This window comes from Actinomadura latina NBRC 106108, assembly GCF_001552195.1.
GTDB classification, from domain to species: Bacteria; Actinomycetota; Actinomycetes; order Streptosporangiales; family Streptosporangiaceae; genus Spirillospora; species Spirillospora latina.
On sequence record NZ_BCQS01000005.1, the window covers coordinates 507121 to 564791 of the forward strand.

The 57671-nt window shown below is 72.8% G+C and carries 51 protein-coding genes (2 of these 51 only partly in view); 18 read left to right on the forward strand and 33 right to left on the reverse strand.

From position 1 onward, the window contains the following. The 7 genes from AL2_RS38465 to AL2_RS08710 all read right to left on the reverse strand — a co-directional run. Window positions 1–403 carry the start of a cysteine protease StiP family protein gene (locus AL2_RS38465; RefSeq protein ID WP_067631720.1) on the reverse strand. Its footprint begins 710 nt before the window's first position, so the window shows 403 of its 1113 coding nt (coding positions 1–403); it begins with the start codon at window positions 401–403; its stop codon lies beyond the left edge, outside the window. Beyond that, the gene (locus tag AL2_RS38470; RefSeq protein ID WP_067631721.1) at window positions 400–1752 is read right to left on the reverse strand and encodes a phosphoribosyltransferase family protein; all 1353 of its coding nucleotides are present in this window, start codon (window positions 1750–1752) and stop codon (window positions 400–402) included. Before AL2_RS38470 ends, AL2_RS38465 begins: the two co-directional genes overlap by 4 nt. Continuing rightward, complete coding sequence (locus AL2_RS08690) at window positions 1749–2906, reverse strand: HpcH/HpaI aldolase/citrate lyase family protein (RefSeq protein WP_067631723.1); 1158 nt, start codon at window positions 2904–2906, stop codon at window positions 1749–1751. Before AL2_RS08690 ends, AL2_RS38470 begins: the two co-directional genes overlap by 4 nt. A gap of 17 nt (window positions 2907–2923) precedes the next feature. After that, window positions 2924–3502 (reverse strand): TerD family protein, encoded by a 579-nt coding sequence (locus tag AL2_RS08695; protein WP_067631725.1) that lies wholly within the window; start codon window positions 3500–3502, stop codon window positions 2924–2926. Between the two features lie 51 nt (window positions 3503–3553). Next, on the reverse strand, window positions 3554–4681 hold the full coding sequence (locus AL2_RS08700; protein ID WP_067631727.1) for a DUF475 domain-containing protein: 1128 nt from the start codon (window positions 4679–4681) through the stop codon (window positions 3554–3556). A 62-nt stretch (window positions 4682–4743) separates the two neighbouring features. After that, window positions 4744–5322, reverse strand: a complete 579-nt coding sequence (locus AL2_RS08705; protein ID WP_067631729.1) for a TerD family protein — start codon at window positions 5320–5322, stop codon at window positions 4744–4746. Window positions 5323–5353: 31 nt separating this feature from the next. Further along, a complete protein-coding gene (locus tag AL2_RS08710; protein ID WP_067631731.1) occupies window positions 5354–5929 on the reverse strand; it encodes a TerD family protein in 576 nt (191 codons plus the stop codon). A gap of 196 nt (window positions 5930–6125) precedes the next feature. Between AL2_RS08710 and AL2_RS08715 the strand changes: the two genes are divergently transcribed. Beyond that, window positions 6126–7382 carry a molecular chaperone DnaJ gene (locus tag AL2_RS08715; RefSeq protein WP_067631732.1) on the forward strand — a complete coding sequence of 419 codons (1257 nt, stop codon included), beginning with the start codon at window positions 6126–6128 and terminating at the stop codon, window positions 7380–7382. A gap of 8 nt (window positions 7383–7390) precedes the next feature. Here the strand turns inward: AL2_RS08715 and efeB are convergent, their stop codons facing one another. The 5 genes from efeB to dnaG all read right to left on the reverse strand — a co-directional run bounded on the left by efeB (window position 7391) and on the right by dnaG (window position 13681). After that, on the reverse strand, window positions 7391–8617 hold the full coding sequence (gene efeB, locus AL2_RS08720) for an iron uptake transporter deferrochelatase/peroxidase subunit (RefSeq protein WP_067631734.1): 1227 nt from the start codon (window positions 8615–8617) through the stop codon (window positions 7391–7393). 37 nt (window positions 8618–8654) lie between these two features. Then, entirely contained in the window at window positions 8655–9785 is a 1131-nt protein-coding gene (gene efeO / locus AL2_RS08725; protein WP_067631736.1) for an iron uptake system protein EfeO, read from the reverse strand. Window positions 9786–9922: 137 nt separating this feature from the next. Beyond that, the gene (locus AL2_RS08730) at window positions 9923–10390 is read right to left on the reverse strand and encodes a YbjQ family protein (RefSeq protein WP_067631738.1); all 468 of its coding nucleotides are present in this window, start codon (window positions 10388–10390) and stop codon (window positions 9923–9925) included. A gap of 136 nt (window positions 10391–10526) precedes the next feature. Further along, on the reverse strand, window positions 10527–11672 hold the full coding sequence (gene rpoD / locus AL2_RS08735; protein WP_067631740.1) for an RNA polymerase sigma factor RpoD: 1146 nt from the start codon (window positions 11670–11672) through the stop codon (window positions 10527–10529). A 71-nt stretch (window positions 11673–11743) separates the two neighbouring features. Further along, a complete protein-coding gene (gene dnaG / locus AL2_RS08740) occupies window positions 11744–13681 on the reverse strand; it encodes a DNA primase (RefSeq protein ID WP_067631742.1) in 1938 nt (645 codons plus the stop codon). A gap of 241 nt (window positions 13682–13922) precedes the next feature. Between dnaG and AL2_RS08745 the strand changes: the two genes are divergently transcribed. Further along, on the forward strand, window positions 13923–15197 hold the full coding sequence (locus AL2_RS08745; RefSeq protein ID WP_067631744.1) for an ABC transporter ATP-binding protein: 1275 nt from the start codon (window positions 13923–13925) through the stop codon (window positions 15195–15197). 16 nt (window positions 15198–15213) lie between these two features. Here AL2_RS08745 and pdxR read toward each other — a convergent pair whose 3' ends face one another. After that, window positions 15214–16614: a MocR-like pyridoxine biosynthesis transcription factor PdxR gene (pdxR, locus tag AL2_RS08750; protein ID WP_067631746.1), complete on the reverse strand. Its 1401-nt coding sequence runs from the start codon at window positions 16612–16614 to the stop codon at window positions 15214–15216. Window positions 16615–16695: 81 nt separating this feature from the next. Here pdxR and AL2_RS08755 point away from each other — a divergent pair, with 81 nt between their 5' ends. Continuing rightward, window positions 16696–17295, forward strand: a complete 600-nt coding sequence (locus AL2_RS08755) for a TIGR03086 family metal-binding protein (RefSeq protein ID WP_083946212.1) — start codon at window positions 16696–16698, stop codon at window positions 17293–17295. Between the two features lie 73 nt (window positions 17296–17368). On the opposite strand, the gene AL2_RS08760 is transcribed toward AL2_RS08755, so the two are convergent. Then, complete coding sequence (locus AL2_RS08760) at window positions 17369–17752, reverse strand: MerR family transcriptional regulator (protein WP_067631750.1); 384 nt, start codon at window positions 17750–17752, stop codon at window positions 17369–17371. 130 nt (window positions 17753–17882) lie between these two features. On the opposite strand from AL2_RS08760, the gene AL2_RS08765 reads away from it, so the two are divergent. Next, on the forward strand, window positions 17883–18752 hold the full coding sequence (locus AL2_RS08765; protein ID WP_067631752.1) for an LLM class F420-dependent oxidoreductase: 870 nt from the start codon (window positions 17883–17885) through the stop codon (window positions 18750–18752). A 7-nt stretch (window positions 18753–18759) separates the two neighbouring features. Here the strand turns inward: AL2_RS08765 and AL2_RS08770 are convergent, their stop codons facing one another. The 5 genes from AL2_RS08770 to ppdK form a co-directional block, all read right to left on the reverse strand. Beyond that, window positions 18760–19221 carry a GtrA family protein gene (locus AL2_RS08770; protein WP_067631754.1) on the reverse strand — a complete coding sequence of 154 codons (462 nt, stop codon included), beginning with the start codon at window positions 19219–19221 and terminating at the stop codon, window positions 18760–18762. Between the two features lie 74 nt (window positions 19222–19295). Then, window positions 19296–20528: an NAD(P)/FAD-dependent oxidoreductase gene (locus tag AL2_RS08775; protein WP_067631756.1), complete on the reverse strand. Its 1233-nt coding sequence runs from the start codon at window positions 20526–20528 to the stop codon at window positions 19296–19298. Window positions 20529–20650: 122 nt separating this feature from the next. After that, on the reverse strand, window positions 20651–21925 hold the full coding sequence (locus AL2_RS08780; RefSeq protein WP_157438060.1) for a deoxyguanosinetriphosphate triphosphohydrolase: 1275 nt from the start codon (window positions 21923–21925) through the stop codon (window positions 20651–20653). A gap of 32 nt (window positions 21926–21957) precedes the next feature. Beyond that, a complete protein-coding gene (locus AL2_RS08785; protein ID WP_083946214.1) occupies window positions 21958–22746 on the reverse strand; it encodes a YdcF family protein in 789 nt (262 codons plus the stop codon). 129 nt (window positions 22747–22875) lie between these two features. Continuing rightward, window positions 22876–25575: a pyruvate, phosphate dikinase gene (gene ppdK / locus AL2_RS08790; RefSeq protein ID WP_067631758.1), complete on the reverse strand. Its 2700-nt coding sequence runs from the start codon at window positions 25573–25575 to the stop codon at window positions 22876–22878. 317 nt (window positions 25576–25892) lie between these two features. Here ppdK and AL2_RS08795 point away from each other — a divergent pair, with 317 nt between their 5' ends. From AL2_RS08795 to AL2_RS08805, 3 genes are all read left to right on the forward strand, one after another. Next, a complete protein-coding gene (locus AL2_RS08795; RefSeq protein ID WP_067631760.1) occupies window positions 25893–27779 on the forward strand; it encodes a glycoside hydrolase family 15 protein in 1887 nt (628 codons plus the stop codon). 110 nt (window positions 27780–27889) lie between these two features. After that, window positions 27890–29038 carry a DUF4190 domain-containing protein gene (locus AL2_RS08800; protein WP_157438061.1) on the forward strand — a complete coding sequence of 383 codons (1149 nt, stop codon included), beginning with the start codon at window positions 27890–27892 and terminating at the stop codon, window positions 29036–29038. Window positions 29039–29075: 37 nt separating this feature from the next. Beyond that, window positions 29076–30227 carry a DUF4190 domain-containing protein gene (locus AL2_RS08805; RefSeq protein WP_157438062.1) on the forward strand — a complete coding sequence of 384 codons (1152 nt, stop codon included), beginning with the start codon at window positions 29076–29078 and terminating at the stop codon, window positions 30225–30227. Window positions 30228–30308: 81 nt separating this feature from the next. Here the strand turns inward: AL2_RS08805 and secD are convergent, their stop codons facing one another. Beyond that, the gene (gene secD / locus AL2_RS08810; RefSeq protein ID WP_067631767.1) at window positions 30309–32579 is read right to left on the reverse strand and encodes a protein translocase subunit SecD; all 2271 of its coding nucleotides are present in this window, start codon (window positions 32577–32579) and stop codon (window positions 30309–30311) included. 35 nt (window positions 32580–32614) lie between these two features. Continuing rightward, window positions 32615–33067, reverse strand: coding sequence for a hypothetical protein (locus AL2_RS08815; protein ID WP_067631769.1), 453 nt, complete (start codon window positions 33065–33067; stop codon window positions 32615–32617). A 299-nt stretch (window positions 33068–33366) separates the two neighbouring features. Here AL2_RS08815 and AL2_RS08820 point away from each other — a divergent pair, with 299 nt between their 5' ends. Then, entirely contained in the window at window positions 33367–34041 is a 675-nt protein-coding gene (locus AL2_RS08820; RefSeq protein WP_067631771.1) for a hypothetical protein, read from the forward strand. A gap of 132 nt (window positions 34042–34173) precedes the next feature. Here AL2_RS08820 and AL2_RS08825 read toward each other — a convergent pair whose 3' ends face one another. The 3 genes from AL2_RS08825 to AL2_RS08835 all read right to left on the reverse strand — a co-directional run bounded on the left by AL2_RS08825 (window position 34174) and on the right by AL2_RS08835 (window position 37573). Then, window positions 34174–35562, reverse strand: a complete 1389-nt coding sequence (locus tag AL2_RS08825) for a glycine--tRNA ligase (RefSeq protein ID WP_067631773.1) — start codon at window positions 35560–35562, stop codon at window positions 34174–34176. A 171-nt stretch (window positions 35563–35733) separates the two neighbouring features. Next, window positions 35734–37116: a DUF1906 domain-containing protein gene (locus tag AL2_RS08830; protein ID WP_067631775.1), complete on the reverse strand. Its 1383-nt coding sequence runs from the start codon at window positions 37114–37116 to the stop codon at window positions 35734–35736. A 163-nt stretch (window positions 37117–37279) separates the two neighbouring features. Then, window positions 37280–37573: an antibiotic biosynthesis monooxygenase family protein gene (locus AL2_RS08835; protein WP_067631776.1), complete on the reverse strand. Its 294-nt coding sequence runs from the start codon at window positions 37571–37573 to the stop codon at window positions 37280–37282. 29 nt (window positions 37574–37602) lie between these two features. Between AL2_RS08835 and AL2_RS39085 the strand changes: the two genes are divergently transcribed. From AL2_RS39085 to AL2_RS08870, 7 genes are all read left to right on the forward strand, one after another. Then, window positions 37603–37911 (forward strand): DUF6703 family protein, encoded by a 309-nt coding sequence (locus AL2_RS39085; RefSeq protein ID WP_245666454.1) that lies wholly within the window; start codon window positions 37603–37605, stop codon window positions 37909–37911. A gap of 32 nt (window positions 37912–37943) precedes the next feature. Next, window positions 37944–38894, forward strand: coding sequence for a metal ABC transporter substrate-binding protein (locus AL2_RS08845; RefSeq protein ID WP_245666455.1), 951 nt, complete (start codon window positions 37944–37946; stop codon window positions 38892–38894). Beyond that, on the forward strand, window positions 38891–39607 hold the full coding sequence (locus tag AL2_RS08850; RefSeq protein ID WP_083946342.1) for a metal ABC transporter ATP-binding protein: 717 nt from the start codon (window positions 38891–38893) through the stop codon (window positions 39605–39607). The genes AL2_RS08845 and AL2_RS08850 overlap by 4 nt, the downstream gene beginning before the upstream one ends. Continuing rightward, window positions 39604–40503, forward strand: a complete 900-nt coding sequence (locus AL2_RS08855) for a metal ABC transporter permease (protein ID WP_067631780.1) — start codon at window positions 39604–39606, stop codon at window positions 40501–40503. The genes AL2_RS08850 and AL2_RS08855 overlap by 4 nt, the downstream gene beginning before the upstream one ends. Continuing rightward, on the forward strand, window positions 40500–40886 hold the full coding sequence (locus AL2_RS08860) for a Fur family transcriptional regulator (RefSeq protein ID WP_067631782.1): 387 nt from the start codon (window positions 40500–40502) through the stop codon (window positions 40884–40886). Before AL2_RS08855 ends, AL2_RS08860 begins: the two co-directional genes overlap by 4 nt. Before the next feature lie 179 nt (window positions 40887–41065). Further along, window positions 41066–42679: a M4 family metallopeptidase gene (locus AL2_RS08865; RefSeq protein ID WP_067631784.1), complete on the forward strand. Its 1614-nt coding sequence runs from the start codon at window positions 41066–41068 to the stop codon at window positions 42677–42679. 114 nt (window positions 42680–42793) lie between these two features. Beyond that, window positions 42794–43219 (forward strand): OsmC family protein, encoded by a 426-nt coding sequence (locus AL2_RS08870; RefSeq protein WP_067631786.1) that lies wholly within the window; start codon window positions 42794–42796, stop codon window positions 43217–43219. 56 nt (window positions 43220–43275) lie between these two features. Here AL2_RS08870 and AL2_RS08875 read toward each other — a convergent pair whose 3' ends face one another. Beyond that, a complete protein-coding gene (locus AL2_RS08875; RefSeq protein ID WP_067631788.1) occupies window positions 43276–44109 on the reverse strand; it encodes an isoprenyl transferase in 834 nt (277 codons plus the stop codon). Next, window positions 44106–44882, reverse strand: a complete 777-nt coding sequence (gene recO, locus AL2_RS08880) for a DNA repair protein RecO (RefSeq protein WP_067632521.1) — start codon at window positions 44880–44882, stop codon at window positions 44106–44108. Before recO ends, AL2_RS08875 begins: the two co-directional genes overlap by 4 nt. Window positions 44883–45067: 185 nt before the next feature. Between recO and AL2_RS08885 the strand changes: the two genes are divergently transcribed. Both AL2_RS08885 and AL2_RS08890 read left to right on the forward strand, forming a co-directional pair. Next, window positions 45068–46108, forward strand: coding sequence for a M4 family metallopeptidase (locus tag AL2_RS08885; RefSeq protein ID WP_067631790.1), 1041 nt, complete (start codon window positions 45068–45070; stop codon window positions 46106–46108). 10 nt (window positions 46109–46118) lie between these two features. Next, entirely contained in the window at window positions 46119–46367 is a 249-nt protein-coding gene (locus AL2_RS08890; RefSeq protein ID WP_245666457.1) for a protealysin inhibitor emfourin, read from the forward strand. Between the two features lie 40 nt (window positions 46368–46407). On the opposite strand, the gene AL2_RS08895 is transcribed toward AL2_RS08890, so the two are convergent. The 4 genes from AL2_RS08895 to AL2_RS08910 form a co-directional block, all read right to left on the reverse strand. Further along, window positions 46408–47604, reverse strand: a complete 1197-nt coding sequence (locus AL2_RS08895) for an erythromycin esterase family protein (RefSeq protein WP_067631792.1) — start codon at window positions 47602–47604, stop codon at window positions 46408–46410. Between the two features lie 177 nt (window positions 47605–47781). Next, window positions 47782–49494, reverse strand: coding sequence for a 2-isopropylmalate synthase (leuA, locus tag AL2_RS08900; protein ID WP_067631794.1), 1713 nt, complete (start codon window positions 49492–49494; stop codon window positions 47782–47784). 244 nt (window positions 49495–49738) lie between these two features. Continuing rightward, window positions 49739–50518, reverse strand: a complete 780-nt coding sequence (gene ddaH, locus AL2_RS08905) for a dimethylargininase (RefSeq protein WP_067631796.1) — start codon at window positions 50516–50518, stop codon at window positions 49739–49741. A gap of 1 nt (window position 50519) precedes the next feature. Then, window positions 50520–51131, reverse strand: coding sequence for a tellurite resistance TerB family protein (locus AL2_RS08910; RefSeq protein ID WP_067631798.1), 612 nt, complete (start codon window positions 51129–51131; stop codon window positions 50520–50522). Window positions 51132–51231: 100 nt separating this feature from the next. Between AL2_RS08910 and AL2_RS08915 the strand changes: the two genes are divergently transcribed. Continuing rightward, on the forward strand, window positions 51232–51990 hold the full coding sequence (locus AL2_RS08915) for a hypothetical protein (protein ID WP_067631801.1): 759 nt from the start codon (window positions 51232–51234) through the stop codon (window positions 51988–51990). Here the strand turns inward: AL2_RS08915 and era are convergent. From era to AL2_RS08930, 3 genes are all read right to left on the reverse strand, one after another. Next, window positions 51981–52877: a GTPase Era gene (gene era / locus AL2_RS08920; protein ID WP_067631803.1), complete on the reverse strand. Its 897-nt coding sequence runs from the start codon at window positions 52875–52877 to the stop codon at window positions 51981–51983. The genes AL2_RS08915 and era overlap by 10 nt on opposite strands. 206 nt (window positions 52878–53083) lie before the next feature. Continuing rightward, window positions 53084–56497: an ATP-binding protein gene (locus AL2_RS08925; RefSeq protein WP_067631804.1), complete on the reverse strand. Its 3414-nt coding sequence runs from the start codon at window positions 56495–56497 to the stop codon at window positions 53084–53086. A gap of 53 nt (window positions 56498–56550) precedes the next feature. Beyond that, a protein-coding gene (locus AL2_RS08930; RefSeq protein WP_067631806.1) for an MMPL family transporter crosses the window boundary here: on the reverse strand, window positions 56551–57671 show its 3' portion. The gene runs 1006 nt beyond the window's last position; 1121 of the gene's 2127 nt are visible here — the last part of the coding sequence; its start codon lies beyond the right edge, outside the window; it ends in the stop codon at window positions 56551–56553.

Consider the following 57671-nt stretch of genomic DNA (forward strand, 5'->3'; position numbering starts at 1 on the left):
CCCGGCCGCGGACGATGCTGACGGCGTAGTGGGGAAGGTCGAGGCCGTGCGCGTACCGGGCCCAGCGCCGCATCAGGATCCCGACGGGCGTCCCGGCCCGCGCCAGCGACACCAGGATGGCCCCCGGCCCGCGCTCGGCGAGGACCATCTCGGTGACCAGCCCGGTCGCGTAGGCGAGCCGCTCCGCCGACGCCTCCAGCGCCCGGTGGAAGAGCTGCCGGTACTCGGGGCCCGGCTGGTACTCGACCGGGAGCGATTCGGCGTAGTGGGCGCGTCCAGCCTGGATCGCGGCCTCACGTTCCTCTGTGGGCGCCTCCAGCCGCACATGCGAGAGGTCCTTGAGCAGCCACGCGACGTCTTCTGCGGGGTAGCTGCCGAAGGACGGCCCGTACAGCGGCTTCACGAGTCCCTCCTACGGGCGGGGACGGTGGCGACCAGTACCGGGGCAAGCGCGCGCAGCCGTTCCAAGAGCCCGTCAGCGAGAGCCGCACTGTCCCCGATGTCGTCCACCACGAACACGATCTGGTCGAACCCGCTTTGACCGGAGCCGGGAGCCACGTTGTAGGCGTACCGCTCCCCCGGCCCGTCGGCGGGGTCGTCATGCGAAGGGAACACCAGGCGAGTTCTTATGGCGTACCCAGGGTCGTCCACGGCGAGCACAGGTGAACGCGTGGTCGTCGAGTAGCGGACGTGCACCTCCGGCAGCGCATCGGCGAGCGCCTCCGCGAGACGCAGCGGGGCGTACATCAGCTCTTCGAAGCCCAGCACGAGCACGCGCGAGACGTCGTCAAGGCCCGCGGCAAGGGTGTCGGCCATCCGGGCGAGGTCCTTCTCCAGGCGCGTCCGGTGCTCGGGGAGGAAGCCGTGGCGGCCGCCGTCCGGTACCCCGGCGGGCCAGTCCAGCGCGGCCCGCGACACCCCGGACGGCGGCCCGTCCGGGACGGTGGAACCGCCGGAGAGCCCGGCGACGAGCGCCTGCCCCGCCTCCAGGATCCCTCCGGGAAGCTCGACATGCCCGCCGGCCAGCGCCACCGCGTCGATGCGGGCCCCCAGCCGGGCGGCGAGATCGTCCATCCGCGCCCGGTCGGCGGAGCCGCGCAGGTCGACCAGGGCGGCCAGCACGTAATGGCTCCTCGGCCGGACGGCGTGCAATGCCTCGATGGTGTTCAGCACCGTCCGGCCCGTGGAGAGCTCGTCGTCCACCAGCACGACCGGCGCGTCGCGGTCGAGCATCGCCGGATCGGCGGGCAGCAGCAGATGGCTCGTGGCGTGGCTGTGCTCTTCCTCGAACCCGCCGTAGGCGGCGAATCCGGGCACGGGACGCCGTGTCGAGTGCAGGTAGTAGGCGCCGCCCAGAGCGTCCGCCACCGAATGCCCCAAAGCGGTGGCGGTCTCGGCATAGCCCAGGACGATCGCGTCCACGGGCACCCGAGGCGCACGCATGAGGTCACGCAAGCCGGCGGCGGCCCCAGGCACACCGCTCAGCGCCTCCGACAGAAGCGAACCGGGATGGGACGGCTCCTCGCCCCGCAGGCGCGCGCGCACAAGCTCGCCCAGCAGCAGCCCAGACCCGTACACAAGCCGAGGGTCGGTCGGCACGTGCTTGCCCAGCACGGCCGACACCAGCAGGTGCGCACGACGCGGATTGCGGCGCACGGCCAGTCCCACAAGGGACGACAGCCCGGCCCCCACCGGGCGCGTACCGTCCGTCAGCCGCACCCCGAGGCGCGACGACACCCAGGCGGAGGTCACCGGCTGCCCGCCGCTTCCAGCAGCTCGACGAACGTCACGCCCTCCGCCGCGACCCCGAACACCTGGGCGCGCAGCATCAGCCGCCGGGCCCAGGCGCGGTGCGGTTTCGCCTCGTTCATCTTGTTGGCGTAGGAGCTGGCCATCGCCCCGCCCCCGGTGACGCCGAGGATGTCGGCGGCGTCGCAGTACTCCTCGTGCGTCACCACCGACAGGGCGTGGACGGCCGCGACATGGCTCGGATGGATCACGGTCTTGCCGGTGAGGCCGTTGGCCTTGTCCAGGTGCACCTCGCGGATCAGCCCGTCCAGGTCCGAGGTGATCAGCCGCTGCCGCAGCGGCGCCGCCTGCTGCGCGTCGAACGGCGACTGGCGGAGCTGCGGCTTGAACATCCGCTCCCCCGCCGAGAAGTACTCCCACACCGGCCCCGTCACCACGTACCCGGTGCCGTCGGCGCGGCCGAGGACGTTCACCACGTCGCAGATCACGCCCGCGACCGGCTGGATGTCGTAGATCGTGAGGTCCGGCGGGCGGCGCAGCCCGTACGCGGCGGACATGTCCGCCGCGCCGAGCCGGACGGCCAGGATCCGCGGCCGGTGCTTGGCCAGCAGCCGCGCCACGTCGTGCAGCATCTCCGCGCGGGTCTCCGCGTACACCGCCTCCGCGCTCTCGATCACCGGCATCGCCAGCAGCCGCTGCCCGGTGCGGTCGGCGGCGTCCGCCAGCGCGTCGAGGAACGCTCCACCGCCCGCCGGGCCGAACTTCGGCAGCACGAACCCGCTGACCAGCGCGGCGGCGGCGCCGAGCCGGCCGAGCAGGTCGCCGATCTGCCGGGGGTCGCGGACCCGGACGAACAGGAGCGGCACGTCCGCGCCCCGGCCGGACAGGGTGCGCAGCTGCGCCACCAGGTTCGCCTCGCCGGCCGCCACCTCGTCGTCGCCGATCGCGTCCTCCAGGCACACGACCAGGCTCATCACGCCCCGCTGCGCGGCCCGCTCGATGTCGGCGGCGAGCGCGGGACGGGTGGCGGGGCAGTACAGCGTCGCGCCGAGCGCCACCGCCAGCACCGCCGGGTCGCCGTGCCGGTCGAACGGGCGAGGCTGGCGGTAGAACAGGTGCTTGCGACGCACGGCGTCGATGTGGTCGAAATGCCGCATGGACGGCGGTCAGCCCGTCACAGGTGGGTGGCCACGGCCGGCAGCAGGTGCTGGAACGTGCGGCCGGTCGCGGTCGCGCCGATCGCCGTCATCGACCAGCCCTGCCCGTCCCGCGACACCTTCGCCATGATCTGCGCGTTGTGCTGGCCGGTGCCGCTCAGGTCGTAGCGGGCGATCTCCTGGCCGGTGCTCTCGTCCACCAGCCGGCAGAACGCGTTCGCGATCTGGGAGAAGTCCTGCCCGGTGAACGAGTTCACCGTGAACACCAGCTGGGTCACGTTGGCCGGGACGCCCTGCAGGTCGACGTTGATGACCTCGTCGTCGCCCTCGCCCTCGCCGGTCAGGTTGTCGCCGGTGTGCAGGACGGACCCGTCCTTGCTGCGCAGCTGCCGGAACCACACCTGGTCGGCGAGGTTCCCGGCGGCGTCGAACAGCAGGCAGGACGCGTCCAGGTCGATGGACTGGGCCTTGCTCTTGCCGAACAGGCCCTTCTTGGCGACGGCGTCCCAGCCGAGGCCCATCCGGACCCGGCTGAGGGTGCCGCCGCCGGGTTTGGCGAGCGAGACCTTCTGGCCCTTCTGCAGCGAGATCGACATCGTTCGGCTCCTTCGGTGGATCGGTGCTGGTCGCGGAGGGGGTCGGGCCGCTCAGACGTTGCTGGAGTGCAGCTGCTTGCCGTCGCCGGACGGCGATCCGGAGGCGTCCCCGTCCGCGCCGCGGTTGCGGACGACGGAGCTGATGAACGCCGCGATGATCAGGCCGGCGCCGAGCCCGCCGGTGATCCACTCCGGGACGTGGTGCCCGATGCTGATCAGCATGCAGGTCGCGAGGGCGCCGATCGCCCAGTGCGCGCCGTGCTCCAGGTAGACGTACTCGTGCAGGGTCCCCTTGCGGACCAGGAAGACGGTCAGGGACCGGATGTACATGGCGCCGATGCCGAGGCCCAGCGCGATGACGATCGGGTCGGTGCTGATCGCGAACGCGCCGATGACGCCGTCGAAGCTGAACGAGGCGTCCAGCACCTCCAGGTAGAGGAAGAGGAAGAACCCGGCCTTGCCGGTGGCCAGCGCCAGCGGGGTGGGGCCGGACCGCGCCGGCGCGGCCTCGCCGCCCTCGTCGGCGCCGTCCCCGTCCTCGTCCTCGTCGTCCTCGCCCGCCCCGGAGAACAGCTCGCCGAGCCCGTTGACGAGGATGTAGGTCACCATGCCGAGCACGCCCGCGATCATGACGCTGCCCGGGTCCTTCGCGGTCAGCCACGACACGAACGCGAGCGAGCCGCCCGCGACGACCACCGCGAGCTGGTCCAGCCTCCCGATGCGGGCGAGCGGCCGCTCCAGCCACGGCAGCCATTTCTCGCCGCGCTCCTCGAACACGAAGTTCAGGAACAGCATCATCAGGAACATGCCGCCGAACGCCGCGATCATCGGGTAGGCGCCGTTCATCAGCTCGTGGTAGCGGTGCGGGTCGTTCAGCGCCAGGTCGAACGCCTCGACGGGACCCAGCTTCGCCGTGATCCCGACGATCAGCAGCGGGAAGACCAGCCGCATGCCGAACACCGCGATCGCGATGCCGACGGTGAGGAAGATCTTCTGCCAGAAGGGGCTCATCCGGTCGAGCACCTTGGCGTTGACCACGGCGTTGTCGAACGACAGCGAGACCTCGAGGATCGCCAGCACGGCGACCAGGGCCAGCCCGGTCGGCCCGTCGTAGAAGAAGGCGGCCAGCAGCCCGATGGCCGTGACGCCGAAGGACCAGCCGAAGGTGCGAAGAATCATGCGCGTATTTCTGTGAGTGAGGACGGCCGGGCGAGACGGCCGGGTGCGGGGTGCGCCGGTCGTCAGCCGACGTTGACGCCGAAGTCCGTGGCGATGCCGGCCAGACCGGAGGCGTACCCCTGTCCGACGGCCCTGAACTTCCACTCGCCGTTGTGCCGGTACAGCTCGCCGAAGACCATCGCCGTCTCGGTGGAGGCATCCTCGGTGAGGTCGAAGCGGGCGAGCTCGTTGCCGTCGGTCCGGTTGACGATCCGGATGAAGGCGTTGCGGACCTGGCCGAAGCTCTGGTTGCGGTTGTCGGCGTCGTAGATCGACACCGGGAACACGATGCGGTCGCACTCGGCCGGCACCCCGTTGAGGTCGACGTTGATCGACTCGTCGTCGCCCTCCCCCTCGCCCGTCAGGTTGTCGCCGGTGTGCTCGACCGAGCCGTCCGGGCTCTTCAGGTTGTTGAAGAACACGAAGTGCTGGTCGGACATGACCTTGCCGGTGCCCGCGAGCATCAGCGCGGACGCGTCCAGGTCGAAGTCGGCGCCCGTGGTGGCGCGCACGTCCCAGCCGAGCCCTACGGTGACGGCGGTGAGGTTGGGCGCGGCCTTCGTCAGCGAGACGTTGCCGCCCTTGGCGAGTGAGACTCCCATTATCCGGGCCGTTCCCTTCCTGGTGGTCTGGTCAGAGGTTGACGCCGAAGTCCGTCGCGATGCCGGCCAGCCCGGACGCGTAGCCCTGGCCGACCGCGCGGAACTTCCATTCCGCGCCGTTGCGGTACAGCTCGCCGAAGACCATCGCGGTCTCCATCGAGGCGTCCTCGGACAGGTCGTAGCGCGCCATCTCGGCACCGTCGGCCTGGTTCAGCACCCGGATGTAGGCGTTGCGGACCTGCCCGAAGTTCTGCCCGCGGCTGTCGGCGTCGTAGATGGACACGGCGAACGCCACCCGCTCGGCGGCGGCCGGCATCGCGCCGAAGTTGACCTTGAGCTGCTCGTCGTCGCCCTCGCCCGCGCCGGTGGTGTTGTCGCCGCTGTGCTCGACCGCGCCGTCCGGGGTGCGCAGGTTGTTGAAGAACACGAAGTGCTGGTCGGTGATGATCTTCCCGGAGCCGTCCAGCACCATGGCGGAGGCGTCGAGGTCGAAGTCCGTGCCGGTCGTGGTGCGCAGGTCCCAGCCGAGACCGACGATCACCGCGGAGAGTCCGGGCGCCTGCTTGGTGAGCGAGACATTGCCGCCTTTGCTCAGGCTGACGGGCACGATGAGCCTCCAAGATCGCATGCCGTACGGGACGCCGCCCCGGCGCCCAGCCTTATCGACGTAGCAGCGATGCTATCCGTTCCATCCGATGCGAACCTGTGACGCCGTCCGATATGCCCGCCCGCCGATGGCGCGCCCGGGGGCGCGGAACACCCGCCGGCTAGGCCAGACTGGGCAGGGACGAAGGGAGGCAGCGGTGCGGGGACCGGGCGACCAGCGCCGCCGGGGCGGCAGGGGGGCGCAGGCGGCCGCGGCGGCGATCGAGGCGAGGGAGGCGGCGGCGGCCGCCTTCTACGACATGGACCAGGCGCAGAAGTACATCGGCGGCCGCGTCACCGTGTTCGAGGACCTGGACGCGGCGGCCGCCGCCCCGGTCCGGCGGGAGTTCGCCGGGCTGTCGGAGGCCGCCGACGCCGCGTCGATCGCGTACATCTCCGTGCTGGACGCCCACGACCTCGATGACCGTGAGCGGTCACCGGCCGAGTACGACGCGGCCCGCCGCGCGTTCATCGCGTCCACCGAGCGGCTGCAGCAGGTCACCCGGGACCTGAACGGCTTCGCCGAGCGGCTCGCCCCGAAGATGGCCCGGCTGGAGGCCGCGCTCGACCAGCTGCCGCCCCGGCTGACCGCCGCCCGCGACGCCGTGGCCGCCGCCGGCGCCGCCGTCACCGCGGCGAAGGACGCGGGGATGGACGCCTCCGACCCGGAGGCCGAGCTGGCCCGCGCCAGGGAGGTCCTCGCGCAGCTCGGCTCCGCGGGGCTGGGCGGGCTCGGGCTGGACGGCGCCATCCGCAGGGCCGAGGAGGTCCGCGACATCGCCGAGCGGGCCCGGGAGGCCGCCGCGGAGCTGCCGCAGCTCGCGCAGAAGGTCCGCAACTCGCTCGCCTCCGTCCGGACGCGGGCGGACGCCGTCGCGAACCGCGTCGGGCCCGTCCAGGAGGCGATGCGGGTCCTGCTCCGGAACTACTCACAGGCCTGCTGGCAGGACCTCAGGGGCGCGCCCGACTCCATCGAGGCGGCCGTCACGCGGGCCCGCGAGCGGCTGAACGAGGCGTCCGCGCACGTCGCCCGCACCGAGTGGAAGGAGGCGCAGCGGGCGCTCACGGCGGCGCGCACCGAGCTGAACGCCGCCGACCGCCGCGCCGGGCAGGTCACCGGGCGGGTGGAGGAGCTGAAGGCGGTCGCCGCCGACCCCGCGAAGCCCGCGGAGGGCGCCCGGTTCGCCGTCCGGGACGCGCAGCGGCTCGCCATGGCCCAGCCGGGCGGGGCCCCGCCGCAGCACGCCCGGGTCCTCGACGGGCTCGTCGAGCGGCTGGAGAACGCGCCGAATCGGCTCACCGGCGTCCACCCGGACTACTGGGCCTACCTCCAGGAACTGGAGGCCGTCAAGACGGCCGCCGGGGACGTCGTGGCCCGCATCCGCTCGGAGCGGGCCGGACAGGGACAGTCCTAGGCGAGATCCTAGGAGAAGAGGGTGTCGCCCCAGTAGCCGCCTTCGCGGACGCCCGGCGGGCACGCGTAGACGCCCGACCCGACGTGCTGGATGTACTCGTTGAGCGCGTCGGTGGCCAGCGAGCTCTGCACCGGGATGAACCCCTTGCGCGGGTCGGCCTGGAACGCGATGAAGAACAGGCCCGCCTCCAGCCGGCCGAGGCCGTCGGACCCGTCGGTGAACGAGTAGCCGCGCCGCAGGATCCGCGCGCCGTGGTTGGCGTCGGGGTGGGCGAGCCGCACGTGGGCGTCCGGCTTCATCCGCGCCAGGACGGGCTCGTCGCGCTCCTTCTCCCGCCCCACCGGCGCGCCCTCGCCCTTGCTGCGGCCGAAGATGTCCTCCTGCTCGCGCAGCGACGTCCGGTCCCACGTCTCGATGTGCATCCGGATGCGGCGGGCGACCAGGTAGGAGCCGCCCGCCATCCAGCCGTCGCCCTTCCCGGCCCAGACGTGCTCGTCCAGCAGCGCCTTGTCGTCCGCGCCGATGTTGTCGGTGCCGTCCTTGAACCCGAACAGGTTGCGCGGCGTCTGCGCGTCGGGCGTCGTCGAGGACGTCTTGCCGAACCCGAGTTGCGACCAGCGGACCGAGACCGTGCCGAACCCGATCCGCGCGAGGTTCCGGATCGCGTGGACCGCGACCTGCGGGTCGTCCGCGCACGCCTGCACGGCGATGTCGCCGCCGCTGCGGCCGGGGTCGAGGTTGTCGCCGGGGAAGTGCGGCAGGTCGACGAGGGCGGCCGGGCGGCGCGCCTTGAGGCCGAAGCGGTCCTCGCCGTCCTTCTCGAACAGCGTCGGGCCGAACCCGATCGTCAGTGTGAGCCGGGACGGCGGGAGGCCGAGCGCCTCGCCGGTGTCGTCGGGGGGCGCGACCGGCGAGCCGGCGACCGCGCCGTCGCCGACGGGCTCCCCGGCGGTCATGGCGGCCGCCGCGTCCGTCCACTCCTTGAGCATCCGGACGAGCCGGTCGCGGTCGCCGGTCGTCACGTCGAACGCGGCGAAGTGCAGCCGGTCCTGGACGGGGGTCGCGATGCCCGCCTGGTGCGCGCCGCGGAACGGGACGGCGGCGCCGGCGCCGCCGCCCTCGTCGGCGAGCGCCATCCGGTCGACGCCCGCGCCGGCGGCGGCGCCGACGAGCAGGCTCGCGCCGGAGAAGCCCAGCATCCTGCGCCGGGACATCCCCGGCCGCACCTCGGTCATCTCGCCGCCATCCCTTCCGGTTCCGTTACCGCGCTCGCTACTCGGCGACGACTTCGGCGAGCTTGGACAGCGGCTCGCCCAGCGCGTTCACCGCGTCGGCCAGGTCCTTGCGGTCGTCCTTGCCGACCTTGTCGTAGGAGACGTAGCCGTCGCCCTTCTCGTGCTTCTTCAGCAGCGCCTCGACCTTGCCGAAGTTGTCGTCGAGGTCCCCGGCGAGCTGGGCGTCCCGCTCCCGGACGACCGGCTCGAGCAGCTCGTAGATCTTCTTGGCGCCGTCCACGTTGGCCTTGAAGTCGACGAGGTCGGTGTGGCTGAACGCCTCCTCCTCGCCGGTGACCTTGCCGGTGGCGACCTCGTCGAGCAGCTCCTTCGCGCCGCCCGCCATGTCGTTGACCGGGTCGAGGGTGAGGCCGGGCAGCCGCGACTTCAGCGTCTCCAGGTCCGCCAGGAGCCGGTCGCCGTACTTCTCCTTGCCCTTGACCGAGCCGTCCTCCCAGAGCGCCTTCTCCAGCAGGTGCCAGCCGGACCAGTCCTTCTTCTCCGCCGGCTTCAGGTCGGCCTCGCGCGCGTCGACCTTCGGGTCGATGTCGCCGAACTTCTCCGCGACCGGCTCGATCGTCTCCCAGCCGACGCGGGACGGCGCGTACAGCTCCTTGGCCTTCTCGACGTCGTCCGCCTTGACCGCGTCGACGAACTCGCGGGTCTTGGCGATGGTGTCGTCGAGCCGCACGATGACGAACGCCTTGTAGTCGGCGGCGGCCTTGGCCAGCCGCGCGTCGTCGCCGGCCCCGGCCTTGCCGGAGACGGTGACGTTCTGGGACGGGCCCCTGCCGGTCTGCCCGGCGCTGCACAGCAGCTTGAACTGGCCGGCGGGCAGGTTGACCACGAAGTCGACGCTGGTGCCGGGGCCGATGTTCTCCCGCTCGGCGAGGATCTTGCCGTCCGCCTTGAGGACCTCGAACTCGTTGACCTTGGAGCCCTTGTTGGTGACCTTGAAGGTGGTCTTGCCCGCGGTGAGGTCGGTCTTGGCCACCTCGCACGTGTCGTCCGTCGCCGTCACCGGGATCGCGCCCGCGGCGCCCGCCTCGTCGTCACCGCCGCACGCCGAGAGCAGGGACATCGACACGGCGGCGGCACCGGCGAGTGCGAGGACGGACACAGGACGCATGAGGGGACTCCAGAGACGAGCAAATGGTTAGGCTTACCTAAATTAGCGAAGCCTGCCCTCAGTTCGTCAAGTGGCCCCCCGGACAGTGAGGCATCCCACGACGCGGGACGCCGTGCCGCCCGCTCGGCGGGGCCCGCTCAGCGGGGCCGGTCCTGCAGTCCCATCGTGAGGTTGCGGGCGGCCATCGGCGGGCCGCCCTGCTGCGGGTCCCCGTACGGCGGGACGTGGCCCTGCTGCGGGGGCCGCTGCTGCTGGTACTGCGGCGCCTGCTCGCGGTGCTGCTGCGCCGGCTCCGCCCAGACGGCCGTCCCGTACGCGCAGACCTCGAAGCCGCGGCCCACCTGGGCGGTGTCGAAGCGCATGCCGACGACCGTGTTCGCGCCCTTGCGGCGCGCCTCCTCGCCGAGCCGGTCGAGCGCCTCCCGGCGCGCCGCGGCGAGGCTGACCGCCGGCCGCTCCCCGGTCACCCGGAAGGTCGCGCTGCTCCCGGCCTGCCCGGCCTGCGGCGCCGCGCCCTGGTCGGCCTGGAGCGACGTCCCGAGGACCTCCCCGAGCACGCTCCTGATCTCGTGCCCCGGCACGCCGTCAGTCGTCACGATCAGCATGCTCACCACGGTAGATGCACCGTGGACGAAATGCGACGAAATGCCAGGAGTTGCCGGATATACGACCGTCCTCCCGGCGGCGCGGCCGGGAGGACGGTCGGTCATTCCGGGTCGGTCGGTCGTTCCAGGCCGGTCATCACTCCAGGTACTCGCGGAGCATCTGGGCGCGGGACGGGTGGCGCAGCTTCGCCAGCGTCTTGGACTCGATCTGCCGGATCCGCTCCCGCGTCACGCCGAACTCGCGGCCGACCTCCTCCAGGGTGCGGGGATGGCCGTCGGCCAGGCCGAAGCGCAGCTGGATGATGCGCTGCTCCCGGTCCGACAGGGTGCCGAGGATGTCCTCCAGCTGGTCCTGGAGAAGGATGAACGCCGCGGCCTCGATCGGCACGACGGCGTCCGCGTCCTCGATGAAGTCGCCGAGGTCGGAGTCCTCCTCGCCGATCGGCGACTGCAGCGAGACCGGTTCCTGGGCGATGCGCTGGATCTCCACCACCCGGACGGGCGACAGGCCCATCTCCAGGCCGATCTCCTCGGGGGTCGGCTCCCGGCCGAGGTCCTGGTGCATCTGCCGCTGCACCCGGACCAGCTTGTTGATCGTCTCCACCATGTGGACCGGGATCCGGATCGTCCGGGCCTGGTCGGCGATCGCCCGGGTGATCGCCTGCCGGATCCACCAGGTGGCGTAGGTCGAGAACTTGAACCCCTTGGTGTAGTCGAATTTCTCGACCGCACGGATGAGCCCGAGATTTCCCTCCTGGATCAGGTCGAGGAACAGCATTCCCCGGCCGACGTAGCGTTTGGCGATCGAGACCACGAGCCGCAGGTTGGCCTCGATCAGGCGTTGCTTCGCCCGCATGCCTTCGCGGGAGAGCAGTTCGAGGTCGAGCAGCTCGCCGCGGGCGAGGACGGCGGTGCGCGCCATCTTCTCCTCGGCGAACAGTCCCGCCTCGATCGATTTCGCGAGTTCTACTTCATCTTCTGCCGTGAGAAGCGGTACGCGACCGATCTCTCTCAGATAGATCCGGACCAGGTCGCTCGTCGGCGCCCGCTTGCCGAGGTCTCCCTCATCCGCTCGCGCGACGTCCTCGGTCTCCTGCTGAGACTCGAGAACCTCCACCCCCTGCTCTGCGAGCATCCGCACGACCCGTTCCATGGAGTCGTCCGGCAAGTCCGAGCGATCGAGTGCGGCAGCAACGTCCTCGACGGTCACACCGCCGCGTTCTCTGCCACGTGCGACGAGGTCCGCCACCTGATCAACCGATGGCGCCTCGCTTGGCAGCACCGAAGGGCCCACGCAGACAGTCTGCGTCAAAGGGGGCCTAGATCACAGGACCCATTTTGCGGTCTCTTGGCTTACTGTGATCCAAGCCCTCGCTCCCGCAACACCCGTCTCTGCTGCTCAAGCGCGACAAGATCGCCGAACAGCTTGTGGTACTCCTCCGCCGCCTCGACCGGATTCAGCCGCCCGAGTTTAGATTTCGCCTCCGCGATCATGCGGGTGAGCTGGCGTTCCTGGATCCGGGCGAGTAGTTCAACGGCATAACGGTCATCCGATTCATGGGCGGACCGGACCGGTTCCACGCCGAGCCTGGTGATGAGCTCCCTGACCTGGTCGTTCGGGGCGGTCTCCAGGAGCCGGCCGACCCATTCGGGAACGGCCCCGGCCGCCGCGACGCCGCCCGCCTGCGCGACCACCGCGCGCACCGCCGCGTGCGGCGGCGCGATGAACGCCTCCGCCGGGACCTCGTCGAACCCCGGCCCGAGCACCGCCGGCCGCTGCACGGCCAGTTTCAGCAGCTCGCGCTCACGCTGCACCTCGGGATCGGACGGGTCGAACGCCGGCCGCCGCGGGGCCGGCGGCTCGGCGGGCCCGTTCTCGTCCCGCCCGTTGCCGCCGTACCGGCCGGGACGGCCGTTTCCGGCCGGGGCGCGCCCCGCCTGAGCGCGCGCGTGCCGCCGGTTCGCCAGCTCGCGGACGCGGCGCAGCACGAACTGCTCGTCCATGATGCCGAGCCAGCGGTCGAGGTTGACCGCGTACATGTGCCGGCGCGACCGGTCCTTGATGGCGGCGACCACGGGGGCCGCCGCGTCCAGCGCGGCGAGCCGCCCCTCGACGGTGTCGAGGTCGTGCTGCTCGATGGCGCTGCGCACCGCGAACTCGAACAGCGGCAGCCGGGCGGCGACCAGGTCGCGCACCGCCGCGTCGCCGTGCCGGATCCGCAGGTCGCACGGGTCGAGCCCGTCCGGCTGGACGGCGACGAACGTCTGCGAGACGAACTTCTGCTCGTCGTCGAACGCGCGCAGCGCCGCCTTCCGGCCGGCCGCGTCGCCGTCGAAGGTGAAGATCACCTCGCCGCGGAACTCGTCCTGGTCCATGAGCAGCCGGCGCAGCACCTTGATGTGGTCGTCGCCGAACGCCGTCCCGCAGGTGGCGATCGCCGTCGGGACGCCCGCGAGGTGGCAGGCCATCACATCGGTGTAGCCCTCGACCACCACGGCCTGCCGGCGCCGCGCGATCTCCTTCTTCGCCAGGTCGGCGCCGTACAGCACCGAGCCCTTGTGGAAGAGGGGCGACTCGGGGGTGTTCAGGTACTTGGGGCCGTCGTCGTCCTCGTAGAGCCTGCGGGCGCCGAACGCGATGACGTCGCCGGACAGGTCGCGGATCGGCCACATCAGCCGGCCGCGGAACCGGTCCATCGGGCCGCGCCGGCCCTCCTTGGCGAGGCCGCCCGCGACGATGTCGCGGTCGGCGAACCCGCGCCCGCGCAGGTGCCGGACGAGGCCCTCCCATTCGCGGGGCGCGAACCCGACGCCGAAGCGGGCGGCGTCGGCGGCCTCGAAGCCCCGTTCCGACAGGAACGTCCGCCCGATCGCCCCGTCGGCGGAGTTCAGCTGCTCGGTGTAGTACTCGGCGGCGGCCTTGTGCGCCTCGATCAGCCGCGCGCGCTGCCCGCCGTCCTGCCGGGGGCCCCCGCGCCCGCCGCCGTCCTCGTAGCGCAGCTGGATGCCGGCCTGGCCGGCGAGCCGCTCCACCGCCTCGGAGAACGGCAGATGCTCGATCTCCTGGACGAACTTGATGACGTCGCCGCCCGCCTCGCAGCCGAAGCAGAAGTACAGGCCGCGCGAGGGCGTCACGTTGAACGACGGCGACTTCTCGTCGTGGAACGGGCAGAGGCCCTTGAGGTTGCCACCGCCCGCGCTGCGCAGCTGCAGGTACTCGCCGATCACGGCGTCGATGGACGCACGCTCCCGGACGAGTGCGATGTCCTCATTGCGAATCCGGCCTGCCACGATGAAGGAGTCTACGGCGGGCCCGCGACATACGGCGCGCCGCCGTCCGAACCGGCGTCGTCCCCGCCGGCGCGGCGCCCTCCGGGCGGCGCGGGCCCCTCCGGCGCCGGCCGGAAACCGGTGGCCGATGGCCGGACTCGGCCGGACCATGCGCAGGTAACCCCGGATTCACTCTGGACAACCCGGACCGTCGCGCGGTGTGATGACTGACCGAGATTTTGCTCACACCCAGGCGGACGCGATGACGGATGTTGTGCTCGACGGAGTCGACAAAGTCTATCCGGGCGGCCAGGTCGCCGTCCGGAAGGTCCGCCTGCGCATCAACGACGGCGAGCTGTTCGTCCTGCTCGGACCGTCCGGCTGCGGGAAGTCCACCATCCTGCGCATGATCGCCGGGCTGGAGGAGATCACCGCCGGCGACCTGTGGCTGAACGGGACCGTGGCCAACGACCTGCCGCCGCGTGAGCGGAACGTCGCCATGGTGTTCCAGGAGGGCGCGCTCTACCCGCACCGCACGGTCAAGGGCAACATGATGTTCCCCCTCGAGGTGTCGGGCGACGACCGCGCCGAGGCGAGCGCGAAGGTCACCGAGCTGGCCCGCGCGCTCGGCCTGAACACGATGATCGACCGGCTGCCGCGCACGCTGTCCGGCGGCCAGCGGCAGCGCGCCGCGATCGGGCGGGCGCTCATCCGCGAGCCGTCGCTGTTCCTGATGGACGAGCCGCTGTCCAGCCTGGACGCGGGGCTGCGCACCGAGCTGCGGGTCGAGATCGCCGCGCTGGTCCGCTCCACCGGCACCACCACCGTCTACGTCACGCACGACCAGGTCGAGGCCATGACGATGGCCGACCGGATGGCGGTGCTGCGGGACGGCGTCCTGGAGGACGTCGGCACCCCCGAGCAGATCTACGAGGACCCGGCGACCGTGTTCGTGGCCGCGTTCCTCAGCTCGCCGCCGATCAACCTGATGCAGGCCACCCTGTGGGCGATCGAGGGCGAGGGGCTGCTGCTCGACTTCGGGCCGCAGCGGCTCATGGTGCCGTGGAACGATCCGCGGGCGTCCACGCTGATCAGCCAGCACGGCCGCACCGTCGTCGTCGGGATCCGCCCCGACACGCTCGTGCCGATCGCGCCCGGCTCGCCTGCGCCGCCCGGTTCCGTCCTGTCCGGGCAGGTCCGGGCGCTGGAGTTCCACGGGCACGAGTGGCTCGCCTACGCCGAGGCCGGCATCCCCACGGTCGACGCGACCGAGATCGGGCGGCCGCCGCAGGCGCCGTCCTACGAGGCCGAGCGCCCCGGGTGGCGCGACCGGCTGCGGGAGATGCTCGGCAGGCAGTCCCGCGAGGAGGGGCTGCCCGAGGAGCACGCCGGCCACCACCGGCGGTCCGACCTGGTGTTCCGCATCGCGCCCGGCAGCCGCCCCAACCGGGGCGACCACGTGGCGCTGACCGTGGACCTCGGCCGCGTCCTGTTCTTCGGCGCCGACGGCCGCCGCGCCACCCCCGTCCAGCGCTAGCCCCGTCCAGCGCTGATCACGGGACGACCTCGCGCAGCCTGCGCAGCCCCGCGTCGATCCGCGGCAGCGGCACGGCACCGTAGCCGAAGACGAGCCCGGGGACGGCCGGCCCGGTGACCGCGAACTCCGACAGCGCGAACAGCCCGATGCCCGCGCCGAGCGCCCGCGCGGCGATCGCGGCGTCGTTCGCCCCGGCCGGCAGGAGGGCGCTCAGGTGCAGCCCGGCCTCCGCCGGGACGACGTCCAGCCGGCCGGCGAACAGCGTCCCGAGCAGTTCCGCGACCCGCTCGTGCCTGGCCCGGTACTCGCGGCGCGACCTGCGGATGTGCCGAGCGAGGAGGCCCTCGTCGACGAACCGGGCGAGCGCCGCCTGCGCGGGCAGCTCAGCGTGCCAGGACGAGACGTAGCGCGCCATCCGGAACGCGCGGTGCAGCGACGGCGGCGCCACCAGGAACCCGAGCCGCAGCACCGGCCGCATGATCTTGGAGAAGGTGCCGGTGTACAGCACGCGGCCGTCCTCGTCGAGGCTCTGCAGCGGCTCGATCGGCCGTCCCCCGTACCGGTACTCGGTGTCGTAGTCGTCCTCGACGACCACCACGTCCCGGCGCCGCGCCCAGTCGAGCAGCGCCCGGCGACGCGGCAGCGACATCGGCATGCCCATCGGGAACTGGTGGGAGGGCGTGACGTACACGGCCCGCGCGTCGCCGGGCAGCGCGTCCACCCGCAGCCCCTCCGCGTCGACCGGCACGCCCCGGACCCGCATCCCGGCCGCGGCCAGCAGCATCCGGACAGGCGGGTACCCCGGGTCCTCCACGGCCACCACGTCGCCCGGTTCGAGCAGCACGCGGACGATCAGGTCGAGCGCCTGCTGGACGCCCTCGGTCACCACGATGTCGCCGCCGCCGGCCCGCACCGACCGGGAGACCCCGATGTGCCGGGCGATGGCCTCGCGCAGCGCGGGCAGCCCGGCCGGGTCGCCCGCCGGGCCGAGCCCCGACGGGCGGAGCACGCCCGCCATGATCCGCCGCCACGCCTCGTACGGGAACAGCGTCACGTCGGGCAGCCCGGCGCGGAAGTCCCAGCGGAGGCCGGGCATCGGCGCGGGCCAGACCGACACCTCGTCCCAGATCCGGCGGGGGCGCAGCGGCGACGCCGCCGGGGCGCCCCGCGCGGCGGAGCCGGACTCCCGGACGAACGTCCCCGCGCCCACCCGGCTCGTCAGGAACCCCTCGGCGGCGAGCCGGTCGTAGGCGACGCCCACGGTGTTGCGGGAGATCGCGAGCCGGCGCGCCAGCTCGCGCGTCGGGGGCAGCGCCTCGCCCGCGCGCAGCCGCCCGTCGAGGATCGCCCCCCGCAGCTGCGCGTAGATCTGCCCGGTGAGGTCGCGGCGGCCCACCAGGCTCACATGGACGTCCACCGGCCCAGCTTAGATCGGCCCAATCACTTCGTGCGTTTTTGGCCCTTTACCTGGTCCTCTCCCGGTTCTTAGCGTAGCTGCATGGACCTACTGACCGAGCTCATGACCACCGATCTCCGTCCGCTGGACCGCGCGGCGGCGGAGCTGTACCTGTCGGCCGTCGCGCAGGTGAAGCCGGACGCGCTCGCGCGGCCCACGCCGTGCCCGGACTGGACGCTGCACGGCCTGCTGCGCCACCAGGTCGGCCAGGACCGGGGCTTCGCCGCGGCGGCCCGAGGCGAGGGCGACCGCCTGGCCGTGTGGCGCGGCGGCGACCTCGGCGACGACCCCTACGCCGCCGCCAGGGACTCCGCCGACCTCGTCGCGCGCGCCTTCGCCGACACCGCCCTGGACGCCGACCTGGCCCTGCCCGAACTCGGCGGGCGCTTCCCCGCCGCGCTGGCGGTCAGCTTCCACCTCGTCGACCTGGTCGTCCACGCGTGGGACGTCGCCGCCGCGATCGGCGTCCCGTGGGAGCCGGCGGACGACCTCGTCGAGGCGTCCCTCAAGGTCGCCGCGCTCGTGCCCGAGGCGAGCCGGGGCCCCGGCGAGTCGTTCGCCGCGACCCTTCCGGCCCCGGACGGCGCGGCGCCGAAGGACCGCCTGCTCACCCTGCTGGGCCGGGACCCCTCATGGCGCTGAGGAGTCCCCGGCGGTCCGGTCCGGCCGCGTTCGACCCGGCGGAGACGTGGGCGCGGGCCGAGCGGGTGCTCGCTCAGGCGGACGCGGGGGCGGCCTCGCAGGCCACCTCCCGGTAGAGGTCGATCTTCCGCTTGATGTGCTGCTGCTGTGCGCGCAGACTGGCGATCTGCTCCTCGACCCGGCGGTCGTGCTCGCGCAGCAGGTCAAACCGCTCCTGGAAGGTCTCGGTGCCGCCGCGGGCCAGTTCGGAGTAGCGCAGCATCTCCGCGATCGGCATCCCGGTGACGCGCAGGCACCGCAGCATGCCGAGCCAGGCGAGGTCGTCGTCGGTGAACACGCGCCTTCCGGACGCGTTGCGGGCGATGCCCGACAGCAGCCCGATCTTCTCGTAGTAACGCAGTGTGTCGATGCTGAAACCGCTCTTTTCGGCGGTCTCGGCCGGGGAGTAGGAACTCACGTCGTCCAGGATCGCACCTGGAGCGCACTCCAGGTCAACGTCCGCCCGGCGGGGCGGCTTGACCTGGAGTGCGCTCCAGATCGCAGAGTGGCGGGAAGACGGACGACGAACGAACAGCAGAGGGACTGCCATGCGCATCGGACTTCAGGTACCCAGCTTCACCTTTCCCGGCGGACCGGAGCAGATCGCCCCGACGTTCGGCCGGATGGCCCGCGAGGCCGACCAGGGCGGACTGCACTCGCTCTGGGTGATGGACCACTTCTTCCAGATCCGCGGCGTGGGCGCCGCGGAGGAACCGATGCTGGAGGGCTACTCGGCGCTCGCCTACGCGGCGGCGCTGACGGAGCGGATCACCCTGGGGACGATGGTCACCGGCGTCACCTACCGGCACCCCGGCATCCTGGTCAAGACCGTGACCACGCTGGACGTCCTGTCCGGCGGCCGCGCGTGGCTCGGCATCGGCGCCGCGTGGAACGAGGAGGAGTCGCGCGGCCTCGGCGTCCGGTTCCCGCCGGTGGCCGAGCGGTTCGAGCGGCTGGAGGAGACGCTGCGGCTCGCGCACCAGATGTGGAAGGGCGACGAGTCGGCGTTCGAGGGCGAGCACTACACGCTGGAGCGTCCGCTGAACTCGCCGCCCGCGCTGCGCGCTCCGCACCCGCCCATCCTGGTCGGGGGCGGCGGCGAGAAGAAGACGCTCCGGTTCGTCGCGAAGTACGCCGACGCGTGCAACCTCTTCGACGGCGACGAACTGCCGCACAAGCTGGACGTCCTGCGGGAGCACTGCGAGCGCGAGGGACGCGACTACGCCGGGATCGAGAAGACGTCCCTGAGCTACTTCACGGGCGAGCCGTCCGTGGACGAGGCCGTGGACAAGGTCGGGCGCCTCGCGGAGCGCGGCATCGACCACGCGATCTTCTCCCAGGGCACCGGCCAGGACCTTGCACCCGTCCTGGCCGAGGCGCTGTCCCGGACCGGGAAGCTCGTGCCGGCGGGGCGTTGAGGACCGCTCAGGCCGCCGCGGGGGTGAACACCCACTTCTTGTACGACCAGTAGCGGAAAGCCGAGCCGAGCCCGACGCCGGCGAGCAGGCCGAGGTTGTAGGCGAGCCCGCCGTGCAGGCCGAGGGTGTAGTACGTGAACCCGGTGCAGAGCACCTGGATGAGCAGCCCGACGCCGTTCAGCGCGAAGAAGATCGCGACCTCGCGGCCGGAGCCGTCGCTGTCCCGGTGCCGGAACGTCCAGTGCCGGTTGAGCAGGTAGGACGTGAGCGTCGACACGATGGTCGGCACCACCACGCTGATGACCGGGCTGCCGCCGAGCCAGGTGTGCATCAGGTTGGCGCCGAAGATCATGATCAGCGTGCCGAAGCACCCCACGAAGCCGAAGCTCAGCAGTTCGCTCAGGAATGTCCGGTACGCCGGGGCGGACGAGACCGTTTCCACCGGTCTTGACCGCTGCAAGGTGCTCACTCGCCCAGACCTTACCTGAGTAGGACATATGCGAAAGTCACAACCCAGCTAAAAGATCAGCGGGCGCCCGGGGGTCAGCGTCCGGCGAGGCCGGCCAGCGGCACATTCGGGTCGGCGAGGCGGGCGGCGTCCACCGGGCGCCCGGAGCGGATCAGCGCCTGGACGTCCCCGGTGACGTCCCAGACGTTGACGTTCATCCCGGCGACGACGCGGCCGCCGGACAGCCAGAACGCGATGAACTCCCGGGACGCGCGGTCCCCCCGGTACACGACCTCGTCGTACTCCCCCGGCGCCGCGACGCCGGACATCTCCATGCCGAGGTCGTACTGGTCGCTGAAGAAGTACGGGATCCGGTCGTAGGCGACGTCCCGGCCGAGCATGGCGCGGGCGGCGGCGGGCCCGCCGTTCAGCGCGTTCGCCCAGTGCTCCACGCGGATCCGGCGGCCGAGCAGCGGGTTGTAGGCGTTGGCGACGTCGCCGGCGGCGAAGATGTCGGGGTCGGACGTGCGCAGCGACTGGTCGACGAGGACGCCGTCGGAGACGTCCAGGCCCGCGTCCTCCGCGAGCCTCGTGTTGGGCCGCACCCCGATGCCGACGATCACGACGTCGGCGGGCACCTCGGCGCCGCCGGACGTGACGACGGCCGACACCTGCCCGGCGCCCCAGAACCCGGCGACCCCGTCGTCGAGCCGCAGGACGACGCCGTGCTCGCGGTGCAGGTCGGCGAACACGCCGCCGAGCTCGGGCCCCAGAGCGGCGTGCAGCGGCGTCGGCTCCGGGTCGATCATCGTCACGTCGTTGCCGTAGGAGCGGGCGGCGGCGGCCGTCTCCATCCCGATCCAGCCCGCGCCCGCCACGACGACGCGCCGGCCGCCGTGTGCGAGCGCCTGCTTCAGCGCCGCCGAGTCGGCCATCGTGCGCAGGTAGTGGATGCCCTGCAGCTTGGACCCGGGCACCTCCAGGCGCCGCGGGGACGCGCCCGTCGCCAGCAGCAGCCTGTCGTAGGAGACCGGTTCCCTGGTGGAGAGCGTCACCTGGTGCGCCTCCCGGTCGATCGAGGCGACCGACGTGCCGAGCCGCAACTCCACGTTGTGCTTGTCGTACCAGCCGGCCTCGTGCACGTGCGCCTTCTCGCGGGCCTCCTTGTCCAGCAGGAAACCCTTGGACAGCGGCGGACGCTCGTACGGCCGCTCGATCTCGTCCCCCACCAGCAGGACCCTGCCCCCGAAACCCTCCTCGCGGAGCGTCTCCGCCGCCTTGGCTCCGGCCAGGCTCGCACCGGCGATGACGAACGTCTCCTCGGGCATGGCGACCTCCTGTAGTTGACTTGTAGCTATCCCTACAGCGCCCCATGTGACGAGACAAGAGCCGTCGCCTGGCGGGTCCGGACGTATTTCCGCGCCGGTGGCCGCCCGGGAACGGGCACTGATCAGCGCGGACGTCCGCCCAGCATCCGGTGCCGGGCCATCGCGGACAGATCGGTCAGCGAGGCGATCTGGTCGATGACGGCGCGCAGCCGGGCGGCGTCGTCGGAGGCGTCGGTGAACGCCTCCCGGAACCCGGGGTCGAGGCTGCCGGGGGCGCCGGCGAGCATCATCTCGGCCAGCTCGGTGATCAGCGTCCGCTGCCGGGCCCTGACCTCCTCGTGGCTGATCCAGACGTAGTGCGCCGTGATGCCCTTGAGCAGCGCGTTCTCCAGCCGCTGCCCGCGCGGGACGATCAGCTCCGCCGCGTACCGGGTCAGCGGCCGGTCGCCGTAGGCGTCCCGGGTCGCGGCCTCGGCGGCCAGGCAGAACCGCCCGATCAGCGTGCTGGTCAGGTTCTTCAGGTCGGCGAGGCTGCGCGGCGTGCCGTCGTAGCGGTCCGGCCAGTACGGCTCGGCGAGCAGCGCCGCGAAGCGCTCCTCCAGCTCGGCGAGGTCGGCGTCCGGGCAGTACAGCTTGCCCGCGGTGACGGCGACCAGCCGGCGCTCGGCGGGGTCGGCGAGCCGGACGAAGTCGACGTGCCCGGCGACCAGCGCGTCCTCCAGGTCGTGGACGGAGTAGGCGACGTCGTCGCTCCAGTCCATGACCTGGGCCTCGAAGCACGTCCGGCCCTCGGGCGCGCCCTCCCGGATCCAGGCGGCGACGTCCATGTCGTCCTGGTAGACGCCGAACTTGCCGTTGACGGCGTCCACCTGCGACCACGGGTACTTCATGGCGGCGTCGAGCGCGGCGCGGGTCAGGTTGAGGCCGACGCTGCGCCCGTGCAGCGGCGGGCCGCCCGCCGCGAACGACTTCGGCTCCAGCCGGGTCAGGACGCGCAGGCTCTGCGCGTTGCCCTCGAAGCCGCCGCAGTCGCGCGCGACGATGTCCAGCGCGTACTCGCCGTTGTGGCCGAACGGCGGGTGCCCGATGTCGTGCGACAGGCACGCCGCCTCGACCAGGTCGGGGTCGCAGCCGAGGGCCTTGCCCAGCTCGCGGCCGACCTGGGCGCACTCCAGCGAGTGGGTCAGCCGGGTCCGCAGGCTCTGCACGGTGTCGGCCGCCGCGTCCGCGCCCGGCGAGGCGACCTGGGTCTTGGCGGCCAGCCGCCGCAGGGCGGCGCTGTGCAGGACGCGGGCACGGTCGCGCTCGAACGCGGTCCGGTCGCGGCGCTTGGCCGGCTCGGGTGCCCACCGCTGCCGGTCGCGGGCGGTGTAGCCCTCAATGATCTCGGTCGTCATGGCCCTATCCAGGGTAAGCGGCACGATCGGATTCAGCGGCCCGGCGACGTGGAGGACGACGGAACGGGAGTTCCGGACGGGTCGATGCGGATGCGCTTGATGGTCTCGTCCGGCACCTGGACGCTCTTGCCCAGCAGCACGTACGACAGGTAGCCGCCGGTCTCCCGCACGATGTAGTTGAACTGGGTGTCGCGGGTCTGGACGCTGGGTCCGCTGCGGGTCGGCGAGGCGGCGGCCTCGATGCCCTGGTCCGCGGCCATCCGCTTCGAGCGCAGCCCGTGCCACGGGTCGGTGACGATCACCGCCGAGTCCCAGTGGTGCCGGTCGAACTCCTTGCCGGCGGCCTTCAGGCTCTCCAGCGTGTCGCGTCCGACGGGCACCGCGAAGACCTTGGACGCGGGCACCCCGCCCTTCTCGATCAGCCAGCTGCGCCCGGCGCCCGCCTCGGTGTAGTTGTCGCCGGGCGCCCTGCCGCCGACGGTGACGATGGCGGGCGCGACGCCGTCGCGGTAGAGGTCGAGCGCGTGCTGCAGCCGCCACTTCAGCGTCGGGGACGGCACCCCGTTGTACTGCGCGGCGCCCAGCACGATGATCGCGTCGGAGCGGGGACGCTCGTCCTGCCGGGCCTGGTACCAGATGCGCGTGCCGACGGCCAGCGGGGTCAGCACGGCGATGGCGAGCAGCCCGAGCAGGACGCTCATCGGGATCGTGAACCACGGCGACCGCCGGCGCCGCTCGCGCGACCGGTCCTCCCGCTCGCCGGTCTCGTCGGCGGCGGGCTCTTCAGGCTGGGGCTCCGGCAATTCCACTTCCAACGTCATCGCATCGGACACACTATTGAGATGGTCCGGTACGCGTCCGAAGTTCACACATACCGCGTGTTACGGAACCCACACCTTTCTCCGGCGGCCGGTCCCCCGCGTGCGGGAACCGGCCGCCGGCGGCGGACGTCAGCGAGTGTCGCCGCCTCCCGGCGCGTCCCCGGCCACGATCGCGGCGCGACCGGCCTCCAGCCGGGCGACCGGGATCCGGAACGGCGAGCACGACACGTAGTCCAGGCCGACCTCGTGGCAGAAGTGCACGGAGTCGGGGTCGCCGCCGTGCTCGCCGCAGATGCCGAGCTTGATGCCGGGGCGCGCCTTGCGGCCCTCCTCGGCGGCAATGCGGACGAGCCGCCCGACGCCCTCCCGGTCCAGCGTCTCGAACGGCGACACCCCGAAGATGCCGAGCTCCAGGTAGCGGGAGAAGAACGCCGCCTCGACGTCGTCGCGGGAGAAGCCCCACGTCGTCTGGGTGAGGTCGTTGGTGCCGAAGGAGAAGAACTCGGCGGCCTCGGCGATCTGCCCGGCGGTCAGCGCCGCCCGCGGCAGCTCGATCATGGTGCCGATCAGCGCGGGGACGTCGACGCCGGTCGCCTCCTTGACCCCGTCGAGGATGTCGCGTGCCTCGTCGCGGACGGCCTCCAGCTCCTGCACCGCGCCCACCAGCGGGATCATGATCTCCGGGCGCGGGTCGCCGCCCGCCTTCTTCCGCGCGGCCGCGGCCTCGGCGATCGCGCGGACCTGCATGGCGAACAGGCCGGGAATCACCAAACCGAGCCGCACACCGCGCAGTCCGAGCATAGGGTTCTGCTCGTGCAGCCGGTTGACCGCCTCCAGCAGCCTCCGGTCCTTGGCGTCGGCCCCGTCGCCCGCGAGCGCGACCCTGACCGACAGCTCGGTGATGTCGGGGAGGAACTCGTGCAGCGGCGGGTCGATGAGGCGGATCGTGACGGGCAGCCCGTCCATGGCCTCGAAGATGCCCTCGAAGTCGCTCCTCTGCAGCGGCTCCAGGGCGTCCAGCGCGGCCTGCCGCTCCCCGTCGTCCTCGGCGAGGACGAGTTTCTCGATGAGCTGCCGGCGGTCGCCGAGGAACATGTGCTCGGTGCGGCACAGCCCGATGCCGGCGGCGCCGAACCGGCGGGCGCGCGCGGAGTCCTCCGGGTTGTCGGAGTTGGCGCGGACGGTCAGCGCGGCGCGCGAGTCGGCGTGCTTCATGACGCGGTCGACGGCCTTGACGAGGTCGTCGCCGTCCTCCAGGGTGAGCTCGCCCTCGAAGTACCGGACGACGGGCGAGTCCTCGACGGGCACCTCGCCGAGGTAGACGTCGCCGGACGAGCCGTCGATCGAGACGACGTCGCCCTCGCTCACCGTCACGCCGCCGGGGGCGGTGAAGTGCCCGTTCTTGACGTCGACGTCGAGTTCCTCGGCGCCGCAGACGCAGGTCTTGCCCATGCCGCGCGCGACGACGGCGGCGTGCGACGTCTTCCCTCCGCGGGACGTCAGGACGCCCTTGGCCGCCACCATGCCGGCGAGGTCGTCGGGGTTGGTCTCGCGGCGGACGAGGATGACGTCCTCGCCCCGTCCGGCCAGCTCGACCGCGCGGGCGGAGGTGAACACGGCCTTGCCGACGGCCGCGCCCGGCGAGGCGTTCATGCCCTTGGTGAGCTTCTGGACGCCGTCCACCCTGCTGGCGAACCGGGGGAACATGAGCTGCGCGAGCTGGTCGCCGGTGACGCGGCGGGCGGCCTCGTCCAGGTCGATGAGCCCCTGGTCGAGCAGCTGGCAGGCGATGCGGAACGCCGCCGCGGCGGTCCGCTTGCCTACTCGGGTCTGCAGCATCCACAGCTTCCCGCGCTCGATCGTGAACTCGATGTCGCACATGTCGCGGTAGTGGTTCTCCAGCGTCTCCATGATCTCGAGAAGCCGGTCGTAGGACGCCTTGTCGATGCGCTCCAGGTCCTTGAGCGGCACCGTGTTGCGGATGCCGGCGACGACGTCCTCGCCCTGCGCGTTCTGCAGGTAGTCGCCGTAGACGCCCTGCTGGCCGGACGCGGGGTCGCGGGTGAAGGCGACGCCCGTCCCGGAGTCCAGGTCCATGTTGCCGAAGACCATCGAGCAGATGTTGACGGCGGTACCGAGGTCGACGGGGATGCGCTCCTGCCGCCGGTACAGGATCGCGCGGTCCGCGTTCCAGGAGTCGAACACGGCCTTGACGGCGAGGTCCATCTGCTCGCGCGGGTCGGTCGGGAAGCCCCTCCCCGTCTGCTCTCGCACGATGCCCTTGAACCGGTCGACGAGCGCCTTGAAGTCGTCGGCGACCAGGTCCGCGTCGTGGTCGCTGCCCCGGGCCCGCTTGACCTCGTCGATGGCGTCCTCGAACAGGTCGCCGTCGATGTCCAGGACGGTCTTGCCGAACATCTGGATCAGGCGCCGGTAGGAGTCCCACGCGAACCGCTCATCGCCCGCCTGGGCCGCGAGGCCGTGCACGGACTCGTCGTTCAGCCCGACGTTGAGGACGGTCTCCATCATGCCCGGCATGCTGAACTTGGCGCCGGACCGCACGCTGACCAGCAGGGGGTCGTCGCTCTGCCCGAGCTTCTTGCCCATCGCGGACTCCAGGCCGGCGAGGTGCGCGTTCACCTCGTCCGCCAGCCCCTCGGGCAGGTCCCCGTGCTCGAGGTAGTGCCGGCAGGCCTCCGTGGTGATCGTGAACCCGGGAGGCACGGGCAGTCCGAGGTTGGTCATCTCGGCCAGGTTGGCGCCCTTGCCGCCCAGCAGATCTTTGAGGTCCTTGTTTCCCTCTGTGAAGTCGTACACGAACTTCGGCACGGGGAGCTCCTTCTCGCTCCGGTTCCACCCAGCGACAGTTCCGGCCCGTCCGTCCCGGGGGTGCGCTCCGTCACGTTCCCCCAGGCAGAAGCGGGTCCGCTGCCCTGTTTGCCGGGACTGTACCCGCGCAGCCGCCGGTTGCTCGGCGCCCGGTGCCCCGAGGAGAGTTATCCCAGCTCAGACCGCAGATAATGGTCTATTCCACTGGGAGACCAGCAGTACACCGCGGCCGGGGGCGCGCCGTGCGCCCATGGCGCGCGCATGGCGCGCCCACGGCCCGGTAGAGGGAATGATGGAGATCAAGGAGGTGTGAGGTTGTGAGACCGAAGGTCGCCGGCGGCCGGGCGGGAGACCCGTTCGCCCCCATAGCCGATTTCGGGTTCCTGTCCGACTGCGAGACGACCGCGCTGGTCGCGCCGAGCGGCAACATCGAGTGGATGTGCCTGCCGAAGATGGACTCGCCCAGCGTGTTCGGGTCGATCCTGGACCGCGACGCGGGGTACTTCCGCGTGGGCCCCGCGGGCGTGGAGGTGCCCGCCGCGCAGCGCTACATCCCCGGGACCATGGTGATGGAGACCACCTGGTGGGTGCACGGGGGCTGGCTGGTGGTGACGGACGCGCTGCTCATGGGGCCGTGGCACCACGAGACGGAGCGGTCCCACACGCACCGCAGGGCGCCGACGGACTACGACGCCGACCACGTCCTGCTGCGGATGGTGCGGTGCGTGAACGGGCAGGCCCAGGTCCGGCTCGACTGCATGCCGGTGTTCGACTACGGCCAGACGCCCGCGCGCTGGGAGCACACCGGCGCCGGGTACCACGAGGCCGTCGCGCGCGGCAACGGCGTCGGGCTGCGGCTCACCACCGACATGAACGTCGGGTTCGAGGGGTCGCTCGCCACGTCCCGGACGCTGCTGAAGCAGGGCGAGTCCCGGTTCGTCGCGCTGTCGTGGAGCGAGCACGCGGCGCCGTCGTCGTGGGAGGACGCGCAGGAGCGGCTCGTCTGGACCGTCCACCACTGGCAGCACTGGCTCGACCGGGGCCGCTTCCCCGACCATCCGTGGCGCAGCCACCTGCAGCGCAGCGCGCTCACGCTGAAGGGCCTGACGTTCGCGCCGTCGGGCGCGGTCGCGGCGGCGGCCACGACGTCGCTGCCGGAGACGCCGGGCGGCGACCGCAACTGGGACTACCGCTACACCTGGATCCGCGACTCCACGATGGCGCTGTGGGCGTTCTACACACTCGGCTACGACTGGGAGGCCAACGACTTCTTCTACTTCATCACCGACGTCGCCGAGGCGGCCGAGGGCAAGCTGCAGATCATGTACGGGCTGGACGGGCGGGAGGAACTGCCGGAGTCGACGCTGGAGCACCTCACCGGCTACGACAACGCCCGCCCCGTGCGGATCGGCAACGAGGCGTACATGCAGGCGCAGCACGATGTGTGGGGCTCCATCATCGGCTCCATCTACCTGTTCGTGCGCAAGCGGGACCGGCTCGACGACCGGCTCTGGAAGATCATCATCAAGCAGGTGGAGGACGCGCTCGCCAACTGGCGCACCCCCGACTGCGGGATGTGGGAGGTGCGCGGCGAGCCGCAGCACTTCACCTCGTCCAAGATCTTCTGCTGGGTGGCGGCCGAGCGCGGCGCCCGGCTCGCCCGGGTGCGCGGCGACCGGGACCGGGCGCGCCGCTGGCAGGCCGCCGCCGACGAGATCCACGCGGACGTGCTCGCGAACGCGCTGGACGAGCGCGGCGTCTTCACCGCCCACTACGGCGCGACGGCGCTGGACGCCTCCGCGCTGCTGATCCCGCTGCTCGGCTTCCTGCCCGCCGACGACAAGCGGGTGCGCGAGACCGTCCTCGCCATCGCCGACGAGCTGTCGGAGGACGACCTCGTCCTGCGCTACCGGGCGGGCGAGACCGACGACGGGTTCGAGTCCGACGAGGGCACCTTCACCATCTGCTCGTTCTGGCTGGTCAGCGCCCTGGTGATGATCGGCGAGCTGGACCGGGCGCGGGCCCTCTGCGAGAAGCTGCTGTCGTACGCGAGCCCGCTGCAGCTGTACGCCGAGGAGATCGACCCGCACACCGGGCGGCACCTCGGCAACTTCCCGCAGGCGTTCACCCACCTGGCGCTGATCAACGCGGTGATGCAGGTGATCAGGGCGGAGAACGACGAGCCGCAGCCGCCGCTCGCCTGACGCGCACGGACGGCCGGGGCCCGCCCCCGGCCGTCCGGAAGTTGATCACAAGTTGGCCGACATCTGCCGGAATTGACCCCTCTGTCAGACTTCCCGGTTACCGTTCCGCCGTGACCACGCCACCCCCCACTGACGGCATTCCGGATCCCCCCGAGACCGCCCCCGCCTGGGCGCCGCCCGACGCGCCCGCTGCCGGCTCACCGGCCCCCGCCCCCGCCCCGCTCCCGGGCCCGCCCCCGGGGATGCCGCTCGTGCCCGGGGCGCCGCCCGCGCCCGCCCAGCGGCGGACGAACCGGTTCGCGATCTTCGCGCTGGTCACCGGCCTGGCCGGGATCGTCGTGCTCGCGATCGCCTTCGCCGTGGTCGCCCTCGTCCAGACGGGGCGCCGCGGCGAGCGGGGCGTGCGCCTCGCCATCGGCGGCCTCGCCGCGTCCGCCGTGTGGGTCCTCGCCGTGGTGGCCCTGATCGCCGTGCTGCAGGACGTCCAGCCGGGCCAGGGCTCCCGCGCGGACGTGCGCCGCGACGGCACGGCGCCGCTCACCGAACTCGGCATCGGCGACTGCTTCACCGGCTTCGGCGACGACGGCTCCGGCGGTTTCCTCGGGAAGAAGGCGCCCTGCACGCAGCCGCACGAGGGCGAGGTCGTCGCACGCACGGAGACGCCTCCCGTCCAGCAGACCCACGGAGCGATGACCGCGTGGGCCAAGAACCTGTGCCAGAACAAGACGAGGTACCTGCTGCGCAGCCGGTACCGCAAGGACCTGGAGCCCTACTACAACTGGTCCGGCGACGAGCACTCCGACGCCAAGGATCTGACGTTGACGTGCGTGATGCGTTACACGGGCTCCAAGCCCCTCACAGCACCGCTGGCCGCCACCGTGGACGCGAACCTGAAGACCTACGAGCAGCTGACCGCCGGCGAATGCGTCGCCGATTGGGACGACGCCGACCCGGTGACGGCCACCATGTCCTGCAAGAAGCCGCACCGGTTCCAGGTGTACGCCACCTTCACGATTCCCTCGGAGGAATTCCCCGCCAAGGAGTTCAACGAGTATCCCGGCAAGAAGGAGATCGACAAGAGGGCGGCACGCGGCTGCACCAAGCGCGGGAACAAGGCCCTCCGGAACCGCCCGATCGAACGCGACCTGGAACTGATGTACGTCATGCCGTCCCAGGAGGACTGGGAGGGCGGCATCCACGACGTCGCATGCCTGGTCCAGGCCGCCCACGGCAAGCTGAACAAGTCGCTCCTCCCATGACCGCCCCGGACGCCCCGCTCCCCGCCCCGGAGTTCCCATGACCACACCACCGCCCGCTGACAACACCCCGGACGACGCCGCCCCTGCCTGGGCCCCGCCGGACGCGCCCGCGGAGGCGCCGCCCACGGCGGGCCCGCCCATGACCGGCGGGCCCACAGTCGGACCGCCCATGACCGGGCCGCCCATGATCGCGCCGCCCTGGATCGGTCCGCCCGCGGGCGGTCCGCCCGTGGCCGGCCGGCGGCGGACGAACCGGTTCGCGATCGTCGCGCTCGCCGCCGGAGTCGGCGGCATGGTGCTGTTCGCGGTCGGTTTCGCCATCGCCGCGTTCGTCCAGACCGGGCGCCGCGGCGAGCGGGGCAAGGGCCTCGCCGTCGGCGGCCTCGCCGCGTCCGCGGCCTGGATCGCCGCCGTCGCCGCCATCGCGATCGCCGGGCCGCCGACCGCGGGCACCGCCGGACCCGCCGTCCGCGAGGACGGCAAGGTGGCGGTCACCGCGATGCGGCCGGGTGACTGCTTCAGCGAGTTCGAGGAGACCCCGGCCGGCCTGTACGGGAAACCGCTGCCGTGCACCACACCTCACCAGGGCGAGGTCAGTGCCGAGGCTGAACTCCCGGACCTGCCGTATCCGGGCGAGCGTGAGATGAACGACCGGGCGTGGACGCTGTGCCGCGAGCGGACCGAGTTCCTGGAGCGGAGCCGCTACGGCAAGGACCTCCAACTCCACGTCGCACCGCCGGACAAGGAGGCGTGGAAGGACGGGAAACGGGCCGCGAAATGCGTGCTGCGCTACACCGGGTCCGGCCTGCTCCCGACGTCCCTCGACCAGACCATGGACACGAGGTCGCAGTACACGTCCGAACTCTCGCCGGGAGACTGCGTCAAGAAATGGGACGACAACGGCGACCAGCCCCTCATCCCCTGCACCAAGAAGCACGAGTACGAAGTGCTCGCCGTCTACACGATGCACGGCGACAAGTACCCGGGCGCAAAGAAGATGGAGGAAAAGGCGCTGGACGGCTGCGCGAAGCGCGCGGTCAAGGCCTGGGGTGGGAATCCCCCGTTCGATATCGCCACCGTGACGTACGCCATACCGAACAAGCAGGGCTGGATCGAGGGAAACCGGTTGGCCTTCTGCCTGGTCGCGGGCAAGAACGGCCCTCTCACACGCTCCGTCGTCCCCCACTGACGCCCCGCCCACGCCCCCGGACTCCGAGGTGAGGGCGGGCCGGTGCCGGTGCGGGCCGCCGGCACCGGCGGCACGCGGGGGTTAGACGACGGCGCCGGAGCTGTCCGCGTGGCGGCGGACGGGCTTGCCCTTGCCCTTGCCCTGCGGCGGCGGGGCCTTCGCGTAGCGCTCCAGGACGACGGCGATGGGCGTCGCGGTGAACACGCTGGAGTACGTCCCGACGACGATGCCGATCAGCAGGGCGATCGCGAAGTCGGTCAGCGAGTCGCCGCCGAGGACCGCGAGGGCCGCCAGGATGAACAGCGCGCCCATGCCGGTGTTGATCGTGCGCGGGACGGTCTGCAGCGTGCCCCGGTTCGCGATGTCGGCGAACCTGGCCTTGGGATTGTTCCCCCAGAGCTCCCGGACGCGGTCGAACACGACGACGGAGTCGTTCACCGAGTAGCCGATGATCGTGAGCAGCGCGGCGAGGAAGACGCCGTCGATCGGTTTGCCGAGCCAGGCGAAGATGCCGGTGACGATCGTGATGTCGTGGAACATGGCGATCACCGAGCCGCCCGCGAACGTCCAGCGGAACCTGATCGTCAGGTAGGCGAGCTGCGCCAGGAGCGCGACGCCGAGGGCGATGAGCGCCTTGGTGCGGAGCTCGTCGCCGAGGCTCGGCCCGATCAGCTCGTCGCGCTGCTTGGTGGCTCCGCCGCCCTCCTTCGCGAGGGCCTCCTGGATCCGCTTCTCCTCCTCGTTGCTGAGGTCGGACGTGCGGACGGAGATGTCGTCCTGCCCGGACGTCTGCACGACCGCGCGCGGGAACCCGGCGTCGGCGACGGCGGCGCGGGCCTTGTCGATGTCGAGGTGCTGGCTGGTCGAGTACTCGACGAGGCGCCCGCCGGTGAACTCCACGCCGAAGTTCAGCCCGCGGGTGAAGATCCCGGTCATGGCGAGGATGATCGCGACCGCGGAGATCCCGATCCACATCCGGCTGCGCTTCATGATGTCGGGGCCGCTGGTCTCCAGCCAGTTGCGGATCCGCCCGGCGCCGCCGAGGCCGCCGAGCTTGCCCTTGCTGAGCTTCGGCATCCGCGCGGCGGCGGCGTCGGTGAGGACGCGGCTCAGCAGCATCGCCGAGATGAGGGAGCCGATCACACCGATGGTCAGCGTGACACCGAAGCCCTTGACCGGCCCCGACGCCAGGAAGAACAGCAGGCCGCCGGCCAGCAGGGTGGTGACGGCCGAGTCCGCGATCGCCGACCACGCCTTGTTGAAGCCGATGGCGAGCGCCGCCCGCGCGCTGCGGCCCGGTGCCGCCGCCCGTTCCTCTCTGGCCCGTTCGAAGGCCAGCACGTTCGCGTCGATCGCCATGCCGACGGCCAGCACGAACCCGGCGAGGCCGGGCAAGGTCAGCGTCGCTCCGATCGCGACGAGGGCGCCGTAGGAGATCAGCGCGTAGCCGGCGAGCGCGACCGTGGCGAGCAGGCCCACGAGGCGGTAGACGGCGATGATGAACAGGCCGGTCAGGATGATGCCGATGACGGCGGCCTTGGCGCTGGCGTCGATGGCCTCGTCGCCGAGGGTCGGGCCGACCACCCGCTGCTCGATGATCTTCACGGGGACGGGCAGCGAGCCGCCCTGGATGAGCGCGGCGAGGTCCTTGGCCTCTTCTGCGGTGAAGTCGCCGGTGATCTGGGTGGATCCGCCGGTGATGCCGACGCCGCAGGGCACGCTCTGCGTCACCTGCGGGGAGGAGATCACCTTGCCGTCCAGGACGATCGCGACGCGCCGCTCGTCGCCGACGGCGCAGGCGGCCTTGGCGGTCAGCTGCTCCCAGGTCTTGCCGCCGCTGCCCTTGAAGTCGACGTTGACGGCCCAGCCGCCGAGGTTCTGCGCGTCGAAGGAGGCGCTCGCCGCACCGATGCCGGCGCCGGTCAGCGCGGCGGGGCCGATGAGGATCTGCTGCCCGCTCTCGTCCGGGATGAGCTGCTGCCCCTTCTCGGCCTTGCCGGTGTTGGGCAGCACGGGGTGCGCGGTGAGCTGCGCGGTCTTGCCGACCGCCTCGGTGGCGCGGGTCGGGTCCTGGACGTCGGGCAGCTCGACGATCAGCCGCCGGTCGCCGGACCGGGTGATGGACGACTCGGCGACGCCGAGCGCGTCGATGCGCCGGTGCAGGACCTCACGGGCGCGGTCGGTGGCCTCGCGGTCCGCCTTGACGGTCGGCGAGTCCTGGGTCTCGAGGACGATCTGGGTGCCGCCGCGGAGGTCGAGGCCGAGGCGGGCTGGTTTTGACCAGGCGAAGTAGAACGATGTGGCGAGCACGGCGAACGCCAGTACCGCCCGCACCAGGTTGGCGCGAGTCAAGAGGGAACCTCCACACGGGGCTTCGGCGCCGCGCCTCAGCGTGCGGCACCGCGGACAGGGGTGACCGGAATCCGTGCGGTGGAGGGAGGGGCGCGCCCGCGCGGGGCGGTGCGGGGGGCGAGGTCGGGTGCGGCCGGCGCGGCCGCGGGCGGCCGGGTGCGCGCCGCCGGCGGCGGGACGTCGGTGCCGGACGCCGGGAGGGCGGCGTGCACGGGCTGCTGCGCGCTGGGGGCGGCGGCCCCGGCGGCGTGCCGCGCGACGGCGGCGATGACGGCCTCGGTGTGCCGGGCCGTCCCCGACTTGGCGGACGTCCGGGGGCGGGCGGGCGCCTTCTGCGCCGGCGCGGTCCGGACGCCGGAGAGCACTCCGGCGGCGGACGTCCCGGCGGTGGCTCCGGCGCCGACCGGCCCGACGACGAAGCCGAGCAGGCCCAGGACGACGACGAGCAGCCGGGCGGCGGGCAGGACGGGATGGCGCAGATCGCGCATTCCACCCTCCCTGAGCGCCGGTCATGCCGTCCGTGCGGCCGTCCAGGCCAACCTAGCCCAGGTTCCCCGGGACGGAGACGCGCTTCGTTCGCCACCTGGCCCAACACGGAAGCAAATCCCCGTCAAGGCGACCCGGCGTGACATTGCCATTACCCCCTCGGCCGCATGCGGCCTTACCAGCAGACACTGGATGGTGTCCCAATCCGGCCAGGCCGCAATCGGCCGCCATCCATTGCCCGGCGGTGCAACGCGAATTACTTTCGCGTATGCCCACCCCGAACCGGACAGAGGAGTCTCCGGTGGTACGTATCAGACAGACCGCGCTCGTCGGGACCGCCGCACTGGCCGTCCTCGCAGCGGGGGTCGCCCCCGCGTACGCCGCGGGCACGACCATCCGCAAGGGCTCGGCCACGGCCGACGCCTACTCCGGCAACGTCCAGGCATCACTGCTCGGCACCGCGACGGTCTCCACGTCGATCGGCAGCGGTTCCTGCAGCGAGTCGACGATGACCGGCTCCATCAACTCCGACGGAAGCGGCCTCGCCATCAGCAGCGCCTCCTTCAGCGGCGACAACGGCGGCCCCTGCGCCGGGACCACCAGCGCCACCATCCAGACGCAGAACCTGCCCTGGACGGGCGGCGACGTCACCTACGACTCCGGCCACAGCAACGGACGCGACGCCACCGTCACGATCAGGAACTTCAGCGTCAAGGCCACGGTGAACATCTTCGGCGGCATCACCTGCCAGTTCGGCGGCACCCTCACCGCCAACGGCTACAACGGCGACAACGCCTCGCGTCCCGACACGGGCAGCGCCGACGCCCAGGTCGGCGTGCAGAACGCCCAGGTCAGCAAGACCGGCGGCAGCTGGCTGTGCCCGGGCACCGCCACCGTCAGCGCCAACTACGCGCTGCGCGGCGAGACCGCCGCCGGCTCCGGCACCTTCGACCAGGCCCTGTACGTCTCGGGCTGATCGAACCCTCCCGAATATTCGCTCCCCGAAGGACACGCTCCCAGATCGTGCTCCCATGAGAAGCGGGCCGCCCCCAGCACGCGGGGGGCGGCCCGTAGCGGTCTCCGGACCCGGCCGGCGAGCGGCCGGAGGTCAGCAGCCGACGAGCTGCGCCGCGAGGAACGCCTCGACCTGGCCGATCGCGATGCGCTCCTGGCTCATCGAGTCGCGCTCCCGGACGGTCACCGCGTCGTCCTCCAGGGTGTCGAAGTCGACGGTGACGCAGAACGGGGTGCCGATCTCGTCCTGGCGGCGGTAGCGGCGGCCGATGGCGCCGGCGTCGTCGAAGTCGACGTTCCAGTTCCTGCGCAGCCGCGCGGCGAGGTCGCGGGCCTTCGGCGACAGGTCGGCGTTGCGCGACAGCGGCAGCACCGCGACCTTGACCGGGGCGAGCCGCCGGTCGAGCCGCATGACGGTGCGCTTCTCCAGCTTGCCCTTGGCGTTGGGCGCCTCGTCCTCGGCGTACGCGTCCATCATGAACGTGAGCGTGCAGCGGTCGACGCCCGCCGCGGGCTCGATCACGTACGGGGTGAACCGCTCGCCGGACTCCTGGTCGAAGAACGACAGGTCGGCGCCCGACGCCTTGGAGTGCGTCGTCAGGTCGTAGTCGGTGCGGTTCGCGATGCCCTCGAGCTCGCCCCACTCACTGCCGACGAAGTCGAACTTGTACTCCACGTCGACGGTGCGCTTGGAGTAGTGCGACAGCTTCTCCTGCGGGTGCTCGTACAGCCGCAGGTTCTCCTTGCGGATGCCGAGGTCGACGTACCACTGCATGCGCTCGTCGATCCAGTACTGGTGCCATTCCTCGTCGCTGCCGGGCTTGACGAAGAACTCCATCTCCATCTGCTCGAACTCGCGGGTCCGGAAGATGAAGTTGCCGGGCGTGATCTCGTTGCGGAACGACTTGCCGATCTGCCCGATGCCGAACGGCACCTTGCGGCGCGCGGACTGCTGGACGTTCAGGTAGTTGATGAAGATGCCCTGCGCGGTCTCGGGCCGCAGGTAGGCGAGGCCGGACTCGTCCTCGACGGGGCCGAGGTAGGTCTTGAGCAGGCCGTTGAACATCTTCGGCTCGGTGAAGGAGCCCTTGACGCCGCAGTTCGGGCAGGAGAGGTCGGCGAGGCCGTTCGCCGGCGGGCGGCCGTGCTTCTCCTCGTAGGCCTCCTCCAGGTGGTCGGCCCGGAAGCGCTTGTGGCAGGACTGGCACTCGGTGAGCGGGTCGACGAACGCCTGGACGTGGCCGCTGGCCTCCCACACCTCGCGCGCCAGGATGACGCACGAGTCGAGGCCGACGATGTCGTCGCGGCCCTGCACCATGGACTTCCACCACTGGCGCTTGACGTTGTTCTTCAGCTCGACGCCGAGCGGCCCGTAGTCCCAGGACGCGCGGAGTCCGCCGTAGATCTCGCTCGACGGGTAGACCAGCCCCCGCCGCTTGGCGAGGTTGACGATCGTGTCGAGCACATCGGAACGGCGTGCCATGAAATCTTCTCCATCCGGCTGGCGGTCGGCGGGACAGTGAGTGCGCCCCCGGGTCCGCGCGGAAGCGGCGGGCGGCGGCGAGTGTGATCCCCGGTGATGAGCCCCGGCGCGGTCGTCGCCGGCGCCGAGAGCATTCCCCAGCTTAGAGCACACGGGGCGGTGGGAAAGGCGCTAGTAGACGCGCCCGTCCACGATGTTGGTGTCGATATTGAGCGTGACGCCGCCGTGCTTCTCCTTGTGGCCGCCCCGGTACTGCTTGATGCGGCGGTGCGGGGACCACCAGCGGTCCGGCAGGTACGGGTCGTTGTAGACCGAGGCGCGGCCGTTCCAGTTGGCGAACCAGACGCCGGCGGGCTTGCTGATCCCGGTGGCCCAGCCGACGTCGCGGATCCCGGACTTGGCGCTGCTGTAGAGGCACGGGACGTAGCCCTCGTCCGTCAGCCGCTCCACCCACTTGTCGACGAACCGCAGGACGGCGGCCTTGCACCCCTTCTTCCTGCCGTTGTACGCCTCCATGTCGAAGTAGATCGGATTCCCTTCCGGGATGCCGAGCGCCCTGGCCTTGCGGGCGGCGTCCACGGCGGCTTTCGCGCCCTGCTTCGCGGCGTTCTTGCGGGTGAAGCGCTGCGGGCGGCTGCCGCACGGCGCCTGAAGGCCCACGTAGGTGGGCGTGATGCGGTACCCCATCTCGCGCACGTGCCGCACCCAGGAGGCGGTGAGGTTCGGCTGTGCGCAGCCCCGCGCCGCGCCGCCGATGTAGATGTTGGTGACCTTGAAGGACGGCCGCCACGCCTTCATCGTCGCGAGCGAGGGCGCCGTGCACGTGTCGAATCCCTTGCCGCGCACCCACGGGCGGTCCAAGCCTGCGTCCGGCGCCGTCCCCTCGGCCGTGCCCTCCGCCGTGCCCTCCGCCGTGCCCTCCGCCGTGCCCTCCGCCGTGCCCTCCGCCGGGGCCGGCGTCGGGGCCGGCGTTGGGGCCTCGCGGCGGACGTCGGGCCTGGCCGGCGCCCCCGGCCCGCGGGGCGCGGCGGTCCATTTCGCGGACAGCCGGCTGCCGCGCAGCACCCGCTGGAGCCGCCCCGGGTCCGTCCCGTAGACGCCGGTGATCGTGACCCCGGCCTCGGGGAGGGTGAGCCGCGTCTCGTGGTCGGCGCTGGGCGCGACGGTGAGGGCGGCGAGCCTGTCGGCGTGCACGACGGTCCGCGAGCCGCGGCCGTCCCCGGCGGGCTCGATGTGCAGGGCCTCGGTGCGCCCGACGGCGCGCGCCGGGCAGTCGGGCTGCGGGCCGGGGCGCCCCAGGTAGACGGCGTGCCGGTCGTAGCGGACGCAGCGGGCCGGGTCCACGTCGAGCCGGTGGACCCGCCAGCCCGCCGGGACGGGAACGCGCAGCCCCCGGTACTCGACGAAGCGCGCCCGGTCGCCGCCCTCCGTCAGCGCGGCGGCCGGCCGGGACGCGAGCCGCGCGGTGTCCGTCCCGCCGGCGACGGCGACGGCGACGGCGGGCGCGACCGCCGCCGCCCCGGAAAGCACGCTGAACAGGACGGCATGGCGCATCACATCTCCCCCGAGAGCCACCGCATGATCGTGTAGGGGCAGAGATGACCATGGACGGGCGGCCGAAACCGGGCCAGGACGCTTCTTGCCCGCCGGTTGCCCCGCCCGTGAATCAGGCCGGCGCGCGCATCAGGCCGGCGCGCGCATCAGGCCGGCGCGCGCATCAGGCGGGGCCGGTGGAGCTGACGACCTCGTAGGCGCCGGGCTCGTCCACCGCCCACACGGCGAGCGGCATGAACTGGAGCCGGACCTCGTACGCACCGAGCGCGCGGCGGTAGTGCCCGGCGCCGTCCCACTCGGTGACGAGGGCCCACAGGCCGGGGTCGTCGACCGTCCGGGCGAGGCGGCCGGAGCGGAAGCCGGGGCTCGCGGACAGCGCCGCCAGCACCGCGGTCATCCGCTCGGCGAAGCCGTCGGCGTCCTCGCCCGGCACCCGGTACCGGGTTATCGCGATCATCCGTCCATCCTGGCAGTACGTTGGGGCACGTGGAGACGAGAGGTGAGCGCGGGGGCGGCCTGCGGGCGGCGGTCCAGCGGCGGAGCGCGGCGCCCGTGGTGTTCCTGCACCGGCTGCCGCGATGGGTGCTGCTCGTCGCGGTGTTCCTGCTGCTGGTGGTCGGCATGGCCGGGACGGGCTGGGTCGCCGCGGCCGGGCTGCTGGTCCTCGCCGTCGCGCTGGGCTGGTTCGCCTATCTCAACTGGCCCGCGCTGGACGGCTCGGGCCGGGTGCTGCGGATCGTCGCGCTTGCGGCTCTGGTGGGTTTCGCCCTGGGGCGCGGCATCGGCCGGTTTTGACAACCATTTTCATCTTCGTCCATAATCGCCGTGTGCCCCGCCTCCACGACTCCCTGCGCGCCCTCCCGGCGGCCGCCCTGGCACTGGCCGGGCTCGCCGCGGCGCTGACGGGCTGCGCGGGCGCGGACGCCGGCGTCCCGCCCGGGAAGACCGCCGTGGTCGCGTCGTTCTACCCCATGGCATGGCTGGCGGAGAGGGTCGGCGGCGACGACGTCTTCGTCCGGACGCTCACCAGGCCCGGGACCGAGCCGCACGACCTGGAGCTGACGGCACGGCAGGTCGCCGACATCGAGGACGCCGGTTTCGCCGTCTACGTCAGGGGCGTCCAGCCCGCCGTGGACGACGCCGTCGGCAGGCACGCCAAGGGCAGGTCGCTGGACGCCGCCTCCGTGGTCGGGACGCTGCCGCCGCCGGGCGAGACCGACGACGCGGAGGCGCACGACGGCGTCCGCCACCGCGAGGCGTCCTACGACCCGCACATCTGGCTCGACCCGCACCGCATGGCGGTCGTCGCGACCGCGCTCGGCGAGCGGCTGGCCGCCGCCGACCCCGGCCACGCCTCCGGCCACCGGCGGCGCGCCGAGGCCACGGCCGCCGAGCTGGCGGGGCTCGACCGCGCCTTCCGGGACGGCCTGAAGACCTGCGCGCGCAGGGAGATCATCACGGCGCACGCCGCGTTCGGCTACCTGGCGGACCGCTACGGGCTGCGGCAGATCCCGGTCTCCGGGGTCGACCCGTCCGGCGGGCCGTCGCCGAAGCGGCTGGCCGAGCTGACCCGGCTGGTGTCCGCCACCGGCGCGACGACCGTCTTCACCGAGACGCTGGCCAGCCCGAAGACCGCCGAGGCGCTGGCTCGCGAGGCGGGCGTGCGGACGGCCGTGCTGGACCCGGTGGAGGGCGTCGCGGAAGGCTCGTCCGACGACTACATGACGATCATGCAACGGAACCTGCGGACACTGCGTCCCGCACTGGAGTGCTCATGACCGAGGAGACCGCGCCGCCGTTCGCGATGACCGGCGGCGGCGTCCGGCGGGACGGCCGCGACGTCCTCGCCGGCGTCGACCTGCGGGTCGGGGCGGGCGACGTGCTGGCGGTCCTGGGGCCGAACGGCGCGGGCAAGTCGACACTGGTCAAGGCGCTGCTCGGGCTGGTGCCGCTGGCCGCCGGACGGACCGAGATCTACGGCGAGCCGCCCGCGCGCTTCCGCGGCTGGCACCGGATCGGGTACGTCCCGCAGCGGCTGCCGATGGGCGGCGGCGTGCCGGCCACCGTCCGGGAGGTCGTGGCGTCCGGGCGGGTGGCGCGGCGGTCCCGCTGGCGGCCCGCCCTGGTCACCGACCGGGCGGCCGACCGCGCCGCCGTCGACCGCGCCCTGCGGACGGTCGGGCTCACCGAGCGGGCGCGCGACTCGGCGCACCTGCTGTCCGGCGGCCAGCAGCAGCGGGTGCTGATCGCCCGCGCCCTCGCCGGGGAGCCCGACGTGTTCGTGCTGGACGAGCCGACCGCCGGCGTGGACACCCGCAACCAGGCGGCGCTCGCCGCCACCCTCCACGAGCTGGCCGGAGCCGGGCGCACGGTGGTGCTGGTCGCGCACGAGCTGGGGCCGATGGAACCGCTCATCACGCGCACGATCGAGCTGGGGCAGGGCCGCGTCGTCCACGAGACGGCCCGCGAGACCGTGCGGAGGACCGCGTGAGCGAGATGCTGCAGTACGACTTCATGCGCGTCGCCCTGGTGATGGCGGTGCTGATCGGGCTGACCGCGCCGGCCGTGGGCACGTTCATCGTCCAGCGCAGGCTGTCGCTGCTCGGCGACGGCATCGGCCACATCGCGCTGACCGGCATCGGGCTGGGGCTGCTCACCGGCGCCTCCCCCGTGCTCGGCGCGCTCGCGGTGTCGGTGCTCGGCGCGGTGGCGATCGAGGTGCTGCGGGCCCGCAGCCGCAGCGGCGGGGACGTCGCGCTCGCCCTGCTGTTCTACGGCGGCCTGGCGGGCGGCGTGATCCTCACCGACGCCGCCGGCGGCGGGTCGGCGACCCTGCAGTCCTACCTGTTCGGCTCGATCAGCAGCGTGACGGTGACCGACCTGTACGTCGTCGCGGGGCTGGCCGCCGCCGTCCTCGGGATCATCGCGCTGTTCGGCCGCGAGCTGTTCCTGCTGTGCCAGGACGAGGAGGTCGCGCGGGCGGCGGGCCTGCCCGTCCGCTTCCTCAGCGTGCTCATCGCCGCGACCGCCGCCGTCACCGTGGTGATCTCGATGCGCGCGATCGGGCTGCTGCTGGTCAGCGCGCTGATGATCGTCCCGGTGGCGGCGGCGCAGCAGCTCACCCGGGGGTTCTGGGGGACGATGGCGGCCGCGATGGGGATCGGGGTGCTGTCCGCCGTTTCGGGCCTCGCCGGGTCCTTCGAGTACGATCTGCCTCCGGGCCCCTCGATCGTGCTGCTGGCGCTCATGGCGTTCGTGGCCGCGGTCGGCGGGGGCTCGGTGGTGCGCCGCAGGCGCGCCCGCGCCGGCGCGGCGGGAGACGCCGTCCCCGCCGGAACCGGCGTGGAGGCGCGCGTGGATGCCGAGGCGGAGGTGCTTGGGGGATGACGACGGCCCGCCGGGACGCGGTACGGCAGGTGCTGGCCGGCTGCGAGGGGTTCCGCAGCGCGCAGGACATCTACGCCGACCTGCGCGCCGACGGCTCCAAGATCGGCCTCACCACCGTCTACCGGGCGCTGCAGGCGCTCAGCGACGCGGGCGAGCTCGACGTGCTGCGCACCGACGAGGGCGAGGCCGTCTACCGCGCCTGCCGGACCGAGGAGCACCACCACCACCTGGTCTGCCGCGGCTGCGGCCGGACGGTGGAGGTCGAGGGCCCGGCCGTGGAGCGCTGGGCGGACGCGATCGCCGCCGAGCACGGTTTCACCGGCATAACGCACACCGTCGAGGTCTTCGGGACGTGCCCGGACTGCACGTCCGGGGCCCGCTGACCGGCGCGTAAAGCCCAGGTAAAAACCGGCAAGACTCGCACTTCACACGCACCGTCGACAATCCTTGGCACATTGTGACATCTACTTGCGAGTAGCCCTATGTCATAAATGTCCCGTCGCCACGGCAGGCCCGACGGCGGGCCCCCGGGGGTGCGTGGCGCCCGCACGAGAGGGCGTTCATGACCAGACGGGCGTTCACCAGCCGAAGGACCGTGCTCCTGGCCTCGGCGACCCTGCTCGCGACCGCCGGCACCGCGGTGCCGGCGTCAGCGCGGCAGGCGCCGTCCCCGCCGACCCCGCAGAAGGCCGCCGAGCGCGCGCTCCAGGCGCTCACCGCGCGCGGTCCCGAGGTCCGCGCCGGGGACGGGCAGGCGTTCAAGGTCGTCCGGGTCACCATGGACCGGGACGGCACCTCCCACACCCGGATGACGCGCACCTACGACGGGCTGCCGGTGCTGGGCGGCGACGTCGTCGTCCACCAGTCGGCGGCCGGGACGTGGCGCGGCAGCAGCGGCACGCTCGCCGAGGCACCCGCCGACTCCCGCCCGGAGGTCTCCGCCAAGACCGCCCGGAAGCGCGCCGTCACGAAGCACCGCAAGGCGGAGGGCTCCCCCGCGCTCGTCGTCGAGGCGCGCACCGCCGACCACCAGCCCCGCCTCGCCTGGCGCGTCCAGACCGCCGGCAGGCAGGCCGACGGGACGCCGAGCCGCATATTCACGTCCGTGGACGCCGCGACCGGCAAGGTCCTGCTGCGCGAGGAGACGATCCGCACCGAGGCGGGCGACGGCAAGTCGCTCTACACCGGGACCGTCCCGCTGAACACCACCAAGTCCGGCAGCACCTACCAGCTGAAGGACCCGTCGCGCGGCAACACCTACACGGGAGACGCGGAGAACGACACCGACCTCTGCTTCCTGATCTGGTGCTTCCGCCGGGCCCCCGCCACCCTGTTCACCGACGCCGACAACCACTGGGGCAGCGGCACGACGTCCGACCGCGCCACCGTCGCCGTCGACGCCCAGTTCGGCACCGACATGACGTGGGACTTCTACAAGAACGTCTTCGGCCGCACCGGCATCGCCGGCGACGGCAAGGGGTCGTTCAACCGCGTCCACTACGGCGACGGCTACGCGAACGCGTTCTGGGACGACTCGTGCTTCTGCATGACCTACGGCGACGGTGACGGCGTCCAGCTCGGCCCGCTCACGTCCCTGGACGTGGCCGCGCACGAGATGAGCCACGGCGTCACCAGCTCGACCGCGAACCTCACCTACTCCGGGGAGTCCGGCGGGCTGAACGAGGCGACGTCCGACATCATGGCCGCCGCCGTCGAGTTCTACGCGAACAACGCCAACGACGTCGGCGACTACCTCGTCGGCGAGGAGGTCGCCCTGCCCGGCCTCGGCCAGCCCGCGCTGCGCTTCATGGACAGGCCCAGCCGGGACGGCAACTCCGCCGACTCCTGGTCGTCCGGCACCAAGAACCTCGACGTCCACTACTCCTCTGGCGTCGCGAACCACTTCTACTACCTGCTGTCCGAGGGCAGCGGCGCGAAGACGATCAACGGCGTCTCCTACAACAGCCCCACGTCCAACGGCTCGACGATCACCGGCATCGGCCGGGACGCCGCCACGAAGATCTGGTACCGGGCGCTGACCACGTACATGACGTCCTCGACCGACTACAAGGGCGCGCGCACCGCGACCCTGAACGCGGCCACGGACCTCTACGGCGCGGGCAGCACGCAGTACGCCACGGTCGCCGCCGCCTGGTCGGCGGTGAACGTGAACTAGGGACTCCTGTTCCGGGGAGACGGCCCCGCGCCCGCGTTCCGATGTGCCGCGCGGGCGCGGGGCTTTACCGGTTTGATGATCCACGAGGCCCGGCCATGGGGAAGAATCGGTGGCATGGCTACGACACGCACCGCAAACGCACACTGGGAAGGCTCCCTCATCGAGGGCCAGGGGACCGTCTCGCTGGACTCCTCGAAGCTCGGCACGTACGACGTGACCTGGGCGTCGCGGTCCGAGGAGCCGGGCGGGCGGACGAGCCCCGAGGAGCTCATCGCCGCCGCGCACTCCACCTGCTACTCGATGGCGCTCTCGCACGCCCTCGCCGGGGCCGGCTCGCCGCCGGAGAAGGTGGACACCAAGGCCGAGGTCACGTTCCAGCCGGGCGAGGGCATCACCGGCGTCCACCTGACCGTCCGGGCGAGCGTCCCCGGCCTGTCCGCCGCCGACTTCGAGAAGTTCGCGCAGGACGCCAAGGCGGGCTGCCCGGTGAGCAAGGCCCTCGCCGGCACCACCATCACCCTGGACGCCGCACTCGCCTGACCACCGGCGGCTGCGGCGGCCACGCCGGCCGCGGCGATCGCACCGGCAGGCGCGGTTCAGGCTCCCCCGGGCGCCTGAACCGCGCCGACCGCGTCGGGCAGGGCGGCCGGTTCCACCGCGTTGGGGGCCGCGCCGCCGTACCGGCGGTCGCGGGACGCGTAGACCTCGCACGCGTGCCAGAGGTGGCGGCGGTCGAAGTCCGGCCAGAGCGTGTCGAGGAACACCATCTCGGCGTACGCCGACTGCCAGAGCAGGAAGTTGGACGTGCGCTGCTCCCCCGACGAGCGCAGGAACAGGTCGACGTCCGGGATGCCCGGCTCGTCCAGGTAGCGGGCGAAGACCTTCTCATTGATCTTGCCGGGGTCGAGCCGGCCGTCCCGGACGTCGCGGGCGATCGCCGCCGCCGCGTCCGCGATCTCCGCCCGGCCGCCGTAGTTCACGCAGAACTGCAGGGTGAGGACGTCGTTGTCGCGCGTCATCTCCTCGGCCGTCTCCAGCTCCCTGATGACGCTGCGCCACAGCCTCGGGCGGCGGCCCGCCCACCGGACGCGGACGCCCATCGAGTGGAGCTGGTCGCGGCGGCGGCGGATCACGTCCCGGTTGAAGCCCATGAGGAAGCGCACCTCGTCCGGGGAGCGCTTCCAGTTCTCGGTGGAGAACGCGTACGCCGACAGGTAGGGGACGCCCAGCTCGATCGCCCCCATGATGACGTCGAAGAGCGAGTCCTCGCCGCGCTTGTGCCCCTCGGTGCGCGGCAGCCCGCGCTCCTTCGCCCAGCGGCCGTTGCCGTCCATGACGATCGCGATGTGCCGCGGCACCAGGTCCGCGGGGATCGCGGGCGGGGTGGCGCCGTCCCGGTGCGGATCCGGCGGCGATACGGCCCTTCTCAAACTCGCTCCCTGTCGGTGTCGTCGGTGTTCGTGCCAGGCCCGGTGTCCCGCTCCACGTGGCGGAGGGAGCGGATGCCGTGCTCCAGGTGCCACTGGAGGTAGGCGGCCACGAGGCCGCTGGTCTCGGCGCGGTGGCGCTGGTCGCTGGCGTCGGCGTACGCCCAGTCTCCGCGCAGCAGCGCCAGCATCAGCGCGAACGTCGGCGGCGCCGGGGTCGCGGCGCCCGGCTGCCGGCAGTTCGCGCAGACCGCGCCGCCCGCCGCGATGGCGAACCCGCGCAGCCCGCCGCGGATGCCGCAGCGGCAGCACTCGTCCAGCGCGGGCGCCCAGCCGGCGACCGACAGCGAGCGCAGCAGGTACGCGTCCAGGACGAGCCGGGCGTCGTGGGCGCGCTCGGCGAGCGTGCGCAGCCCGCCGACCAGCAGCAGGAACTGCCGCAGCGCGGGCTCGCCCTCCTCGCTCGTCAGCTTCTCCGCCGTCTCCAGCATCGCCGTCCCCGCCGTGTAGCGGGGATAGTCGGCGACCAGCGCCTCCCCGTACGGCCGGATGGTCTCGGCCTGCGTGATGAGGTCGAGGGAGCGCCGCTCGTACAGCTGGAGGTCCACGTGGGTGAACGGCTCCAGCCGCGCCCCGAATCGGGATCTGGTCTTGCGGACCCCCTTCGCCGCGGCGCGGAGCCGGCCGGTCCGCCGGGTCAGCACCGTCACGATGCGATCGGCCTCGCCCAGCTTCTGGGTGCGCAGGACGATGCCTTCGTCGCGGTACAGGGTCACCCGTTCATTCTGACGCACGCCGCCCGATGCCTCGGCGCGGCGGGCGGACATCTCCCCAGGATCTCCGCAAGGCGCCCGCACGGTACCGCAGCGCCGTGTAACAATCACATACCGTGACCGGATTCGGCCGCCGTGTCCTGCCGAAAGTTGTGGCCTGAACCACAGTGAGCTGGCAGCGTTGTGGCATGAGATGCCACATCGTGCCACCGCACATGCTGGAGCGGATCGCCCGCGACGCCGACGACCCGGCGCTCCGCGCCCGAGCCCGCCGTACGCTGGCGCTCACCTCCGCGCAGTTCACCGACCGGAAGATGACCGCGGCCGGCGCCCCCGCCCCGTCCGAGGACTTCGTCCCCGACCGGACGATCGGCGACGCGCGGAACCGGGAGGAGCTGCCCGGCCGCACCGTCCGCGCCGAGGGGGCCGCCGCGTGCGGCGACGAGGCCGCCGACCAGGCCTACGACTGGCTCGGCGCGACGTTCGACTTCTTCGAGGCCGCGTACCGGCGCAACTCGATCGACGGCGCGGGGCTGCGGATGGTCTCGACCGTCCACTACGGCGACAAGTACGACAACGCGTTCTGGAACGGCGAGCAGATGGTGTACGGGGACGGCGACGGCGTCCTGTTCACCTCGTTCACCGGCTGCCTCGACGTCACCGGCCACGAGCTGGTCCACGGCGTCACGCAGCACACCGCGAACCTGGAGTACTACGCCCAGGCGGGCGCCCTCAACGAGTCCCTGTCGGACGTGTTCGGCTCGCTCATCAAGCAGTGGCATCTCGGGCAGACCGCCGACCGGGCCGACTGGCTCATCGGGCAGGGCCTCCTCGCCCCCGGCGTCGGCGGCGTCGCGCTCCGCTCGATGAAGGAGCCGGGCACCGCCTACGACGACCCCCGCCTCGGCAAGGACCCGCAGCCCGCCCACATGGACCACTACGTCGAGACGTACCGCGACAACGGCGGGGTCCACATCAACTCGGGCATCCCCAACCACGCCTTCTACCTCGCGGCCACCGCCATCGGCGGGAACGCCTGGGAGAAGGCCGGGCGCGTCTGGTACGACACGCTCACGAGCGGCACCCTGGCCGCCGATGTCGATTTCGCCGGGTTCGCCGCCGCGACCGTCCAGGCCGCGACCCGCCTGTACGACGCCGGCTCCGTCGAGGAGAAGGCCGTGACCCGGGCCTGGGCCGGGGTAGGCGTCCCCACGGAGGCGAACGGATAGCGTCGTGAGAGTGACAATCGTCCGCAGCGGAGGGTTCGCGGGGATCGAGCGGCGCGCCGAGTCCGACAGCGCCAGCGACCCCATGCTGACGAAGCTCGTCCACCGGGTGGACCTCGCATCGGTGCCGCCGCCGGGCCGGATCCCCGACCAGTTCCTGTACGAGATCGACATCGACGGCGACCGGACCACCGTCGGCGAGGCCCAGCTCCACGGACCCCTCCGCGAACTCGTCCACCACGTCCTCGGCCGGGCCCGCTGAGGTGATCGCCCCGCCCCGGCGCCGGGCCGGGGCACGGAGGCTAGGGCTGCGGAACCTCCTTGATGAAGACGATCCCGTCGATCTCGGCCAGGTGGGCCGGGTCCAGCGGGGCGTAGCCGTAGTACGGGGACACGCGGGCGGCCGGGCGTTCGTCGCCGAAGGCGGCGGCCAGGCGATGGACGTCGACCAGGCGGCGGTCCCCGGGGAGGGCGTACAGGACGCCTTCGAGGGTGTCCGGCGGCGGGACGTCCACTCCCCGGTGCCGGATCGTGCCGAGACCGGTGGCAAGGAAGGCGTAGTCGCGGCCGAGGCGGGCGCTCACGAGCGCGCCGGCGCTCCACCACTCCAGCCGCTGCCCGCCCATCCGCATCGAGCTCTTGCCGCGCTGGAGATGGCCGTTGTGGGCGTGCACCAGGGTCGGACCCTGCTCGGCCGCGGCCAGGACGTTCTCGGCCATCATCCCGTCCCGGAGGGACGTCAGCCGCATCAGGCGGGCCGGCGAGGGGTCCGCCATCCAGAAGTGGTAGCGCAGCAGGCCGGTGGCGGTGCGCGCGTAGAGGCGCGCCCGACCGTAGTCGCCCCCTGGAGTCATCAGGTGCGGCAGCTGGGTGTCGAGCAGCGCGACGAGGTCGTCGGCCAGCAGCCGCAGCTCCCTGGCCTCGGGCGACCGCCCCGCGGACTGGGACGGGTCCATCATCGCGGCCGGATTCGTCCACCGGCCGCCGTCGCCGATCAGGCGGTCGAGCGTTTCCGCGGTGCAGGGCAGCAGGTCCGCGTCCACCCTGGACGCGAGGTAGCCGTGGAGCGCGGTGAGCGCCTGCCGGGGGCTCGCGGCGTGGGTGATCTCCAGCGGGCCGTCGAACCCGGCGAAGCGGACGCGTTCGGACGCGGGCCGGCCGTCGTTGTACGCGCGCATCCAGCGGACGAGCTCGCGGTTGGCCGCGGACGCGCCCCACCCGTGGCTGAACCCGCGCTCCATGACCTCGTCGAGGGTGCCGGTGCCCGAGGTGACGTAGTCGTCCACGACCAGGCCCATGATGCAGTCGCTCTCGATCGCGATCGAGCGGTAGCCCTCCTGCTCGACGAGCTGCCGGAAGAGGTCGTTGCGCACCTCCAGGAGGATGTCCTCGCCGTGGGTGGGCTCGCCCAGCGCGAGTATCCGCGGCCGGGCCGGGAGGAGGCCCATGACGGGGGCGGCCTCGATGGCGTGGGTGCTCTCCTTGCTGCCAGTAACCATGGCTTCGACAGTATCTTTGAACATTCGAGTGAAACTTTGCCGAGATGGCAGCAGGAAAAGCGGCCGAAACCTTCAAACCACGCGATGGCCCGACTTCGTCTGACGCGGGGCAGGGCTGGACCGCGGGCGCCTCCCCGCACCCGCGGTCCCAGGTTCAGCAGTGATCGCGCGAGCGGCTTACGCCTCTTGCGAGCGGGACACCCTGTTCACGGCGGACAGGATCGCCTTGAGCGACGCGGTGACGATGTTGCCGTCGATGCCGACGCCCCACACGGTGGCGCCGTTCACGTCGCACTCGACATAGGCGGCGGCGCGGGCGTCGCCGCCGGCGCTCATCGCGTGCTCGGCGTAGTCCAGCACGCGCACGTCGATCCCGACCGTGGCGAGCGCGTCCTCGAACGCGGAGACCGGGCCGTTGCCGACGCCCTCGATCTCGCGGATCTCGCCGTCGATCCGGACGTCGCAGGCGAGCGCGTCCTTCTCGTCCACCCGGGAGGTGGCGCGGTGCGCCAGCAGCCCGGCGCGCGGCCCGTTGCCCAGGAACTCGGCCTGGAAGATCTCCCACATGCGCTCGGGCGTGACCTCGCCGCCTTCGCTGTCGGTGTGCTCCTGCACGACCCGGGAGAACTCGATCTGCAGCCGGCGCGGCAGCTCCAGCGAGTGCTCGGTCTTCATGATGTAGGCGACGCCGCCCTTGCCGGACTGGCTGTTGACCCGGATCACGGCCTCGTACGTCCGGCCGACGTCGTGCGGGTCGATCGGCAGGTACGGGACCTCCCAGCGGTACTCGTCCACCGGTGCCCCGGCGGCCTCGGCGTCCCGCTTCAGGTGGTCGAAGCCCTTGTTGATGGCGTCCTGGTGGGAGCCGGAGAACGCGGTGTAGACCAGGTCGCCGCCGTAGGGGTGCCGCTCGTGGACGGGCAGCTGGTTGCAGTACTCGACGGTCCGGCGGATCTCGTCGATGTCGGAGAAGTCGATCTGCGGGTCGACGCCCTGGGTGAACAGGTTCAGCCCCAGGGTGACCAGGCAGACGTTGCCGGTGCGCTCGCCGTTGCCGAACAGGCAGCCCTCGATGCGGTCGGCGCCCGCCATGTAGCCCAGCTCCGCGGCGGCGACGGCCGTGCCGCGGTCGTTGTGCGGGTGCAGCGACAGGATGACGGAGTCGCGGTAGGCGAGGTTCCGGCTCATCCACTCGATCTGGTCGGCGTACACGTTCGGCGTCGCCATCTCGACCGTCGCCGGCAGGTTGACGATGACCTTCCGGTCCGGGGTCGGCCTCCACACGTCGTTGACGGCGTTGCAGACCTCGGCGGCGTACTCCAGCTCGGTGCCGGTGAACGACTCCGGCGAGTACTGGAAGAAGATCTCGGTGTCGCCCATGTCCTCGGCGAGCTTGGCGCACAGCTTGGCGCCCTCGACGGCGATCGCGGTGATGCCGTCCTTGTCCTGGCCGAACACGACGCGGCGCTGCAGCGTGCTGGTCGAGTTGTACAGGTGGACGATCGCCCGCCGGGCGCCGCGCACCGACTCGAAGGTCCGCTCGATCAGTTCGGGACGGGCCTGCGTCAGGACCTGGATGACGACGTCGTCGGGGATCCGGTCCTCCTCGATGATCTGCCGGACGAAGTCGAAGTCGGTCTGGCTGGCCGCCGGGAACCCGACCTCGATCTCCTTGTAGCCCATCCGTACCAGCAGCTCGAACATCTTGAGCTTGCGGTGGGCGTCCATCGGGTCGATCAGCGCCTGGTTGCCGTCCCGCAGGTCGACGGCGCACCAGCGCGGGGCCTCGGTGATGACCGCGCCGGGCCAGGTCCGGTCGGCGAGCTTGACGGGCGCGAACGGGCGGTAGCGCTGGAAGGGCATGCCGGAAGACTGCTGTTGCGGATACATCCGTTGAGATCTCTCTGCTCGAACCTCGCGGCCGACGTCCACGTCAAAGTCCCGCAGCGAGGGAGCCGACCTGTCTTACAGGCCCCCGCTGCGGCCGCTAAGGAGGAGCAGCTCACGCAACACGTTCGCCAAGTTAACAGATGCCATCCGGGTTACGGAAACCGGCGTCCGCATGATGAGACAACAAGGGCCTCCTCCGTCTCATCGAACGCCCCGCGGCGCTTCCGGCATTCCCCCGCCGGGGTCAGCGGACGAGCACGGAGAGGCAGGTCACACAGCCGTCGAGGGCCTCGAACTCGCTGATGTCGACGCTCGTGACGCGCAGGCCGTCCGCCGCCAGCTGGGCCGCCGTGCGCGGCGCGGAGGCCGCCATCAGGACGTGGTCGGGCCCGAGCACCGCCACGTGCGCGCCGGACGGTTCGGGCGCGACGCGCATGCACGGCAGCACCGAGGTGTCCACCATGTCCGGCATGCCGATCAGGCCGCCGTCCGGCAGCGCGGTCAGGGCGGACTTCAGATGCAGGCAGCCGCGCACGTCCACCGGGACGACCCTCCGCCCGCCCAGCAGGTGCGCGAGCTGGCAGATGCCCTCCTCGTTCGTGCGGGCGCCGCGCCCCACGTAGACGGTGTCGCCGACGCTCAGCACGTCGCCGCCGTCGAGGGTGCCCGGGTCCTTGACGTGCTCGATCCGCAGGCCGAGTTCGCGCGCCGCCCGCTCCGCGCCGGAGCGCTCGCCCCGGCGGCGCTCCTCCCCCGACCGGCATACGATCGCGACGTCGCCAGCGACGACCAGGGCGTCCTCGACGAACACGGCGTCGGGGCAGTCGTCGGAGGGCGGCACCGCGCGGACCCGCCAGCCCGCCGAGCGCAGCGCGGCGACGTACGCCCCGTGCTGGCGCGCGGCGAGCGCGGCGTCGATCGGGCGGCGCGCGGCGTGGGTGACGATCGCCTCGGCGATCCGCGGGCCGGGGGCCCGGACCAGCGCCCGGCCCACCGGCTCCAGGTCAGCGCCTATCGGCTCCATGTCAGCGCGCCGCCCCCTCGGTGGTCACGATCACGCCCAGCGCGTACGCGCGGGACATGCCGAGCAGGTCCGCGACGGCGTGCAGGGCCTGCCGCTCGCCGTCGCCGAGCGGGCCGTCCGCCAGCCCGATCCGGACGGCCTGCGCCAGGAACCACTCCTTGGCCTCCACCGCGAGCTGGGCCCCCGCCAGGACGACCTCCCGCTCCAGGAACGTGCGGCGCAGCCCGAGGTCGGCGTTCACCGCGTCGGCACCGTAGCCGGGCTCGCCGTACCCGGTGACCGTCGCGATCGCGCGGGCGCGCGCCGCCGCACTGGACGGGTCGCCGGCCCGCAGCACCAGCGCGGCAGCCGCCCGCATGCCCGCGGCGAGGGTCTCCGCCATCTGCTGGGCGGTCGGCGTCCGCAGCGCCGAGACGGGGAACCGGCCCCGGCACGTCCGGCACTCCACGGCGTGGCCGAGCCGCCACAGCGGCACCATCGGGACGAAGAACAGCGAGAACCAGCGGCGCCCGGCGCGCCTGCGGTAGGCGCGGTCGCCGCCGCACTGCGGGCAGTGGAACGTCCCCTCGCTGACCGTATGGAACACCGCCGTCAGGCCGAAAACGAGCAACACCGGGGTTCTCCTCCCATAACGGACTTCGTCCAACGTACCGATCCGAGGGCGTCGACGTGGCCGTCCCGGTCAATGCCGTTCCTGCCTTTACGCTGGGTTCATGACCGGTGACCTCGGTTCCGACGCGGAACGCCCGCGCGCGCGCCCGTCCTTCCTGCCGCCCGTCGACGGCTACCCGCCGCCCGCCGGGGACCTGGCCGAGCCGGGCCCGTACCCGCCCGCCGCGGCCGCGCCGAGGCGCGGAACGCCCTGGGTCCTCGCCGTGATCGCCGCCGCGTCGGCGCTGCTCGTGGCGGCGTTCCTGCCGTGGGCGCACGCGGCGGTCGTCCTCGACCTGTTCGGCCGGACGCTCAGCCGCGACCTCGGCAGCATCGCCGGCATCGACGCCGACGACATGGTCCTCGCCGTCCCGGTGCTGGCCGTGATCGCGATCGCGCTGGCCTGCTGGGACCTGATCGGCCGGGACGCGCGGATCGGCGGGCTCGCCGCCGTCCCCGGGGCGCTCGCGCTGCTGGTCTGCGGCATCTTCGTGCTGCGGCTCGGCGACGTCCGCGACGACCTGCCCGAGACGGGGCTGGACCTCGGCTACCAGATCACCGTCCGCTACGGCTGGTACCTGGCGGTCGTCGCGTCGCTGTTCGTGATCGGCTTCAGCCTCGCCCGCCCGATCGGCGCGCGGGCGGCGCGCTCGCGGCGGCCGGACGAGAACCGGTACCCGGACCGGTACGAGCCGCAGTACGCCCACCCGGAACAGCCGGGCGAGGACGCCTCCTGGCCCGAGGAGGACCGGGCCTGGGGCCGCTCCCCGGACGGGGCGGCGGAACCGCCCGAGCCGGAGCCCGAGAAAGATCAGTCGTAGAAGCCGAGGCGGCGGAGCTGCTTGGGGTCGCGCTGCCAGTCCTTGAGGACGCTGACGCGCAGGTCGAGGAAGACCTTGGTGCCGAGCAGCGCCTCGATCTGCCGCCGCGCCGCCGCGCCGACCTCGCGGAGCCGCGAGCCCTTGTGGCCGATGATGATGCCCTTCTGGCTGGACCGCTCGACGTACAGGTGCGCGTAGACGTCGACGAGGTCGTCGCGGCCCTCCCGGGGCGCCATCTCGTCCACCACGACGGCGATCGAGTGGGGCAGCTCGTCGCGGACGCCCTCCAGCGCCGCCTCCCGGATCAGCTCGCTGATCATGACCTGCTCGGGCTCGTCGGTGAGGTCGCCCTCCGGGTAGAGCGGCATCCCCTCCGGCAGATGGGAGATCAGCAGGTCGCCGACGAGACCGACCTGGAAGCCGCTGGCGGCGGAGCACGGCACGATGTCGGCGAACTCGCCGAGCCGCCCGACGGCGAGGAGCTGCTCGGCGACCTGTTCGGGCGCGGCCAGGTCCGTCTTCGTCACGATCGCGACCACCGGCGTCTTCCGAACCCCGGCCAGCTCCCGCGCGATGTACTTGTCGCCGGGCCCGACGGGCTGGTCGGCGGGCACGCAGAACCCGATCGCGTCGACCTCGGTCAGCGTCGACCGGACGAGGCTGTCGAGCCGCTCGCCGAGCAGCGTCCTGGGCTTGTGCAGGCCGGGCGTGTCGACGACGACGAGCTGCGCGTCCGGCCGGTGCACGATCCCCCTGATGGCCCGCCGCGTCGTCTGCGGGCGGCTGCTGGTGATCGCCACCTTGGTCCCGACGAGGGCGTTCATCAGGGTCGACTTGCCCACGTTCGGCCGCCCGATGAAGCACGCGAACCCCGCGCGGTTGCTCATTGCAGTGTCCTCCTCCTTCGGGCCCTTGGCGGCCCTCCATCGTCGGAAACTGCGGTGCGATCGCTGCATCGCTCCGACTCGCCCCGGGGGGCCCGCTGCGCGACCAGTTTCCCGCAGGCGCGGAACCGGCTTCGGACGCGATCGCGACGGTCGAGGTCTGCGACGCTGATGTGTCGGCCAGTGTAGTGGCGCCGGGACGGCGACGGTCATGCCGCCGTGCCGAGGCGGGCGGCGGCCTCGTCCGCCCGCTCCGCCCAGCGGGCGGCGCCGACGCGGCCGGCCACCTCGGCGGCCCTGCGGTAGTGGGCGGCGGCCGTCCCGGCGGGACGGCCGAGGAAGACGGCCAGGTCGCCGAGGACGTGCGCCACGGGCCCGAGGGTGGCGACGGCCGTCGCGCCCCCGCTGATGTGCCCCTCGTAGGGCAGGAGCGCCGCGTACGTCCGCTCCGCCAGGTCGCGGTCGCCGAGGGCGATCGCGCGCAGCGCCCGGATCGCCAAGGTGAGGTCGCGGAAGTAGTCGAGCCGGACCGGACCGGCGCCGGCGACGACCCGCCGGGCCTCCGCGGTGCGCCCGGCGGAGGCGAGGGCGAGGGCGTACACGTCGGCGGTGGCCTCGACGTGGCCCCACTGGCGGCGCAGCCACGCGGCGCCGTCCACCAGCTCCCCGGCGCGGTCCTGCGCGAGCCGCACGCAGAACAGCCCGACGAACACCATGCCGCGCTCGCTGAACCAGATGCCGGTGCGGCCGATGGCGCCGCCGACCTCCTCGTAGGCGCGTTCGGCCTCCTCGTAGCGGGCGGCGAAGGCGTGCGCGAGCCCGGCGTGCCAGCCGGCGATCTGGGCGAGCAGCGGCAGGCCGTACTGCTCGGCGAGCCGACGTCCCTCGTCCAGGTGGCGGCGCGCGGCGGGCAGGTCGAGCGCGGCGACGGCGACCTGCTGGAGCTGCAGGTGCGCGAGGACGCGGTAGGTGCCGAGGTCGTGCTCGGCGGCGAGGCCGAGCAGCTCGGAGGCGAGCCGGCGCCGGCGGTCCAGGCCGTCCGCGGTCCGGTAGCCGTTGACGTAGCCGCCGTTGAGCGCGGCGGCGAGAAGTTCGGGGACGCCCAGGCCGCGGGCCGCGGCGATGGCCTCGTCGGACGCGGTGAGCCCGCGGTCGTGCTGCTCGCCCTCCAGCTCCATCGCGAGCGTGGTCAGCAGCCGGACGCGCAGCTCCGGCTCGCCGGCGGGGAGCCGGGCGAGCGCCTCGCCGGTGGCCTCCACGACGGCGTGGTCGACGGTCCCGTACTCGCGGCTCGTCCACAGCGTCGGGACGTCGAAGCTCGCGATGATCCGGGCCAGCAGCCGGACGTCGCCGAACGCGCGGGCCTCGGCGATGGCGGCGAGCCGCCGCTCCCGGGCGGCGACGACCTGCCCGGCGAGCGCGCCGGCGCGGATGGCGGCGATCTCCGCCTCCAGCCGGTCGCGGTCGGCGTCCCGCCCCAGGGCGCGCAGCGCCTCGACCGCGCGGGCCCACAGGTCGGCGGCGGCGCCGTGCGCGAAGCGGGCCTCGGCGGCCTCGGCGGCGCGCCGCGCGTAGCGGACGGCCCGGTCCGGGTCGGCGCCCGACTCCAGGTAGTGGTGCGCGATCGCGGCGACCTCGCCGGGCGTGTGCCGTTCGAGGGCGGCGGCGACGCGGCCGTGCAGCCGGGTGCGGCGGGCCCGGGACAGGCCCGCGTAGAGGGTGTCGCGGACGAGGGCGTGCGCGAACCGCATCCGGCCGGGCGCGGGCTCGGTGACCAGGCCGCTGCCGAGCCCGGCCTCGACGGCGTCGATCACCGTCTCGTCGTCGCCTGCCAGCTCGGCCAGGACGCGCAGGTCGGCGTCGCGGCCGAGGACGGCGGCGTCGCGGAGCACGGCGCGGGCCGGTTCCGGCAGCCGCGCGATCCGGCGGCGCAGCACGTCGCCGACGCCGGCGGGCACCCGGCGGGTGGCGGCGGGCAGGCCCTCGGCGTCCAGGAGGCGGGCCGTCTCGCGGGTGAAGAACGGGTTGCCGCCGGTCCGCTCGGCGATGGCGGACAGCTCCGCGTCGTCCAGGCGGGTGGCGCAGGTGCCGCGGACCAGGACGGCGACCTCGTCCGGCGACAGCCCGCCGAGGTCGATCCGCACGGGCTCGTGCCGGGCGAGGGCGGCCAGCGCGGCGGCGAGGCCCTCGGCGACCTCGGTCTGCCGGAACGTGGCCACCAGCAGGACGCGGCGGTCCCGCAGCCGGCCGGCGAGCCGGACGAGCAGGGCGAGGGTCTCCTCGTCCGCCCAGTGCAGGTCGTCGAGGACGAGCAGGAGCGGCGCGGTGTCCGCGACCCCCGCGAGGTAGTCGGCGACGGCGAGGTGGAGCCGGAACCGTCCCGTGCTGACGTCGGTGTCGCCGTGCCCGGTGTCGCCGTGCCCGGTGGCGGCGTGCCCGGTGGCGGCGTGCCCGGTGGCGGCGTCGTCCAGCAGCGGGGCGAGGCGGCCGGCGAGGCCGGCGGCGGGCGGCGCGGCGGCGGTCAGGTCGCGGAGGAGCTCGGCCCACGGCCAGGCCGCGGGCGCGCCGCCGGTCTCGGGCGCCCGGCCCCACGCGCACGTCCAGCCCTGCCCGGCGAGGCCGCCGCCGAACCGTTCGGCGAGCGCGGTCTTGCCCATTCCCGCGTCACCGCCGACGAGGACGAGGCAGCCGTGTCCGGCCGCGGCGTCGCGGGCCGCCTCCGCGAGCCGGGCGAGTTCGCCGACGCGCCCGACGAAGGCCGGCTGCTCGGCAGGCCGGGACGCGAGCCGCAGGACGGGAGGCGCGGGCTCCAGCACTCCCAGCGGGGGCTCCGGCACCCCCAGCGCGGGTTCCGGCTCCGCCAGCGCGGGCGCCTGGGCCAGGATGCCGGCCTCCAGGCTGCGCAGCGCGGGACCGGGATCGACGCCGAGTTCCTCGGCGAGGGCCGCGCGGGCGCGGCGCAGGGCGGCGAGGGCGTCGCCCTGGCGTCCGGCGCGGTAGAGCGCGAGGGCGAGCAGCCGCCACGCCTCCTCGCGCAGCGGGTTGCCGGCGGCGTGCGTCTCCAGGTCGGGGACGGCCTCGGCGGCGGCTCCGACCCGCAGCATGGCCGCGGCGCGGCGCTCCACGGCGAGGCGGCGCCGCTCGTCCAGCCGGGCCGCCTCGGCGGCGGCCCACGGCAGGTCCGCGAACTCGGCGTAGGCGGGCCCGCGCCACTCGGCGAGCGCGACCTCCGCGGCGCGGCGGGCACCCGCCGGGTCGGTCTCCAGCAGCGCGCCGGCCGCGTCGATCAGCGCGTCGAACCGCCAGGCGTCGACGGCGCCGTCCGGCAGCCGGAGCGCGTATCCGGGCGGCTCGGTGACCAGGATCCGCGCGGGCCGGCGGGGCGGGCGGTCCGGTTCGAGGGCGCGCCGCAGATGCGACACGAACGACTGGAGGCCGGCGGCGGCGCGCGGCGGGGCCGCCGCCGCCCAGAGGTCCTCGACGAGCCGGTCGGCGGGCACCATCCGGCCCCGCGCGACGGTGAGGCGCGCCAGCACCGAGCGCTGCCGCGGACCGCCGAGGTCGGCGGGAACCCCCGCCACCTCGGCGCCGAAGGCCCCGAGCACGCGTACGACAGGCGACATGTCCCGATCAGCCTAACCGGGACATGTCCGCCCATCATGAACGCTCCCCCGTGCTACGCGCGGCTGGGTTCGGGCTCCCGTGCGGCCGCGGCGGCGGGCCCGGCGCCGCCGTGCAGGCCGATCTCCGGCAGGACGCGGGCGAGCGGCTTCGGCAGCCACCAGTTCGCCCGCCCGAGCAGCGCCATCGTGGCGGGGACCAGCACCAGCCGGACGACGGTCGCGTCCAGCGCCACCGCGACCGCGAGCCCCACCCCCGTCTGCTTGATCACCAGACCGGGGTCGGCGGCGAAGCCGAGGAACACCGCCACCATGATCAGCGCGGCGCTGGAGATGACCCGGCCGGTCGCGGCGAGGCCGGAGGTGACCGAACCGCGCGCGTCGCCGTGCCGCAGCCAGTCCTCCCTGACCCGCGACAGCAGGAAGACCTCGTAGTCCATCGACACGCCGAACAGGACCGCGAACAGCAGCAGCAGGATGAACGACGACACCGGGACGCTGTGCGGGAGCCCGAGCAGCTCCGCGCCCCAGCCCCACTGGAACACCGCGGTGAGCACCCCGTACGCGGCGCCGATCGACAGCAGGTTCATCACCGCCGCCTTCAGCGGCGCCAGCAGCGACCGGAAGACGATCATCAGCATGACGAAGGACGTGGCGACGACCACGCCGATCACCGGCCAGAGCCGGTCGGACAGCATCCGGGACAGGTCCACGTAGGCGGCGGTCAGCCCGGTGATCTCCGCGCCGGGCGGCAGCGCGTCCGCGCGGATCCGGTCGACGAGCCCCGTCACCCGCTCGTCCTGCGGCCCGTACTCCGGGGTGACCATGATCACCGCGGCGTCGCGGTGCGGGGACAGCATCGGCGGCGCGACGGCCTTGACGCCGTCGGTCCGGGCGAGCCGCTCCCCGAGCCCCGGCAGGGCACCCTGATCGGTCTTCGCCAGATCGACGGCGACGAGCAGCGGCCCGTTCGCGCCGGGGCCGTAGGCGTCCGCGACGAGGTCGTACGCCTGCCGGACGGTGTTGGACGCCGGCTCGCTGCTGGCGTCGCTCGGCCAGGTGCGCATGCCGAGCGCCGGCGCGGCCAGGGTGAGCATCAGCACGGACGCGGCGAGCAGCCACGGCCACGGGTGCCGCCCGACATGCCCGGCCCACCGCCGCACCCGCGGCGACTCCA

Coding starts and splice junctions, on each gene's coding strand:
- AL2_RS08785 (WP_083946214.1), bottom strand. CDS start 22,746: ATGACGTTGGAAGTGGAATTGCCGGAGCCCCAGCCTGAAGAGCCCGCC.
- AL2_RS08700 (WP_067631727.1), bottom strand. CDS start 4,681: ATGATTCTTCGCACCTTCGGCTGGTCCTTCGGCGTCACGGCCATCGGG.
- AL2_RS08690 (WP_067631723.1), bottom strand. CDS start 2,906: ATGCGGCATTTCGACCACATCGACGCCGTGCGTCGCAAGCACCTGTTC.
- AL2_RS08870 (WP_067631786.1), top strand. CDS start 42,794: ATGGCTACGACACGCACCGCAAACGCACACTGGGAAGGCTCCCTCATC.
- AL2_RS08915 (WP_067631801.1), top strand. CDS start 51,232: ATGACCGGTGACCTCGGTTCCGACGCGGAACGCCCGCGCGCGCGCCCG.
- efeO (WP_067631736.1), bottom strand. CDS start 9,785: ATGCGTCCTGTGTCCGTCCTCGCACTCGCCGGTGCCGCCGCCGTGTCG.
- AL2_RS08860 (WP_067631782.1), top strand. CDS start 40,500: ATGACGACGGCCCGCCGGGACGCGGTACGGCAGGTGCTGGCCGGCTGC.
- AL2_RS08830 (WP_067631775.1), bottom strand. CDS start 37,116: ATGCGCCATGCCGTCCTGTTCAGCGTGCTTTCCGGGGCGGCGGCGGTC.
- leuA (WP_067631794.1), bottom strand. CDS start 49,494: ATGTATCCGCAACAGCAGTCTTCCGGCATGCCCTTCCAGCGCTACCGC.
- AL2_RS08805 (WP_157438062.1), top strand. CDS start 29,076: ATGACCACACCACCGCCCGCTGACAACACCCCGGACGACGCCGCCCCT.
- efeB (WP_067631734.1), bottom strand. CDS start 8,617: ATGACCGAGGTGCGGCCGGGGATGTCCCGGCGCAGGATGCTGGGCTTC.
- AL2_RS08815 (WP_067631769.1), bottom strand. CDS start 33,067: ATGCGCGATCTGCGCCATCCCGTCCTGCCCGCCGCCCGGCTGCTCGTC.
- AL2_RS08730 (WP_067631738.1), bottom strand. CDS start 10,390: ATGCTGATCGTGACGACTGACGGCGTGCCGGGGCACGAGATCAGGAGC.
- AL2_RS08850 (WP_083946342.1), top strand. CDS start 38,891: ATGACCGAGGAGACCGCGCCGCCGTTCGCGATGACCGGCGGCGGCGTC.
- AL2_RS08895 (WP_067631792.1), bottom strand. CDS start 47,604: ATGGTTACTGGCAGCAAGGAGAGCACCCACGCCATCGAGGCCGCCCCC.
- AL2_RS08705 (WP_067631729.1), bottom strand. CDS start 5,322: ATGGGAGTCTCACTCGCCAAGGGCGGCAACGTCTCGCTGACGAAGGCC.
- era (WP_067631803.1), bottom strand. CDS start 52,877: ATGAGCAACCGCGCGGGGTTCGCGTGCTTCATCGGGCGGCCGAACGTG.
- ddaH (WP_067631796.1), bottom strand. CDS start 50,518: ATGGAGCCGATAGGCGCTGACCTGGAGCCGGTGGGCCGGGCGCTGGTC.
- AL2_RS08695 (WP_067631725.1), bottom strand. CDS start 3,502: ATGTCGATCTCGCTGCAGAAGGGCCAGAAGGTCTCGCTCGCCAAACCC.
- AL2_RS08755 (WP_083946212.1), top strand. CDS start 16,696: ATGGACCTACTGACCGAGCTCATGACCACCGATCTCCGTCCGCTGGAC.
- AL2_RS08835 (WP_067631776.1), bottom strand. CDS start 37,573: ATGATCGCGATAACCCGGTACCGGGTGCCGGGCGAGGACGCCGACGGC.
- AL2_RS08780 (WP_157438060.1), bottom strand. CDS start 21,925: ATGACGACCGAGATCATTGAGGGCTACACCGCCCGCGACCGGCAGCGG.
- AL2_RS08745 (WP_067631744.1), top strand. CDS start 13,923: ATGACGGATGTTGTGCTCGACGGAGTCGACAAAGTCTATCCGGGCGGC.
- AL2_RS08925 (WP_067631804.1), bottom strand. CDS start 56,497: ATGTCGCCTGTCGTACGCGTGCTCGGGGCCTTCGGCGCCGAGGTGGCG.
- AL2_RS08885 (WP_067631790.1), top strand. CDS start 45,068: ATGAGATGCCACATCGTGCCACCGCACATGCTGGAGCGGATCGCCCGC.
- AL2_RS08775 (WP_067631756.1), bottom strand. CDS start 20,528: ATGCCCGAGGAGACGTTCGTCATCGCCGGTGCGAGCCTGGCCGGAGCC.
- AL2_RS08865 (WP_067631784.1), top strand. CDS start 41,066: ATGACCAGACGGGCGTTCACCAGCCGAAGGACCGTGCTCCTGGCCTCG.
- AL2_RS08825 (WP_067631773.1), bottom strand. CDS start 35,562: ATGGCACGCCGTTCCGATGTGCTCGACACGATCGTCAACCTCGCCAAG.
- AL2_RS08765 (WP_067631752.1), top strand. CDS start 17,883: ATGCGCATCGGACTTCAGGTACCCAGCTTCACCTTTCCCGGCGGACCG.